The organism is Leifsonia sp. PARNA 1/14 (assembly GCF_055720965.1).
Window position 1 is genome coordinate 1 of record NZ_JBVQSP010000007.1, and the last position, 56,115, is coordinate 56,115.

Sequence of the window (56,115 nt, forward strand, 5' to 3'; positions counted from 1 at the left end):
CACGAGAGCGACTGTCGCCTATGACGCGACTCAGGTGTCACCTATCAACTGTCACCTATGTCGTGAACCCAGACACCCTCAGATCCACCGAATAATCATGAAAGCCCCGGTCCGCCGGGGCTTTTTGCTGTGGTTGGAGCCCGCTACGATCGGCGTGGAGGGGCCATGCGGTTGAGGGGGAGTGCGGGCGTACTGAGTGCGGGCGTACTGGTCATGGCGGTGGCTGTCGCCACCGCGCTGTGCGGCTGCAGCGGATTCGGCGGGATCACGCCGCGGACCTGCTTCCCTGCCCGGCTCCACGTCGCGCCCACTATCGTCGCTCCCGGCGAGACGATCACCGTGTCGAGCGGCCCCGCGGACTGCGATCTCGGCTACCGGGACGGGCACACCTACAGGCTGAGCGTGGTGGTCCCGCGGCACCGGTCGCCGACGACGACGGTCGCTGTCGACATCAGCGGGAGGTTCACCGCCACGCTGACGGTCCCCGCCGAATTCCCAGAAGGGGCCGCCGCCGTCATCGTCGGCGGCAGCCCGTACGACGACTGCGACGACACCAGGGGCTCCTGCGCCGGATACGCCGCGGCGCTTGCCATCCGCTGAGGCACGATCACGTTCGTGGACGCCCCTGCGCGCCTCGCAAACGCCCAATAGTCACCATCGTTTAGGATTCTGCCAGCCACATATTCGACCGCCGGGGGTTCCCTCATGACCGATCTGCCTCGCCGCCATCAGCGGGAGCGCGGTCCGGCGCCGGTCCGGCACGGCAGGTTGCCGCGGCGAAGGGTCGGGATTTCAGCGGTCAAGCTGCTCGCCGGAGCCGTGGCCGTCATCCTGGTGAGCAGCGTCTCCGTCGCCGCCTATGCGGTGTGGGATGTGGCCCGCTCGGTGAAGCCGGGGGTGCATCTGGCGGCATTGCCCGGCCACACAGCCATCCCTCAGGACATCCCGAACGTCGGCGCGATCGCGGGCGGAGTGAACCTGCTGCTGGCAGGCACGGACAGCCGCAGCGGCCTGGGCGGCGTCTACAACTCGTCCGATGAGCAGGACGCCAGCACGGGCGAAGGCAACAACGACGTCACGATGCTGCTGCACATCGCCCAGGACCACAAGAGCATGATGGTGGTCAGCTTTCCTCGCGACCTGATGGTGCGGATCCCGACCTGCCCGGCGGCGGACGGCAACGGAACCGTGAGCGGCTCCTCCTACGCCCAATTCAACACCGCCCTCTCGCGCGGCGGCCTCGCCTGCGTGGTGCTGACCGTGGAGAAGCTCACCGGGGTCACCATCCCCTTCGGAGCCGTCATCAACTTCAACGGCGTGAGCGCGATGTCCACGGCGGTCGGCGGGGTCCAGGTCTGCCTGGCCTCTCCGGTGACGGACGACTACACCAACCCGCCGCTCGACCTTCCCGCCGGCCAGAGCACTCTGGTCGGCGACGAGGCGCTGTCGTTCCTGCGGAGCCGTCACGGTGTCGGCGACGGCAGCGACCTGGGCCGGATCTCCAACCAGCAGGTGTTCCTGTCGGCACTCGCCCGCAAGATCGTCAGCGGAGGTGTGCTGTCCAACCCGGTGGCGCTCTACGCTCTGGCGAAGGCGGCCGTGCAGAACATCACGCCGTCGGACACGTTGACGAACCCGACGACTCTCGTGCAGATCGCTCTCGCACTCAAAGACACAGGGCTCCAGAACATGGTCTTCCTGCAGTACCCCGTCGTCTCGGATCCGGACGACCCGAACCGGGTGATCCCGGACGACGATGCGTCGTCGGCGGTGAACGACGCGCTGGTCAACGATCAACCGGTCTCGCTCACCGGAACCACGGGCCGAGCGGCGGAGGACCCGTCTGCGACGGCCACACCGGCGCCGACCGACTCGTCCACTCCCACGGACGGCACGACGCCCGCGCCGGGCGGTTCCGGTACGGCCACGCCGGCGCCGACGACGACCTCCGGGTCGGTCCAGCTGCCGTCGAGCGTCACCGGTCAGACAGCCGCTCAGCAGACCTGCACCAAGGGCAACGACTGACCCCTTCCGCTCAGGTCGGCGGGGTCACCAGGAAGTGCCAGCCCAGCCACCACCAGAACAGCAGGATGGTGAACCGCGCCGCGCGGTCCGTCATCACCCGGTCGAGGAGGGTGCCGACGGGTGCGATCCGGTCGGGCCTGCGGTGCGACTGCACGACGAGGGCGACGATGAGCAGACCGCACAGCACGAAGCCGCCGATGGTGACCCACCTCACGGCTGACGCCCCCTGCGGAGCAGTGCATAGCCTCCGAGCAGCCAGCACGTGACCAGTGCCACCCGCGCCGGCGGCCACGCGAGCAGCGGGTCGAGCAGATCGGACAGCGCGGGGAGTGCGTTCTCGCTCCCGGTCAGGTCGCGGCCGAGGAAGAAGACTCCGATCTCCCACAGGCAGCCGGCGACGATCACGATCGACCAGGCGATCGCCGTGCGCCGGATGACGGCGGCGAGGGGCTGCGGCGACCCGCCGCTGCGGTCTGCCCAAGCCACCGGGAGCAGCAGGACGCCGAGGCCGACGACGATGGCGGTGTCCGCCGGGCTGTAGAGGCGCGTGAAGCCCAGCGTCAACGATGCCACCGCGATGAGGGTGCCCGCGATGACCCTCCGTGACACGGTGTCGCGATCGGGCGGCATCCGCAGGGGGATCCGCAGCCACCCGAAGGCGTCGAAGATCAGCAGGACGGCGCCGGCGGCGTAGATCGCGGCGTCGACGGGAGCGCCGCGGACGACGTGGAAGACCGCCGTGATGACCAGGACGGCCGTCCAGCCCACGTGCATGATCACCGTCGCCGAGAGTCGGCGGCGGCTCGGCGGCGACACGGAGCGTTGCCCCTGATCCACGGGTCTCAGGGTACGCCGTGCGCGCGGATGCTTGCGCCGGAGCGCGCCGGGTCGTTGAATGAACCCATGGCCGGGGAGAAGATGACGTCGCTGCAGTTGCGGGTCCTCCTCATCGCCATCCTCGCCAGCTTCGTCGCCTTCCTCGACGGTGCGGTCATCAATGTCGCGCTGCCCGCTATCGACAAGGAGCTCGGAGGCGGGCTGCCCCTCCAGCAGTGGGTGGTCGACGCCTACCTGGTGACGCTCGGCTCGCTGATCCTGATCGCCGGCTCGCTGTCGGACGTCTTCGGTCGCAAGCGCATCCTCTACGTCGGCCTGGTGGGCTTCGCCATCACCTCGTTGCTGTGCGCGTTCGCGCCGACCGGGCTCTTCCTGGTGCTGTCGCGCGCCCTGCAGGGCGTCGCGGGAGCGTTGCTCGTTCCGAGCTCGCTCGCGATCATCATCTCCCGTTTCGAGGGGCCTGCGCAGGCCAAGGCGATCGGACGCTGGACCGCGTGGACCGGGATAGCGATGATCGCGGGTCCGGTCGTCGGCGGGTTCTTCGTCGACGCGCTGTCGTGGCGGTGGGTGTTCGTCATCAACGTGGTCCCGATCGCCGTCACGCTCGTTCTCATGCTGACGCTCGGCGACACCGACAAGGGCATGGGCGGCCGCGTCGACATCATCGGCGCGGTGCTGGGCTCGGTCGGCCTGGCAGGGACCGTGTTCGCGCTCATCGAGCAGGGCAGCTACGGATGGGGGAGCCTGCGGGTCTGGATCCCGTTCGTGGTGGGTGTGCTCTCGCTGGTCGGCTTCTTCATCGCGGAGACGCGCGTGAAGCAGCCGATGCTGCCGCTCGGGCTGTTCTCCGTGCACAACTTCTGGGTCGGCAACCTGGCGACCGCCTTCGTGTACGGAGCGCTGTCGTTCGGCCCCCTGATGGTCACGCTCTTCCTGCAGCAGGTCGCCGGCTTCTCGGCGTTCACAGCCGGGTTCGTCTTCATCCCGTCCACGCTGTGCATGCTGCTGCTCTCGAGTTTCTTCGGTGGACTGGCGGGCAAGTACGGTCCGCGGTTCTTCATGGCCTTCGGTCCGATCCTGGCTTCCCTCGGCTTCATCTGGCTGCTGATGCTGGGCTCCGACGTGAACTACTGGACGGAGCTGCTGCCGGCCGTGCTGCTCTTCGGCGTCGGGCTCTCGATGACGGTCGCTCCGCTCACCAGCGCGATCCTCGGTTCCATCCACCCGGGCCAGGCGGGCATCGGGTCCGCGGTCAACAATGCCGTGGCCCGCATCGCCGGCCTCCTCACCGTCGCCATGGCGGGCATCGTGATCGGTCAGAAACTCGATGTCGACGGAATGCACAGGGCGATGATCGCGACAGCGGGCCTCCTGATCGTCGGTGGTGTCGTCTCAGCGATCGGGATCCGCAACCACGAGCCGGCGGCGGAGCCGATTCAGACCACCGCGATCGACTGACCCGCCAGCGCGAGCATCACCACGTCGACGATCGCGCACGTCATGATGAGCTGCATCAGCAGCCTGGTGGGGCTCTTCCGGAGCAGCAGCACAACACCGGCGACCACCGCGGCGAGGCCGAGCACCAGCCCGACGAGCAGCAGCGGACGCACCGGGAGACCGGGGCCGAAGGTGATCAGAGCGGTCGCGACCGCGAGGCACGCGAACGCGAGCAGGCCGCTCGCACGGGCGCCGAGCCGGTGCGGGAGGCCGCGGACGCCGGTTCGAGCGTCGTCGGCCAGATCGGGCAGCACGTTGGTGACATGCGCTGCGACCCCGAGGAGGGCGCCGGCGGCGAGTACCCAGGGCGCCGGCCACGCCGGCGTGGCCTGACCGAGGGTCGCGATCGCGGGGAGGAGGCCGAAGCTTACGGCGAACGGCACGAACGAGAACACGGTCGACTTGAGGCCGAGGTTGTACGCCCAGCCGCCCGCCAGTGCGACCAGGTGGGCGACGAGCGCGCCCGGGCCGAGAAGGGCGGTGACCAGCAGCGCGAGAGCGAGGGCGACGAATGCCGATGCGCGCACCACGGGCGTCGGGATGTCTCCGCGCGCGGCAGGCTTGTCGGTGCGGGCGACCTCCCGGTCGCGTGCCGCGTCGAGCCAGTCGTTCGACCAGCCGATGGAGAGCTGACCGAGGAGGATGGCGAGGGCCAGCAGAGCGAGGCGACCGGGCGGGTAGCCGAGTCCGATCCCCAGGACGGTCGCCACGACCGTGACGACGACGGTGGGTCCCGGATGGCTGGCGAGCAGCAGCGAGATCGGCTTGGACGCCATGCCGCCATCGTAGGCGGTGCGCGGTCCCGCGCGAGCGAAGCCGTGCGCGAGATCCCGCAAGATATTTGCGTCGATCTGCAACGGCTTTCGTAAACTAGCCGCATGTCGAAACGTCTAGCGGAGGTCGCCCGGAAGGTGGGCGTCAGCGAAGCGACCGTCAGCCGGGTTCTCAACGACAAGCCGGGAGTATCGGACACCACCCGGCAGGCCGTGCTGACCGCGCTCGATGTTCTCGGCTACGAGCGCCCCACCAAACTTCGGGGCGAGCGCGCCCGCCTGGTCGGGCTCGTCCTCCCCGAGCTGCAGAACCCGATCTTTCCGGCCTTCGCCGAGATCATCGGCGGCGCGCTCGCACAGAACGGCTATACGCCGGTGCTCTGCATGCAGACCGCGGGCGGAATCTCGGAGGCCGACTACGTCGAGCTGTTGCTGCAGCAACAGGTCTCCGGCGTGATCTTCGTCGGCGGCGCCTACGCGCAGGAGGGCGCGTCGCACGACCACTACGCACGGCTGACCGACCTCCACCTGCCCACGGTGCTGGTGAACGCGCCGGTCGACGGGCTCAGGTTCGCGACAGTGTCGTGCGATGACTCCGTCGCCACTGCGCAGGCGCTCGGTCATCTGCGCTCGCTCGGCCACGAGCGCATCGGGCTGCTGCTGGGCCCGCGCGATCACGTCCCGTCGCAGCGCAAGCTCGCCGCGGCGCGGCGGCTGTTCGCCGAAGAGGGCCGAGAGCTCGACGACGGACTCGTCATGCACTCGTTGTACTCGCTGGAGGCCGGTCAAGCCGCAGCGACCCGCCTCCTGAACGCCGGGGTGACCGCCATCGTGTGTGCGAGCGACCCGATGGCGCTCGGCGCGATCCGCGCCGTGCGCCGGGCGGGGCTGAACGTGCCGCGCGATGTCTCGATCGTCGGCTACGACGATTCGGCTCTCATGAACACCACCGAGCCCCCGCTGACCACCATCCGGCAGCCCATCGAGCCGATGGGGCGCACGGTCATCGAGCTCCTCCTGCGACAGATCTCGAGCGACTCGGCCGTGCGCGACGAACTCTTCTTCGAGCCGGAGCTGGTCGTGCGCGGCTCGACAGGGCCAGCGAAGCAGAGCGTCTCATAGCGTGCTGCCGCGCGCGTCGGCCGCGGTTCCAAGGAGCCGTCGAGGGCCGCCGGGGTACCATCGGTCGATGCGCCGCGCCCGATGGACGACGGCCGCGGCCCTTCTCGTCCTCGCCTCGACGCTCGCAGGGTGCGTGGCAGGTGGTTCTGCGCGCCCCCGCGCCGATGCGAGCGGCGGCGCCTCTGCATCGAGCACGCCGTCGCGCGCGGCGACCGTCGACCCGATCGCGGCCTACGCCGATCAGCGGCTGAGCAACCTGACCCTCCGCCAGAAGGTCGCGAGCCTGTTCATGCTTCACTCCGGTGGAACCCATCCGGCTGGGCTCCGGGAGTTCGTCGAGCGCTACGGTCTCGGCGGCGTCATCCTGATGCCCGACAACATCCCGGCCACTCCGGAGGCGCTGGCCGCGGAGACAGCCGCGACCCGAGCATCCGACCCGGGGCTGCCGCCGCTGGTCGGGATCGACGAGGAGGGCGGCGACGTCACTCGTCTGCCCTGGGACGGGCAGCCTGGCGCCGAGACGCTGCGGGCGGAACCGCCGGCAGCCACGCAAGCAGCGTTCGCGGCGCGGTCGGCTCTGCTGAAGCAGGTCGGCGTGAACCTCAACTTCGGCACGATCGCCGACGTGACACCGGACCCGCACTCGTTCATCGCCGACCGCATTCTGGGCACCGACCCGGCGTCGTCCGCCGCGCGGGTCGCCGCCTCGGTGGCGGGGGAGCGCGGCACCGTGCTCAGCACCCTGAAGCACTTCCCCGGGCACGGTGAGACCGAGGCCGACTCGCACCGCACCGTGCCGACCGCGGCCGTCGACCACGCCCGCTGGTCCGCACAGGACGCGCCGTCGTTCCGCGCGGGCATCGCCGCAGGGGCGGAGGTCGTCATGTTCGGTCACCTGTCGTACAGCGGCGTCGACGCGGCACCTGCCTCACTGTCGCCGGTCTGGCATCGCATCCTGTCCGACGAGCTCGGGTTCCACGGCGTCACGGTCACCGACGACCTGCGCATGCTCCAGGACACCGGGCTGCCGCAGTATGCGGACGCAGGAGCGAATGCGGTCGCAGCGATCGCGGCGGGCAACACGATGGTTCTGATGATCCAGGGCGCGGACACCGATCCGTCGGCGCTGATCGACGCGGTGGTCGCGGCCGTGAACGATGGACGCATTTCAATTTCCCAGATCGACGCCGACGCACGCGCACTGCTGGTACTCCGGCGCTCGATCGCCTCGCGAGGGTGACGCGTCAACTTTTTTTCGGAATTCCGGAATAGCTCCCGCATGTATGCAGTTGCATGGATCTGACAGCGTCAGACAGCGCAAGCTTCCAGCAAGGAGAACCGAATGACCATCGACATCCCCGGATACAAGGCCGGCACCTGGACCATCGACCCCGTGCACAGCGAGGTCGGCTTCAGCATCCGTCACCTCATGATCAGCAAGGTGAAGGGTGTCTTCGAGAACTTCGACGCCACCTTCGTCACGGCCGAGAACCCGCTCGAGTCGACGGTCTCCGCCACGGCGCACGTCTCGTCCATCAACACCAAGAACGGCGACCGCGATGCGCACCTGCGCACCGGCGACTTCTTCCTGGCCGAGGAGTTCCCGACGATCGACTTCGTGTCGACCGGCGTGCGTCACGAGGACGGCGAGTTCCTCGTCGACGGCGACCTCACGATCAAGGGCGTGACCAAGCCCGTCACCTTCGAGTTCGACTTCGGCGGCTTCGGCCAGGACCCGTACGGCAACTACAAGGCCGGCGCGACCGCCAAGACCAAGGTGAACCGCGAGGACTTCGGCCTCACCTACAACGCGGCCCTCGAGACCGGCGGCATGCTGCTCGGCGACGACGTCGTGATCACCCTCGAGCTCCAGGCCGTCCTCGACCAGGCCTGATCCGCTCCCCGAAGGGCACGTAGACGCCCCTAAAACGACGTTTTAGGGGCTTCTGCGTGCCCTTCGGCATGCGTGGCGACCGCGTCGTCAGCGGAAGTCGCGGGAGACGGTGCGGATGGCGGTCTCGAGGGGCTCCAGGCGGTCTGCGAGCACGTTGACGACGCCCTCCTCGCTGCGCTCCAGGATGCCGCGCACGATCATCGCGGGAGCCTGCCTGGCCACCCGGCGGTACCGGTTCCACACTCCGACCGGGCAGATCACGTTCACGAGGCCCGTCTCGTCCTCCAGGTTGAGGAAGGTCACGCCCGCGGCGGTGGCCGGCCGTTGCCGGTGCGTGACCACGCCGCCGACCTCGATACGGCGCCCCGACTCGGCGACCGCGAGCGCGTCCGCCGCCAGCACCCCGCGCGCGGCGAGCCCCGGGCGGAGGAACCGGATCGGGTGATCGTCGGTCGAGATCCCGGTGGCCCACAGGTCGCTCGCGAGCTGCTCGGTGGGGGAGAGCAACGGCAGCAGGGGAGGCTGCACGGTGATCGCCGTGCCCGCGAGGTACTCGGGGCGCTCCTGGGCGGCGTTGCCGGCCTCCCAGATCGCCTGACGGGGGCTCAGGCCGAAGCCCTCGAACGCGCCGGCCGCGGCGAGCGCCTCCAACTGCGCCACGGTGAGACCGACCCGTCGGGCGAGGTCGCCCAGGTCGCGGTAGGAGCCGGAGGCCTCCCGTTCGGCCACGATGCGCCCGGCGAGCGTCTCGCCGATGGAGGTCACGCCCGCCAGCCCCAGGCGCACGGCGTGACCGGCGTCGCGGCGGTGGGCGGCGAAGTCGAGCGGAACGGCCCGGTCGAAGTCGCCGACCGGAGGCTGGTCGGGATCGAGGCACGGGCCCGTGCCGGTCGGGCCGGCCCGCGCCTCGTCGATCGCCTCCAGGAGGGGGAAGACCCCCGAGAGCTGGATGTCAGGCCTGCGCACCACCACGCCGTGCCTCCGCGCGTCGGCGGTGAGGGTGCGCGGCGAGTAGAACCCCATCGGCTGCGCGCGCAGCAGCGCGGCGAGGAACGCCCCGGGGTAGTGCAGCTTCATCCACGAGCTCACGTAGACCAGCAGCGCGAAGCTGATGGCGTGGCTCTCGGCGAAGCCGAAGTTGGCGAACGCCTCGATCTTCTCGTAGATCGCGTCGGCATCGGCGCCCACGATCCCGTTGTGCGCCATCCCCTCGTAGAGCTTCGCCCGCAGCGCGCCGATCTTCTCGACGCCGCGCTTGGAGCCCATCGCCCGGCGCAGCAGGTCGGCGTCCTCCGCGGTGCAGTCGCCCACGGCGACGGCCATCTGCATCAGCTGCTCCTGGAACAGCGGCACGCCCATCGTGCGCTCGAGCACCGGCACCAGCGCGGGGTGCAGGTAGGTCACCTCCTCCTTGCCGAGCTTGCGACGGATGTAGGGGTGCACGGCGCCGCCCTGGATGGGACCGGGCCGGATGAGGGCGATCTCGATGACGAGATCGTAGAAGCTGCGCGGCTGCAGGCGCGGCAGCGTGCCGATCTGCGCGCGGCTCTCCACCTGGAACACCCCGATCGAGTCGGCGCGGCACAGCATGTCGTAGACGCCGGCCTCCTCCTTGGGGATGCTGTCCAGCGTCCACGCCTCGCCGAGCGAAGCCTCGATCGTGCGCATCGCGTAGTCGAGCGCCGAGAGCATCCCGAGCCCGAGCAGGTCGAATTTGACCAGGCCCATCCAGGCGCAGTCGTCCTTGTCCCACTGCAGCACGGTGCGGCCCTCCATGCGCGCGTGCTCGATCGGGCAGACCTCGCCGACGGGCCGGTCGGTGAGCACCATCCCGCCCGAGTGGATGCCGAGGTGCCGCGGGAACTTCAGCACCTGCTGGGCCAGGTCGACGACGGCCTCCGGGATGTCGTGCTCGTCGGTGGTCGTGACCTTGCTCCAGGAGTCGATCTGCTTGCTCCAGGCGTCCTGCTGCCCGGTGGAGTGGCCGAGCGCCTTCGCCATGTCGCGCACGGCGTTCTTGGGGCGGTAGGTGATGACGTTGGCGACCTGGGCCGCGTTGTGCCTGCCGTACTTGGCGTAGACGTACTGGATGACCTCCTCGCGGCGGTCGGAGTCGAAGTCGACGTCGATGTCGGGCTCCTCCTCGCGCATGGAGGACAGGAACCGTTCGAACGGGAGGTCGTACTTGATCGAGTCGACGGCGGTGATCCCGAGCAGGTAGACGACCGCCGAGTTGGCTGCGGAGCCGCGGCCCTGGCAGAGGATGCCGCGCTCGCGGGCGAACTTCACGATGTCGTGGACGATGAGGAAGTAGCCGGGGAAGTCCTTCGCCTCGATCACGTCGAGCTCGCGCTCGATGCGCTCCCTTTTGGCCGGGTCGCGGTCGAGGTCGGGGTAGCGCTCCGCGGCGCCGCGCCAGGTGAGCTCGCGCAGCCAGCTCATCGGGGTGTGGCCGGGAGGCACCTCCTGCTTGGGCAGCCGCGGCCGGGCGCTGCGCAGCCGGAAGGCGAGGTCGTCCGCGATGTCGGCGGTGCGCTCCACAGCGCCGGGGTAGCGGGCGAACCTGGCTGCCATCTCGCGGCCGCTGCGCAGGTGCGCCGCTGCGGAGGCGGGCAGCCAGCCGTCCATCTCGTCGAGGCTCCGGCGCGCCCGCACCGCCGAGATCGCTGTCGCGAGCGGGTACTGGGCCGGCGTGGCGTAGTGGACGTTGTTGGTGGCGACGACCGGGAGGCCCAGCCGGCCGGCGATCCGGGCGAGGACGTCGTTGTCGGTGGTGTCGCGTGGCCCGCCCTGGTCGATCAGCTCCACCAGCACGTTGTCGTGGCCGAACAGCTCGGAGAGCTGGGCGACCTCCCGTTCGGCGGCGCGTTCGCCGTGCTCGGCCAGTGCGAGGCGCACGTCGCCCTTGCGGCAGCCGGTGAGCACCATCCACTCGCCGCCCGATTGCTCGGCGAGGTCGGGGAGGCTGTACAGCGGCCGGCCTTTCTGCTCGCCGGCGAGCTGGCCGGCGGTGATGGCGGAGGCCAGCCGGTGGTACCCGGACTGCTGCCGGGCGAGCAGCACGAGGTGACTGCCCTCCGGGTCGGCCTCGCCGTTCTGCGGCCGGTTGAGCGACAGCGAGAGCTCGGCGCCGAACACGGTCTTCACGCGCTCGTAGGCCTCCGCCGCCTCGGCGAGCCGCACCACGCCGTAGAAGCCGTCGTGGTCGGTGAGCGCGAGGCCGTGAAGCCGCAGGCGGGTCGCCTCCTCCAGCAGCTCCTCGGGCGCGCTGGCGCCGTCGAGGAAGCTGAAGGTGCTGTGCGCGTGCAGCTCGGCATAGGGGACGTGGCCGGCGTCCGGCTCTTCCGGCATCGGCTGCGCCACGTACTTCTGCCGCTTGCGCGACGACGGCCGCTCCGGCTGCTCCTGCTCGCTCGTGCGGCGCCCGCTCAGTCGCCGCTCGAACTCGGCCCAGGGGATGGGCGGGTTGTTCCAGCCCATCAGTCGTACCTCGCCTCGGCGAACCAGGCGGTGCCGGTGAGGGAGAGCAGCCAGGCGGTGCCGTCGGCGTCCACGAGCTGGAAGCGGTGCATCGCGCGCGCGAGCGTCGCGTCCCACCAGCGCTCGCGCACCGGCCAGGGCCCTGCCCAGGAGTCCACCGGCCGGGCATCCCGAGCGGCGCCGGTGGGCGAGAACGACACGATCGGGGCGGTCAGGTCGCCACGGTCGGTGACCTCCACCGGCTCGCCGGCCTCCGTGAGCACCGCCACCGGCCGCGGGACCTCGAACACCGTGGAGGGCGCGGGCGCCGGCAGCGATCCGGGCCACGGCCGGTCGGAGCGGGCGACTCCCACCGGCCGGTCGCCCCACGGCACCAGCACCTGCCGGTCGGACAGCGCGCGGCCGCCGCCGATGGTCGCCGTGACCACGGCGTCGTGGCCGAGCATCCCCTGCACCCGGGTGAGCCCGTGGTGGATGCGCTCGTCCGCGCCGCCGCCCCACAGGCCGTCCTCATGGTGGCCGATGTCGTCGACCGCCTCGGGGGCGACCGTCACCCGGCTGATCGGCGAGGCCAGGCCGGACTCGATCGACCCGGCGCCCTGCAGCTGCCAGCGCACCCGGTCGACGACGTCCGATGCCGAGAACAGCCGGGGGTGCAGCCAGGTGCGGTCGCTGACCCTGCCGCCCTCGTCGGTCACCTCGATGCGCAGCGAGGTGCAGACCAGGCCGGCCTTGGTGAGGCCGGCTACGAACTGCTCCGCCGTCGCACGGAAGGCGAAGGTCACCTGATCGACCCGGTCGAGGGGAGGCTCGAACTCGATCGCCCTGTCGAGCACCTTCGGCGGGACGCGCGGGACGACCGCCGCGCCGTCCATCCCGCTCGCCAGGTCGTGGGCGTGCTCACCGCGCTCCCCGAACCGCTCCCGCACGTCCACCCGGTCGAGGCGGGCCAGGTCGCCGAGCGTGCGCAGGCCCAGCCGGCGCAGCAGCGGTGTCAGCTCGACGAGCCCCAGCTGGGCGACCGGCAGAGGGGCCAGGAAGGCGGGGGAGCCGCCGGGCGGCACGATGCGCACCCGGTCGGCGCCGGTCGACCGCGCCGCCTGCTCGGCCGCGAACGGCCCGTCGGCGATGCCGGCGCGGACGTCGCCGAGGGCGAGCCCCGCGGCATCCGCCAACTCCTCCAGTCGGCGCTGCAGCTCGGCCGCCGCTGCCTCCTCGCCCCCGTAGTACCGCGCGGGGCCGCGCGCCCGCAGCATGCAGGTGCCCGGTCGCACCGCCTGCACGCCGGGGGTGATCTCCTCGATCGCGGTCAGCACCGGCTCGAAGGCCCGGGCGTCGAGCACAGGGTCGTAGGGGACGATCTCCAGCTGCGGGCACCGCGACTGCGCTTCGCGCACGCGCAGGCCGCGTTTGACGCCGTCGGCCCTGGCCTCCGAAGAGCAGGCGAACACCATGCCCTTCTCGACCAGCGCCAGCGGCACCTCCGCGGGCAGCTCGAGACGCTGCCGGGCGGCGATCACCGGCCAGTCGGGGCACCAGAGCACGATCGCGCGGGTGACCTGGCGTATCGCCGCTCTCGACGACGTGGGGGACATCGCTAGCTCACCGCCTCCAGGCGGGTGGGGCCGGAGGCCCGGAACGTCTCGTCGAGCGCGGGCAGCCAGAGCTCGGCGCGCCTGCGGGGGCCTGCGCCGCCGCGCGGGGCGGCCTCCACGGTCACCCGGCGCGACGAAAGGTAGCCGGCGCCCGCGCCGAGACCGTCCCAGCCGCTGCGGACGACGGAAAGGGCCGCCTCGGGCTGCGGCCAGTCGCCGGCGACGAGGAGGGTCGACTCCCGTTGACGCAACCGCGCACTCAGCCGGGCCACGTCGCCGTTCGCCGGGCGCTCGGGCGGCGCGATCGCGACGACGCCGAGCACGTCGGCCATCGCCGCGGTGACCGTCAGCCACTGCGGGCCGGGATGGGGCACCAGCACGAGCCGTTCCAGGTCGATGCCGAACCGCCCTGCCGCCTCCGCCCCGAAGTCGGGCATGCCGACGACGCCGCACCAGGCTCCCGCGGCGCTCGGGCCGGCGAGCAGCGCCATCAAGAGCGTGGTGGAGCCGTGCACCGTGTAGGCGGCGCCGGCTTTGAGCGCTCCGCCGGGCAGCAGCGGGGCGAGGGCGGGATGCGTCTCCAGCCGGCGCGAGTCGAGCTTGGTCGCCTGCATCTGGCGGATGCGCGTCTGCAGCTCATGCACCTGCGCGCGGTCGGCGGCCGGGCCGGGAAGGGCCGGGTCGGCGATGGTGCGCGCAGCTGCCGGGGACATACACTTATTTTCGAACACATGTTCGAATACCGCAAATGTATTTGAGTATCCGGGCGGGTCCGGGGCAAGCCTCGGCAGCGCGGCTCGCAGTGCGTAGAGGCTACGCCGGCTCGGTCACGAAGTCGATCAGTCGCTCCACCCGGCCGAGCAGCTCCGGCTCCAGATCGGCGTACGTGCGCACCCGGCCCAGGATGCGCTTCCAGGCCCGCGCGATGTCGGCCTGCGTCTCGTGGGGGAGTCCCAGCGCCGCGCAGATCCCGTGCTTCCACGGCACCGACCGCGGGATCGACGGCCAGGCCTCCAGCCCGACCCTGCCCGGCTTCACGGCCTGCCAGATGTCGATGTAGGGATGCCCGACGACCAGCACATGAGCGCCGAACGGGCCGCGGGCAACCTGCTCGGCGATGCGGCTCTCTTTCGAGCCCGGCACCAGGTGGTCGACGAGCACGCCGATGCGCCGTCCGCGATCCGGCGCGAACTCGCGCACGATCGCGTCCAGATCGTCCACCCCCTCCAGATACTCCACGACGACGCCCTCGACCCGGAGGTCGTCGCCCCAGACCCGCTCGACCAGCTCGGCGTCGTGCCGGCCCTCGACGAAGATCCGGCTGGCGCGGGCGACGCGCGCCTTCCGGTCCCCGATGGCGAACGATCCGGAGGCCGTGCGCCCGCGACCGGCGGGTGCGCGGCTCGGCGCGACCAGCCGCACCGGCTCCCCGTCGATGAGAAAGGACGCGCTGAGCGGGAACACCCGCTTCGCGCCGAAGTAGTCCTCGAGCTCGACGGTCTGCGTCTCCAGGCGCACGATGGCGCCGCAGAAGCCCGTGGAGGCCTCCTCGATCACCAGGTCGCGCACGGCCTCCACCGTCGGCGCGGCCTTCCGCCCCACGTTCTTCCAGTCGCTCGCCAGCACATCGGATCCGTAGCGGTCGTCGTCCATCACGAGGAGAGAGGCTAGGCGATCGGGCGCCGGTCGTGACGGAGGCTCCCCGCGACGCGGCGGATGCATGGCGCCTCAGTCGAAGATGCGCACCAGATGCCAGCTGCGGTCGTTGGCATCGTGACGGACGTCGAACACGTGCGCCACCCCGCGCTCGCTGGTCGCCTGGAACCGCCAGCCGCCGATCTCCCTCGGCAGGGCGCCGATCCCGTAGCGGTGCTCGCCGAACGGACGCCACCAGGCGCAGATCTCGGCCCACACGGTCGGTGTGTCGCTCACCCGATAGCGCGTCGAACGCCAGACCAAGCGGGTCGGGACGCCCTCCTCCGTCGTCCACACGGCGACCGCCTCGTCGATGTCGGTCATGACTGCGCTCCTTCGAAATCGAACGTATGTTCGAATGCCAGTGTACGCCCGACCACCGACGATCGCACCTGGCATACTGGGCCGCATGACAGACTTCGGGGACCCGTCGGGCTCGTCTCTGCGCCTCAGCAACGATGAGAGGGAGCGCGCCGTCGCGGCCCTCCAAGCGCACGCATCGCAGGGGAGGCTCAGCGACGCCGAGCTGCAGTCGCGCACTGCTGCCGCGCGTGCGGCCGTGACGCGCGGCGATCTCGCACCGCTCTTCGCCGACCTGCCGGGAGCGCTGCACCTCGACGCCGCCGCGCCGACTCCCGGTGCGGCCGCCTGGCAGGCGTCACAACCCGGGCCGAGCCCGTACGGCTACCCTGGCGCTCCCGGCGAGCACGGCCGCACGGCGAACCGATGGGGCCTCCTGGTCGTGTCCATCATGCCCTTCGTCGCGGTCATCCTCTTTTTCGTGACGGGGCTCGCCTGGGGCTACCAGTACAGCTGGCTGTGGTTCCTGCTCATTCCGCTCGCCGGCGCGATCGTGTACGGCGTCGACGGCGGCGACCGCCGACGACGCTGACGTCGCTCAGCGACACGATCAGCCGACGGTCGCGCCGAAGAGCAGGCCGAGCACGTAGGTCGCCGCGGCCGCTCCGTAACCGATCGCGAGCTGGCGCAACGCGCGCTTGAGCGGGGAGGCTCCGGAGAGCAGTCCGACCACGGCGCCGGTGCCGAGCAGCACAAGGCCGACGAGCAGGGCCGAGACGATGATCGCGGCCGTTCCGGTCAGCCCGAAAAGGAACGGCAGGATCGGGATGAGCGCACCTGACGCGAAGAAGCAGAAGCTGGACACGGCGGCGCTCCACCCGTTGCCGATCGCCTCGTGCTCGTCGCCGGTAGCGCTCTGGACGGCGACCGGGGAGGTGTAGGCACTGAGAGTGGTCAGCACCTCCCGCGCGTGCTCCTCCGCGTCCGCCTGCTCCATGCCGCGGGCGCGGTAGACCAGGGTCAGCTCGTTGGCGTTCACGTCGAGGTGCGACAGCGCCGAGCTGGTGGCGGGGTTCGGGCTGGAGGCCTCCAGGAGCTCGCGCTGCGATCGGACCGAGACGTACTCGCCCGCACCCATCGAGAGCGCACCGGCGAGCAGCCCGGAGATGCCCGTGAGCAGCACGACATGCGTCGGAACCCCGCTCGCGCTGACGCCGAGCACGAGCGCGAGGTTGCTGACCAGGCCGTCGTTCGCGCCGAACACGGCGGCGCGGAAGGTGCCGGAGAGGCGCTGCCGGCCGCGCGCCGCGAGCGCGCGCACGACCTCCTCGTGCACCTGCTCGTCCGCGGCCATCTGCGGGGTGGCATCGGTGTCGTCCGCGTACGGCGACCGGGCCTCCGCCCGTTGCGCGAGCGCGAGGACGAACACGGAGCCGAAGCGGCGGGCGAGGAACCCCAGCATGCGCGTACGGATATCGCCGCGCAACGGCCGGCCGACCCGGTCGCCGAGAAGCCCGAGCCAGTGCTGCTCGTGGCGGCCCTCCGCTTCGGCGAGTGCGAGCAGGATCTCGCGCTCCTCGCCGTCGCGTCGCCCGGCGAGATCACGGTAGACCGCGGCCTCGGCGCGCTCGTCGGCCAGATAGCGACGCCAGCGTTTGATGTCGGCGGGGGAGGGGGTTCGTTCGGTGGGAATCATCGGTTGTCGAGTCTAGTTGCGGCGCCGAAGCGTTGCCCCCAGAGCGCGGCGAGCTCGCGCACCTCGCGCGGGCCCTCGACGGTGAAGGGCGCGTCGACGGCGGCCAGGCCGAAGAGCGCCCACTCCGGCGAGTCGGCGGTGATCCGCACTCGGGTGCGCGCCGGCCCGTCGGCCTCGGCCGTCGCCCAGCGTCCGATCGTCTGCTCCACATCGGCGAGCGGCGCCTCGATCACGGCGTCGACGACGAGCTGGTCGGCCGCGCCGGCGAGCGAGTCCCTGACGAATTCGGCCGCATCCGCCGCCGGAAGGGTGCGCGGCCGGAAACGAGCGCCGGTCGGCCGCGGTTCCGCGACGCGGTCGAGCCGGAAGCTGCGCCAATCGTGCCGGTCGAGGTCGTACGCCACGAGATACCACCGGCGGCCCACCGAGACGAGGCGATGCGGCTCGACGGTGCGTCGGGAGGCCTCCCCGTCGCGCCGGACGTACGAGAACGCGATGCGTTCCTCGTCCCTGCATGCCTGCGCGGCGACCGTGAGCGCTTCGGCGTCGACGACCGGCCCGGGGCGCAGTTCCGCCGCCAGTGTGGCCACTCGGAGGGCGTCGACACGCCGCTTGAGCCGTGGCGGCATGACCTGCACCACCTTCGCCAGCGCGCGGACGGAGGCGTCGGCGACGCCGGCGATGCCGCTCTGCGCGGCCGTGCGCAGCCCGACCGCCAGGGCGACGGCCTCCTCGTCGTCGACCACGAGCGGAGGCAGCGATGCGCCCGCGGCGAGCTGGTAGCCGCCGGCGACGCCGCGCGTGGCGTCCACTGGGTAGCCGAGGTCGCGCAGCCGCTCGACGTCGCGGCGGAGGGTGCGCGGCGAGACCTCCAACCGATCGGCGAGCTCCTGCCCCGGCCAATACCGGTGCGTCTGCAGGAGCGAGAGCAGCTGGAGCGTGCGGGATCCGGTGCTGGCCATACGTCCAGTCTGGTCCCTGAAGCGGTCGGAATGTGTCCGCTATACGATCGTGGAGGCGCCGGGGTCGTCGAGCTCCAGTGCCGGTGCGTCGCGTCGCGAGAGCGTCAGCACGGCCTCGGCCACGTGCTCGTCGCCCTCGAGTTGCTTCTCGACGGCGTAGAGGTCCTCGGCCACATCGGACTCCCGGTCGTTCCCGACCAGATCGACGGCCGCCACCAGGAAGACGCGCTCCGGACCGACGTATTCCAGGTGCAGGTACGTGACCCTCTCCACCTCCGGATGCCGCAGAATCGCGGCCAGCGCCGCCCGGGTGACCCTGTCCGGCGTCTGCTCCCCGAGCAGGAACCGTCGGTTGCGGTCGATGAGCACCACCGCGACCACGGCGAGCAGCACCCCGACCAGGATCGAGCCGACGGCGTCGAACACGGCGTTGCCCGTCAGCTCGTGGAGGAGGACCCCCAGGAAGGCGATGACGAGCCCGATCAGGGCGGCGGCATCCTCGGCGAAGACCGCCCGCAGTGTCGGGTTCGAGGTGCGGAAGACGTGCTCGAGCGTCCCCGTGTCGCGCTCGGCGGCCATTGAGCGCGCCTGACGGAACGACTGGAGGAACGAGATGCCCTCGAACACGAAGGCCACCGCCAGCACGATGTAGTTGATGAGATAGTCGGTCCCGGGTTCGTCCGCGCCGAGCTCGGTGACGCCGTGCAGGATCGAGACCACCGCTCCCGCGGTGAACAGCCCGACCGCCGCGAAGAGCGACCAGACGTAGGTCTCACGACCGTATCCGCTGGGATGGGAGGCGTCTCTCGGTCGCGCTGCGCGCCGCTCGGCCTGGATCAGGAACACCTCGTTCCCGGAGTCCGCCCACGAGTGCGCGGCCTCCGCCACCATCGACGCGGACCCCGTGAGCATGGCGGCGACGGTCTTCGCGATCGCGATGATCAGGTTCGCGCCGAACGCGAGGAGCACCGTGAAGAGACTCTCCGAGGACCGCTTCCGGGACGCCATGGCAGTCACACTACGGCTGTGCACGACAACGGCCCAGGCCTGGAACGCACGAAGGCCCCGATCTCTCGATCGGGGCCTTCGTCTCGTGGTGTCCGAGGGGGGACTTGAACCCCCACGCCCTATACGGGCACTAGCACCTCAAGCTAGCGCGTCTGCCATTTCCGCCACCCGGACAGGTGTTTGTCGGCGGCCGTTGTTCCGGCTGCCGAAGAAAGACACTAGCACGAAACGCCGCCCCGGTTTCACATCGGGGCGCAGCCCGGGCGTGGCGTAATGTCCCCCGGTAGCGTTGGGGCATGACCGACGCTCCCGACACCTCCGCCTCCGACACGGCCGGCCTCGATGAGACCGCGATCATCGCGCGCGACCTCATCCGGTTCGACACCACCAACTACGGCGAGGGCCGCTCAAACGGGGAGGCCGACGCGGCCGAGTACGTCGAGGCGCGGCTGCGGAGCATCGGCCTGGCGCCGCAGCTGTTCGAGTCCGACCCGGGCCGCACGAGCGTGGTCGCGCGGGTGGAGGGCCGCAACCGCAGCAAGCCCGCCTTGGTCGTCCATGGTCACCTCGACGTGGTGCCGGCGGACCCGCGCAACTGGTCGGTCGACCCGTTCGGCGGCGTCATCCGCGACGGCCTGCTCTGGGGGCGTGGAGCGGTCGACATGAAGAACATGGACGCGATGATCCTCACGGCGGTGGGCGACATCCTGGGCGCGGGGGAGCAGCCGGAGCGCGACCTCGTCCTGGGCTTCTTCGCCGACGAGGAGGACGGCGGCCGCCGCGGCTCGCACTTCCTCGTGGACACCCAGCCCGAGCTCTTCGCCGGGGCGACCGAGGCGATCAGCGAGGTCGGAGGCTACTCCATCGATCTTGCCGGCCGTCGTGCGTACCTGCTCCAGACCGGTGAGAAGTCCCTCGTCTGGATCAAGCTGATCGCTCGGGGCCGTGCAGCTCACGGGTCACGGCTCATCCGCGACAACGCGCTGACCACGCTCGCAGAGGCCGTCGTCGCGATCGGTCGGCGCGAGTGGCCGGTGCAGCTCACCGACACCACCGCGCGGCTCATCGCCGAGCTCGCGCGCCTGCTCGACGTCGATCCCGAGCGCGTCGGGCCCGACGAGATCGTGTTGCGCACGGGCACCGCCGCGGGCTTCATCCTCGCCACGCTGCGCGCCACGAGCAACCCGACACTGCTGGAGGCCGGCTACAAGCACAACGTGATCCCCGATACCGCGGAGGCCCTGGTCGACATCCGCACGCTTCCGGGCGACGAGGACCGCGTGCTCGCCGAGGTGCGCGAGCTGGTCGGCGACGACATCGAGATCGAGATCATGCACCGCGACATCGGACTGGAGGCGTCGTTCGCCGGCGACCTCGTCGACGCGATCACCGGCACCCTCGACCGGCACGACCCCGGCGCCCCCGTGCTGCCGTATCTGCTCTCCGGCGGCACCGACAACAAGGCGCTCAGCCGGCTCGGGATCACCGGCTACGGTTTCGCGCCGCTGCGACTGCCGAGCGACCTCGACTTCCCGGGGATGTTCCACGGCGTCGACGAGAGGGTCCCGCTGGACGCGCTAGTGTTCGGCAGGACCGTCCTGCGCGACCTCCTGCGCAGCTACTGAAAGAGCACATGGACTTCATCAACGCCGTCATCCTCGGGCTCGTCCAGGGTCTGACCGAGTTCCTGCCGATCTCGTCGAGCGCGCACATCCGCATCGTCGGGGAGCTGCTCGGCACGGGAGCCGACCCGGGAGCCCGCTTCACCGCGATCATCCAGCTGGGCACGGAGGCCGCGGTCCTCCTGTACTTCTGGAAGGACATCACGCGGATCGTCTCGCACTGGTTCCAGTCGCTGTTCGGCCGGGTTCCGCGCAACGATCCCGACGCCCGCATGGGCTGGCTGGTCATCGTCGGCAGCGTCCCGATCGTCGTGCTGGGCCTCCTGTTCCAGGACGCGATCGAGACGACCTTCCGCTCGCTCTGGATCGTCGCCACCACGCTCATCGTCTTCGGCATCCTGCTGGGGGTCGCCGACTTCGTGGGCGCGAAGACCCGGCGGCTGCGGGAGCTGACCTGGGGTCACGGCATCATCTTCGGGTTCGCCCAGGCGCTCGCGCTGATCCCGGGCGTGTCCCGCTCCGGAGGCACGATCACGGCCGGGCTGTTCATGGGCTACCAGCGCCGCGCTGCCGCGCGTTATTCGTTCCTGCTGGCGATCCCCGCCGTGTTCGGCAGCGGCCTCTACCAGCTCTACAAGGCGTTCAAGGAGCCGTGCACGAAGGCGCTCGAGGCGGCGGGGACGTGCACGGTCGAGGTGTTCGGGCCGGTCGAGACCGCCGTGGCGACCGTCGTCGCCTTCGTCGTCGGCCTGCTCGTGATCGCGTTCTTCATGGGCTACATCTCGCGCAGGAGCTTCCTGCCGTTCGTGATCTACCGCATCGCGCTCGGCGTGCTGCTCATGATCCTGCTCGGCACCGGAGTGCTTGCGGCCTGAGTCGGCGACAGTGCCGCCGGGTGAAATCCTGAGCGGAGTCAGCCGCGGCGCGGGTCGTCTCCGGCGTGTCCGTCGCGCCCGTCGCCGCGTCGACGCAGGTACCGCTCGAACTCCTGGGCGATGGCTTCGCCGCTGGCCTCGGGGGAGTCCACGGTGTCGCGCGCCTGCTCCAGCTGCTGGATGTAGGCGGCCATCTCCTCGTCGTCGGAGGCCAGCGCGTCGATGCCCGCCTCCCACGCAGCGGCCTCCTCGACGAGCGAGCCGCGTGGAATGGTGACGTCGACGAGCTCCTCGAGCTTGTCGATCAGGGCGAGGACCGCCTTCGGGCTCGGGGCGTTGTGAACATAGTGCGGTACGGAGGCCCAGATCGACACCGAGGGGATGCCGACGTCCTCCGCGCCCTCGGCGAGCGCGCTCAGGATGCCGACGGGGCCCTCGTACGTCGAGCGTTCGATGCCGAGCTCTGCGCGCACCGCAGCCGACTCGCTCGAGGCGAAGACCGAGATCGGCCGGGTGTGCGGAACGTCGGCGAGCATCGCCCCGAGGAACACGACCACGCCGATGTCCTCCGCGAGCGCGGCATCCATGATCTCGGCGGTGAAGCTGCGCCAGCTGCGCGACGGCTCCGTGCCCAGCAGCAGAAAGATGTTGCCCGCATTGTCGCCCGTGACGTCGAGCTCGGCGTCACCCGCGAGCGCGTCGCCGACGCGCCCGGGACGCGCGGGTCCCAGCATGACGGCGGAGGGCCAGATCAGCCTGCGACGGCCGTCGTCGTCGGCCACGACCGGGCGGTTGAACTGGAAGTCGAAGTACAGCTCCGGGTCGACCTCGGCGATCGGGACGACGTCGAGCTGTTCCTTCAGCGTCTTCACCGCGCCGCTGGCCGCCTCGCCGGCGTCGTTCCATCCTTCGAAGGCCACCACCAGGATGCGCCCGCCGAGGATGTTCTTCGCGTCAGTCACGTGGCTTACTCGTCCTCTCGTCGGCGACCGGGCGGGCGCCATCCATCCAGGATAGGCCCGACCCCGGCGCGATAGACTTGCCGGTCGTGACCGAATTGACCACGCATGCGCTGCCGGCCGCCGTCCTCTGGGACATGGACGGCACCCTCGTCGACACCGAACCGTACTGGATGGCCTCCGAACACGAGCTCGTCGGCTCATTCGGCGGCACCTGGACCCACGACGACGGGCTGCTGCTGGTGGGGCTCGGTCTCTGGAACTCCGCCGCGATCCTGCAGTCGCGCGGCGTCGAGCTCTCGGCCGACGAGATCGTGCACTGGCTGACGGAGCGAGTGCGCGAGAAGCTCGTGAGCGAGGGCGTCCCGTGGCGTCCGGGCGCCCGTGAGCTGCTGCAGTCGCTGCGGGAGCGCGGGGTGCGGACGGCGCTGGTGACCATGTCCGTCCGCAGCATGGCCGAGCAGATCGTCGCCGCCATCCCGTTCGACGCCTTCGACGTCATCGTCAGCGGCGACGAGGTCGCCGAGCCGAAACCTCACCCCGAGCCTTACCTGCGGGCGGCGGAGCTGCTGGGCATCGACCCGAGCCGCGCGGTTGCGATCGAGGACTCGCTCGTCGGGCTCTCGTCGGCGGTGGCCTCCGGGGCCGCCACCATCGGCGTCCCGCACATCGTCCCGCTGCCGCAGTCCGACGAGCACACGCTGTGGGAGTCGCTCGAGGGCCGCTCGGCCGACGACATCGCCGCCGTCGCGGCGGCACGGGAGGAGGCGCGATGAGCGTCGATCGCCGCAGCTCCGGTCCGTTCCGCGTGGGCGACCGCGTGCAGCTGACCGGTCCGAAGGGCCGCATGAACACCATCACGCTCGAGCCGGGCAAGCTGTTCCACAGCCACCGCGGCGTGCTCGCCCACGACTCCATCATCGGGCTGCCCGACGGCTCGGTCGTGACCAACAACGCCGGCGTCGAGCACCTCGCCCTGCGCCCGCTCCTGAACGACTTCGTGATGTCGATGCCGCGCGGCGCCGCGATCATCTATCCGAAGGACGCCGCCCAGATCCTGGCCCTGGCCGACATCTTCCCCGGGGCGACGGTCGTGGAGGCCGGCGTCGGCTCCGGAGCCCTCTCGCTGTGGCTGCTGCGTGCGATCGGCGAGGAGGGCCGGCTGTTCTCGTTCGAGCGCAGGGACGAGTTCGCCGACGTCGCCAAGGCGAACGCGGCGACCTTCCTCGGCTCCGACCCCGAGAACTGGACGGTCACCGTCGGCGACCTGCAGGACGCCCTCCCCTCCGCCGTCGAACCGGCCGGCGTCGACCGCGTCGTGCTCGACATGCTCGCACCGTGGGAGACGCTCGACGTGGTCACCGATGCGCTCAAGCCCGGTGGAGTGGTGCTCTGCTACGTGGCGACGGTGACGCAGCTCTCCCGCGTGGCCGAGGCGATCCGGGCGACCGGGCATTACACGCACCCGCAGTCGAGCGAGACCATGGTGCGCGGCTGGCACGTGGAGGGCCTGGCGGTCCGCCCGGACCACCGCATGATCGCGCACACCGGTTTCCTGATCACGGCGCGGCGCCTCGCTCCCGGCACCGTCCTCCCCGAACTCAAGCGCCGCCCGTCCAAGAGCGACTACGACGACGCCGATGTCGAGGCCTGGACACCCGGTGCGCTCGGCGAGCGCCAGTCCAGCCCGAAGAGCCTGCGCAAGCGCATGCGGGAGGCCGTGGCCAGCGCCGACCTGGCCCGCGCATCCGAGTCGGAGGCCGGATCCGGTGCCGGCGACGCCGCAGGTGACGAGCGCGACCCGCACGTCGACTAGCATGAATGAGGTCGTGAGGCGTGTGCCTCCGCGCCTCCCCACCGATCGCATCGAAAGAGGACCCGTGCGCAGAATCACCGCACTCGGAAGATCGTCCGCTGCCCTCCTCGCCGTCGGCATCGCCGCCGTGGCGCTCACCGGATGCTCCTCCAACCCGAACGCCGACTGCAGCACCGCGCTCAAGAGCGGCCAGGCGTCGTCGCTCGTGACCGCCACGGGACCGATCGGCAAGCAGCCGAAGATCAGCATGCCGACGCCGATCGACGCGACGACGTCGCAGCGGACGATTCTCACCGAGGGCACCGGAGAGCCGGTGATCAACGGCCAGATGGTCGAGATCCAGTACACGCTGCTCGACGGCCAGACCGGTCAGGTCGGCGAGAAGGGCAGCTACGGCGGCGACACCACGCCGATCACGATCGGCAACTCCAACGCCGCGATCAGCAAGGGGCTCCTCTGCGCACCCGTCGGGTCGCGCGTCGCGGTCGCCATCTCACCCAAGGACGCGGGTGGTGCGGGCTCGGGCAACACGACCATCCTGGTCGCCGACATCGTCGGCGCCTACCTTCCGGCCGCGAACGGCGCCGTCCGTCCATCCGTCTCCGGGTTCCCGACCGTCGTGCTCGCACCGACCGGTCAGCCGGGCATCACGATCCCGTCGTCGGGAGGCGCGCCCAAGCAGGTGCGCAGCGAGGTGCTCAAGCAGGGTGACGGCGCAACCGTCAAGAAGGACTCGCAGGTCGTGCTGCACTACACGGCGGTCGGCTGGGAGAACAAGAACGTCGTCATGAGCAGCTGGCAGAGCAAATCGCCCGACATCGTCGTGATGAACACCGGTCAGAGCGCACTCAACCAGGCCCTTCCGCAGGAGGTCCTCAAACCGCTGGAGGGTCAGAAGGTCGGTTCCCAGCTGGTCATCGAGGTGCCCGCGAGCGGCAACGTTCCGGCCTCCGCCTGGGTGGTCGACATCCTCGGCGTCCGCTGAGCCGTGCTGCCTTAGCTCCACCGCGCGGGGGAGTCTAGGATGGACGGGTGCCCCGCTCCTCGTCTTCGCCGCCGCGCGTCCCTGTCGAGGAGCGTCTGTTCAGCCTCGTGCTGGCGCTGCTCGCGACCGAGAACGGCCTGACCAAGAGCGAGATCCTCTCGACGGTGCAGGGCTACCGCCAGCGGTACGAGGTGCACGGCGACAACAGCAGCCTCGAGCGCCAGTTCGAGCGCGACAAAGACGACATCCGTGAGCTCGGCGTGCCCCTGGAGACCGTGGAGTCGCCCGAAGCCGCCGGCAACAACCAGCTGCTGAGGTACCGCATCCCGAAGGGTGCGTACGACCTCCCGCAAGACGTGGTGTTCTCTCCGGAGGAGATCACCCTGCTCGGCCTCGCCGCGACGGTGTGGCGCGAGGGCTCGCTATCGGGGGAGTCACGGCGGGCGTTGATGAAGCTACGCTCGCTCGGCGTGGAGGCCGACGACCCCGTCGTCGGATATGCGCCGCGGCTGCGCGCGCGGGAGAGCGCGTTCGAGCCGCTGAGCCAGGCGCTGGAGCGCCACGCCATCGTCACCTTCCCGTACCTCAAGCCCGGCGAGAGCGCGTCCCGCGTGCGAACGGTCGCACCGCTGGCGCTCGTGCAGCACCAGGGTCGCTGGCACCTCCAGGGCATCGACCAGGACGCACGCGGATCACGCACCTTCCTGCTCACGCGCATGGTCGGCCCGGTGAAGGTCACCTCGCGCACCTTCCAGCCGGAGGGCAGCGACTTCGCCGAACGCGCGCTGGAGGATCTCGAGCGGATCTGGACGGCGAACGTCGCCGAGATCGAGGTCACCGCCGGCACCGACGCCGCCACGCGGCTCCGCAAGCGCTACGGCGACGCGGTCCCCGCCGCCCACGACGGCGAGTCTTTCCGGCTCACCGTGAACTTCTCCGACATCAACGTCCTCGCCGACCAGCTCGCGGCGTTCGGGCCCGAGGTGCTTGTCGTCTCCCCGCCCGACCTGCGTGTGAAGGTCCTGGAGCGTCTCCTCGTCGTGGCGCAGGCGCACGAGGACGCAGAGGGGGAGTCCGATGGCTGAGCGCCGACGCCCGATGCAGGCCCAGGACAAGCTCGCCTTCCTGCTCGCCCTCGTCCCGTATCTCATGGACCGCGACCGGGTCAGCGTCGCGGAGGCGGCGGAGCACTTCGGCGTCGACGAGGAGAGCATGCGCGACGCCGTGCGGCTGATCGCGGTCTCCGGCATCCCCGGCGAGACGAACGCGTATCAGCCGGGCGATCTGTTCGACATCTCCTGGGACGACTTCGAAGAGAACGACCGCATCGTCCTCACGCACCAGGTGGCGATCGACGACTCCCCGAGGTTCTCGGCCAGGGAGGCCGCCGCGCTGATCGCCGGCCTCCAGTATCTGACCGCCCTGCCCGAGAACGCCGACCGCGACGTCATCGGTTCGCTCATGGCCAAGCTGGCGCGCGGAGCGTCGGCCGAGCCCAGCCAGGTGGCGGTGGCGCGCTCGGAGTCCGACGAGGCGCTGGCGACGATCCGCGAGGCCGTGATCGCCGGGACGCAGCTGGAGTTCGACTACCTCAACTCGCGCGGAGAGCGGGAGCGGCGCCGCGTCGATCCGTTGCGCGTCGAGTCCGCCGACCAGGACTGGTATCTGCGTGGCTGGGACCATCTGCGCACCGCGATCAGGACGTTCCGTCTCGACCGCATCGACGGCCTGGTGACGACAGACGACCCCATCACATACCGTCCGGGCGACCTCCGGCTGCCCGAGACGCTGTTCGAAGGCACCCCCGAGGATCAACTCGTCAGCGTCGAGGTGTCGGCCTCGGCCATCCAGCTGATCGAGGACTACATCCCGGAGGGCGCCCCACGCGAGGAGCGCGATGGCCGGGTGCGCACGAGCGTGCGCGTCGCCCACTTCCACGGACTCAAGCGGCTGGTCGCCGGTCTCGCCGGCGTGCTGACGGTGCTCGACCCTCCGGAGGCGCGCACGATCGTCGCCGAGTGGGCGCGTGCGGGCGCAGACCGCTACCGTTAGGCTCCCAGCATGCCGTGGTGGTCGTGGGTCGTCATCTGGGCCGTGCTGGTGCTCGGTCTCCTCGGCATGCTCGCGTATTTCGGGTGGTCGCTGTTCCGCAAGGTGATGGCTGCGGCGCGGGAGGCCGGCGCGCTGATGGAAAAGGCGGCGATCCTCAGCGAACGCTCGGGTGAAATGCGGTACGCTGAGTTTCACAGCGCGGTCTTCCAAGACCCGGACACCCTCCGGGCTGAACGGGAACAGACCATCGCCGATCGACGTGTCGCTCGGCAAGCTCGCAGAGATCAGCGAGTCCGGCGCGGTAAAATACTCGTCACAGCGGATCCGTTCCGCTACTCCTACTTAGGCAAAAGGACGTAAATCATGCTCGGCGGCCTCACCGGATGGCACCTGCTCATCATTCTCGCGGTCATCCTCCTTCTTTTCGGCGCGCCGAAACTGCCCGCCCTCGCCCGGAGCATCGGCCAGTCGATGCGCATCTTCAAGGGTGAGGTCGACGAGATGAAGAAGGACGGCAAGGAGGGCAAGGACGGCAAGAACAGCGGCGACGACGCCGCAGCTTCGTCCGCGTCCACCGACACGACCGATTCCAAGCCGAAGCAGTAACCGCGTGGCCTCCGCCAAGCGAGGCAAGAACCGCGAAGGCCGGATGTCGCTGGCCGAGCACTTCATCGAGCTTCGCAAACGTCTGTTCCGTGCCGCCCTCGGCCTCCTGGTCGGTGCGGTCGTGGGTTGGCTCCTCGCCGACCCCGTGATGAACGCGCTCCGCGGTCCGATCACTGAGATCGCCAAGCAGCAGGGCCGCGAGGCGATGCTCAACTACGGCACCATCACCGGTGCGTTCGACCTCAAGATGCAGGTCGCCATCACCATCGGTGTCGTCATCTCGAGCCCTGTCTGGCTCTGGCAGATCTGGGCGTTCTTCGTCCCGGCTCTCACCCGCAAAGAACTCAAGTACGCGTTCGGCTTCTTCTTCACGGCGGTGCCGCTGTTCATCGCAGGCGGCGTCGTGGGCTGGCTGCTCGTCCCGCACATGGTGGGCCTCCTGACCAGCTTCGCCCCCGAGCAGGACTCGGCGATCATCGACGCCAAGACCTACATCGACTTCGTGACCAAGTTGGTGATCGCTGTCGGCGTCGCCTTCGTGCTCCCGGTGTTCCTGGTGCTGCTCAACTTCGTCGGCGTGCTCAGCGCCAAGTCGATCATCGGCTCCTGGCGCTGGGCGATCATCCTGATCGCGTTGTTCACCGCGATCGCCACCCCGGCGGCCGACGTCCTCTCGATGTTCCTGCTTGCCGTGCCGATGGTAGTGCTCTATTTCGCCGCGTACGCCGTGTCGTGGATGCACGACCGCCGTGCCGCGAAGGCCGCGATGAAGCTGGAGGCCGAGCTCGCGGCATAGGCTGGTCGCGTGACCGACCAGCAGCAGCTCTCTCCGGCCGAGCGCTTCGCCGCCTCTCGGCAGCGCGCCCGGCAGCCGCTCCTCGAAACCTTCCGGACCGGGCTGCGCTTCGACCTCGACCCGTTCCAGCGCGAGGCGTGCGCGAGTCTCGAGAACGGGCGCAGCGTGCTCGTCGCGGCCCCGACGGGTGCGGGCAAGACGATCGTGGCCGAGTTCGCCTTGTTCCTGGCCATGCGCGAGGCGAACGCGAAGGTGTTCTACACGACCCCGATGAAGGCGCTGAGCAACCAGAAGTTCCAAGAGTTCGTTCAGGAGTACGGCGCGGAGTCGGTCGGCCTCCTCACCGGCGACACGAACATCAACTCGCATGCCCGCATCGTCGTGATGACGACCGAGGTGCTGCGCAACATGCTCTATGCCGACTCCGACCTGCTGGCCGATCTGGCGTACGTGGTGATGGACGAGGTGCACTACCTGGCCGACCGCTTCCGCGGCGCCGTCTGGGAGGAGGTCATCATCCATCTGCCCCCTGCGGTGCGCATGGTCTCGCTCAGCGCGACCGTTTCCAACGCGGAGGAGTTCGGCGATTGGCTCCAGGCGGTGCGCGGCGATACCGACGTGGTCGTCTCGGAGGAGCGGCCCGTCCCGCTGGAGCAGCACATCCTCATGCGCTCCAAGCTCATCGACCTGTTCGACTCGTCGGGACTCGCCGCGACCAACCGGGTGAACCCGGAGCTGGTGCAGATGGCGCGCTACGGCGGCCGTGTGCTGAGCAGCCGCCAGATGAAGGACGTGGGCCGCTACCACTCGCGCGGAGGCCGGCCCGACACCTACCGGATGAACCGGGCCGATCTGGTGCGCCTTCTCGGCGAGCACAATCTGCTGCCGGCGATCTTCTTCATCTTCAGTCGCAACGGCTGCGACGCGGCCGTCCGGCAGACCCTCCGGGAGGGCATCCGGCTGACGGAGGCGCGCGAGCGCGAGGAGATCCGGGCGATCGTCGAGGAACGCTGCCGGACCCTCCTCGATGAGGACCTGGCGGTTCTCGGCTACTGGGAGTGGCTCGAGGGCCTCGAGCGCGGCGTGGCGGCGCACCATGCCGGACTGCTCCCCGCATTCAAGGAGGTCGTGGAGGAGCTCTTCCGCCGCAAGCTCGTGAAGGTCGTGTTCGCGACCGAGACGCTCGCGCTCGGCATCAACATGCCCGCTCGCACGGTCGTCCTCGAGAAGCTGGAGAAGTTCAACGGGGAGTCGCGCGTACCGATCACGCCGGGGGAGTACACCCAGCTCACCGGACGCGCGGGCCGTCGCGGCATCGATGTCGAGGGTCACTCCGTCATCCAGTGGGAGGACGGCCTCGACCCGCAGTCGGTCGCCTCTCTGGCCTCCCGCCGCAGCTACCCGCTGAACTCGAGCTTCCGCCCGACCTACAACATGGCGGTCAACCTCATCGACCAGTTCGGGCGGCCGCGCACCCGCGAGATCCTGGAGTCGTCGTTCGCGCAGTTCCAGGCCGACCGCGCCGTCGTCGACCTGGCCCGCAAGGTCAAGCAGCAGGAGGAGTCGCTCGCGGGCTACGAGAAGGCGATGCAGTGCCATCTCGGCGACTTCCGGGAGTATTCGCGGATCCGCCGTGAGCTCAGCGATCTGGAGAAGAAGGGTCAGCGCGTCGAGAACGCCTCCCGCTCGGATCGAGACAAGCGGCAACGTCAGCTGGCCGCGCTTCGCAAGCGGCTGCGCGAGCACCCGTGCCACCGCTGCCCCGATCGCGAGCAGCACGCCCGCTGGTCCGAACGCTGGTGGAAGCTCAAGCGCGAGACGGATCGGCTGAGCGCGCAGATCCAGTCGCGAACGGGCGCGGTGGCGAAGGTCTTCGACCGTGTCTCGGATGTGCTGCTGGAGCTCGGCTATCTCACCGAGGAGGACGGCGACACGAGCCTGACGGTCCACGGGCGCACGCTCAAGCGGATCTACGGCGAGCGCGACCTCCTGGTCGCCGAGTGCTTGCGCCGCGGCGTGTGGAAGGAACTGGACGCGCCGAGCCTGGCCGCGATGGCGTGCGCCCTGGTGTTCGAGCCGCGTCGCGACGAGGGCCTCGCCCACGATCGGAACCTGCCGCGCGGCGCGTTTCGCCCGGCCCTGGATCGCACCACCGATCTCTGGGCTCGGCTCGACGATCTCGAGCGCGCGAACCGGCTGCCCGGGAGCGACCCCATCTCCACGGCACTCGCCCTCGCGATGTACCAGTGGGCTCGCGGGGCGGCGCTGGACGTCGTGCTGCGGGAGGCCGACATGGCCGCCGGGGACTTCGTGCGCTGGTCCAAGCAGACGATCGATCTGCTCGATCAGCTCTCGCTCGTCGCCCAGGGCAACGTCGGGCGGACGGCACGGCAGGCGCTGGAGTCCATCCGCCGGGGAATCGTGGCCTACTCGGCTGTGGCGTGACCGAAGGCGGCGGTCAGGCAGAGCGGTGCGGTCAGCCTGAGCGGAGCGCCGAGCCGGATGCCTTAGGCTCTCCCTTCGTGACCCGATCGCTGCGCGCCTCCCTTCCGCGTGCTCCGCTGCCGTTGTGGCTCGCAGTGCTGGTCGCTCTGGCAGCGGGACCAGTGCTCGACGCCGGGTTCCCCGACCGCGACTGGTGGCCGCTCACGTTCCTCGGCATCGGGATGGTGCTGCTCGCTCAGCGCGGCCGCCGCGCCGGCTCGGCGTTCCTGGTCGGCTGGCTGGCCGGAGAGTCGTTCTACCTCGTCCACGTGTCGTGGACCGCCCTCTATCTCGGACCGGTGCCGTGGGTCGCATTGTCGACGCTCGAAGCGCTGTTCTGGGGCGTCGGGGGCATCCTGATCACCCTGGCCTACCGCTGGGTGCCACGCGCCTGGCCCCGTGTCTCCGGGCGGCTCGGACTCGTCCCGGTGATCGTCGCAGGGCTCTGGGTGCTGCGGGAGTACGTGACAGGCAACTGGCCCTACGGCGGATTCTCCTGGGGCCGGGTCGCCGAGTCGCAGTCGCAGAGTCCGTTCGCTCCGCTGACGGCGTGGTTGGGCATCTCCGGTGTGAGCTTCGTGATGGTCTGGCTGGTCGCGTTGATCGTCGAAGCGGCATTCGCCATCGATGTGCGCCCGCCCCTGCGCGCCGTCGTGGCTGCCGGGGCGATCGCGCTCGTGCTCGCCGTACCCTCCTGGCCGGCGACGACGCACGGGACGACCCGCATCGCGGCCGTGCAGGGCAACGGGCCGGCGGGCTTCTTCGATCCGCACAACGTGCCGTACGCCGTGCTGAACGCGCAGGTCGAGGCGACCCAGGCCATCCCGATGCGTGAGGTGACCGGCGATCGAAAGGTCCGAATGGTGGTGTGGCCGGAGGGCTCGGCATTGCCCGACCCGACGCGCGACCCGGCGAGCGCCGCCGCGCTCGACGCCCTCGCCCGCACGTTCGGCGCTTCGTTCATCGTCGGCACGATCACGTACCGCGACGGCAACTACTACAACACGTCGGTGCAGTGGGAGGCCGGCACGGGTGCCGTCGACTTCTACGACAAGAAGCACCCGGTCCCCTTCGGCGAATACGTGCCCGACCGGTCGTTCTGGCGGCCGTTCGCGCCTTCACTGATCGACCTCATCTCGCGCGACTACACGCCGGGAACGCGCGACAACGTGTTCGACGTCGACGGCGTCCGCACCGGAATCTCGATCTGCTTCGACATCGTCGACGACCAGCTGCTCACCGACATGATGCAGGGTGGCGCCCAGGTCATCCTCGCCCAGACGAACAATGCCGACTTCGGCGAGACGGACGAGAACCAGCAGCAGCTCGCCATCGCGCGCCTGCGCGCCATCGAATCGGGCCGGGCTCTGGTGAACATCTCGACGGTCGGAAGCAGCCAGATCATCGCTCCGGACGGCCGCACGATCAGCGACATCCCGCCGTTCGAGCCCGGGCACATGGTGGCGGACGTCCCGTTGGGTACGACCACCACGCCGGCGACGCTCCTCAGCAGGGGGATCGAGTACCTGGTCGCAGGCCTCGGGATCTTCGGTCTGATCGTCGCCGCGCTCGGCCGCCGCCGGCCGGATCCGCACAGCACGAAGCCCCTCCCACTGCGAGGGTGAGAGGGGCTCAGGCGGTCTGCGACGTCAGGCGCTGTACTTGTGCTCGCTGGTGCCGCGGCGCGCGCGCAGGTACTGCAGACGCTCCTCGAGGAGCTCTTCGAGCTCGGCACGGGTGCGGCGCTCCAGGAGCATGTCCCAGTGGCTGCGCGGCGTCTTGACGTCCGAGTGGTCGATCTCGACCGGCTTGTCGTCGATCAGCAAGCGGGCCTCGTGGCCGCAGTGCTTGCACTCCCAGGCATCGGGAGCCTCTGCCTCGGCGGAGAAGACCATTTCGGTCTCCTTGCCGCAGTCGGGGCACAGATAGGTGTAACGGGAACGCGGAGAGTAGACGACGCCTTCTTCACTTTGTAAGCTCTGAGCGCCAAGTCTCATTCCGCGCAAACTGCGATCTGCCATCGTGTGGTCTCCTCTTCGCGCGAATCCTCACTTTTATAAACCAACAAGCTGGGGATTATCTTTCCACGGAGCCCCTCACTCTCAGTGGCCTCACAGCGTCGGGACAGGCTGGAACCTCAGATCCGCGTGCTGACCAGGTTTTTCAAGAGATCGCAGCGATTGGTGACGATGCCGTCGACGCCGAGATCGAGCAGCCGGGTCATGTCAGCCACGTCGTCGACCGTCCAGACGTGCACTTCGGTTCCCGTGCGGTGCACGGCGCGGATCGTGCGTGCTGTCACGAGGCGGACTGGGCCGCGCCGCTCCGGGATCTGGACCGCCGTGAACGGCCGCAGAGCACGTGCGGTCAGACGCCGGATGCCGAGCTTGGCGCCGACGAGCGCCGGAAGGAACTCCGAGACCGACGGCGAGACGGCGACCCCGGGGAGGCCGACCGCAGCTGCCGTCCGGCGCGCCGCCGAGAAGCTCGTGAGGAGCACCCGGTCGCTCGCCCGCGCAGCGACGATCGCCTCGGCGGCGGGAGCCGCGGCACGCTCGTCCTTGATGTCGATGTTGAATCGGGCCTCCGGGAACGCGTCGAGAGCCTCGGCGAGCGAGGCCAGGCTCTGGCCGTGTTTGAGCGGGATGCGCCGCAGCTCGGCCATCGTGAGCTGCTCCACGCGCACGTCGCGTCCGGCGATCCGGGCGAGGTCGGGGTCGTGGCTGATCACCGCGACACCGTCTGCCGAGCAGTGCACGTCGGTCTCCAGATGCGTCGCGCCGGCGCTCAACGCCTTGAGGAAGGCGAGGAGCGTGTTCTCCGGCGCGTCGATCGCAAGGCCGCGGTGCGCGATGATTCGCGGCCGCGGCCCGTCGAGGAACGTCACGCCGGGGGAGCGGCCTGTGCCGATGCGGGCACGATCCCGGGGCCGTCCGGCGAGGCGGCTGCGGCACCCTTCGGTCCGAACGCCTGGCCGATGCCCTTGAGGGCCTCCGTGAGCTCGCTCGGGATGACCCAGAGCTTGTTCGCCGAGCCTTCGGCGAGCTTCGGCAGGGTCTGCAGATACTGGTAGGCCAGAAGCAGGTTGTCCGGGTTGCCTTCGTGGATGGCCCCGAACACCGTGGTGATCGCCTTCGCCTCGCCCTCGGCGCGGAGCACGGCCGCCTTCGCGTCGCCCTCCGCCTTGAGGATCGCTGCCTGGCGCAGGCCTTCAGCATTGAGGATCTCGGATTGCTTCGTGCCCTCGGCCGTCAGGATCAACGCACGGCGGTCGCGCTCGGCGCGCATCTGCTTCTCCATCGAGTCCTGGATGGACACGGGCGGGTCGATCGCCTTCAACTCGACGCGCGATACTCGGATGCCCCATTTGCCGGTGGCTTCGTCGAGCACCAGGCGCAGCTGGCCGTTGATGTTGTCGCGGCTGGTCAGCGCGGCCTCGAGGTTGAGCCCACCGACCACGTTACGCAGTGTCGTCGTGGTGAGCTGCTCGACGGCGCCGAGATAGTTGGCGATCTCGTACGTCGCAGCACGCGCATCGGTGACCTGGAAGTAGACCACCGTGTCGATGGAGACCACGAGGTTGTCCTCGGTGATCACCGGCTGCGGCGGGAACGAGACGACCTGCTCGCGAAGGTCGATGAGCGGGCGCACCTTGTCGATGAACGGGACGACCACGTTCAGGCCCGGGGTGAGCGTCTTGTGATAGCGGCCGAGCCGTTCGACCACCCCTGCCCGTGCCTGCGGGATGATCCGGATGGCACGGAACAACGTGACCAGCACGAAGATCGCGATCACCAGGATGATGATCGAGACCACGATGGTCACGACGAGCTGGGTGACATCGGTCACGGGATGCTCCTCTCGGTGCGGCCGTCGGCTCCCGCCGACACAGGTGATGGGGCGACGACGGCTGTCGCGCCTTCGATGCTCAGGACGATGACATGCTCGCCCGGCACGAGCTCGACGGGCCCGCCCGACGCCGTCGAGAGGCGCGCGGTCCACGTCTCGCCGACGGCGAGCTTGACCAGCCCGGTAGTGCGGGAGACGGTCGACACGACGACCCCCGACATCCCGATCAGAGCGTCCACATTGCTCTTGGTCGGGTCGCCCCCGCGCTTGAGCCTGTGCAGGAGCGGCGGCCGGATGCCGAAGAGCAGCACGATCGACAGCGCCGCGGCGATGATGAGCTGGAGCCACCACGGCGCCCCGAAGAGACCGGAGATCAGGCCGCCGAGGCTGCCCACCGCGATCATCAGGAAGACGAAGTCGAGCGTCAGCATCTCGATGATCACGAAGATCAGGATGAGGACCAGCCATGCGATCCAGGCGAACGATGTGATGTCCATCAGCGGCCCCCTCCCAGCATTCGCTATGTCCCTAACTTAATACGAAGCTAGCATCACAGCGCTCGGCCGCAGGGAACCCACTTGGTAGTCTCAGAAAGCCGTGTCGTCCAACGCTCTAGGAGTTTGAAGTGTCCAACCCGTCCGCGTCCGCCAGCCCGCTCGAGCCCGGCAGCCTCACCGGCAAGCGCGCCCTCGTCACCGGTTCGTCGCGCGGCATCGGCGCCGACACCGTGCAGTACCTCGCCGACGCCGGCGCGTCCGTCGCGATCAATTACCGCAACAAGGAGGCGCGCGCCGTCAAGCTGGCCGACGCCATCCGCGAGAAGGGCGGCACGGCCATCACCGTCGGCGCCGACCTCACCGACGCCGAGTCGGTCGCGGCACTGTTCCGGTCGGTGGCAGACGCGTGGGGCGGCCTCGACATCCTGGTGCTCAACGCATCGGGGGGCATGGAGTCGGGAATGGCCGAGGACTACGCCATGCAGCTCAACCGCGACGCCCAGGTCAACGTCTTGAACGCCGCCGTGCCGCTGATGGGACCCGGCTCCCGAGTGGTGTTCGTCACCAGCCACCAGGCTCACTTCATCCGGACCACGCCGACCATGCCCGAGTACGAGGCGGTGGCCCTCAGCAAGCGGGCCGGCGAGGACTCCCTGCGTGCTCTCATCCCCGGTCTCGCCGAGAAGGGCATCGAGTTCGTCGTCGTCTCCGGCGACATGATCGAGGGGACGATCACGGCGACTCTGCTCAACCGCCTGAACCCGGGCGCCATCGACGCCCGCAAGGAGGCAGCGGGCCGCCTCTACAACGTCGGCGAATTCGCGGCCGAAGTGGCGGCCGCCACCGTCGAGCCCGTCCCGGCCGACCACACCCGCCTCGTCGGGGACGTGTCGAGCTTCGAGCCGGTCGCTGAATGAAGCCGTCCGATCTCGACCTCCTGAACGGCGTCTCCCGGCCCACCGTGCACCCGGGAGGCGCACGCGCGGTCGTCTCGGTGACGCATCCGTCGCTCGCCGCCGACGCTTCGGTGGGGCAGCTCTGGAACATCCCGCTCTCCGGTCACGCGGCGCCGCGGCGGCTGACGCGCGGCTTCCGCGACACCGCACCGCGGTTCTCGCCGGACGGACGCCTGATCGCCTTCCTGCGCTCGGCGCCGAAAGCGCCGCCTCAGCTCTACGTGGTGGACGCAGCAGGCGGCGAACCCGTCGCGGCCACGGATCGCACGCTCGGCGTGACCGAGTTCGCATGGGCCCCGGACGGCCGCACGCTGGCCTTCGTGAGCCGCGATCCGGAACAGGGACGCTACGGAACGGTGGAGGGCATCGCTCCCGACGCGGAGCGCCCCCGCCGCATCGACACGGTGAAATATCAGCAGAACGGGCTCGGCTACATCACAGACCGCCGCGCACATGTCTATGTCGTGCCGGTCCCCGATGTCTGGGCCGAACCTGCGATCACGCCCATCGCGGAGCCGGACGGCTCGGTCGCGCCCGCGCCGACGCTCGCCGCACCTCGAGCGCTCACCTCGGGCGACTGGGACGACACGACCATCGCGTTCTCGCCGGACGGCGCCACACTCGCTTTCGTCTCGGCACGCCACGACAGCCGCGACCACGACCTGCGCTCGAACCTCTTCCTCGTCGCGCTCGACGGCAGTGGCGACCCCGTCGACGTGACGGGGGAGCACGGCAGCTTCTCGATCGTCGCGGTGTCGTTCGGGCTGAACGGCGCTCTCTACTTCACCGCGCAGGACGTGGGCGAGAGCGGCCGGGACTTCGTCGCCAGGAACACCGCGCTCTACGTGATCGATCGCCCCGGCTCCGCCCCACGGCGGCTGACGGATCCGGAGACGGTGGACCTCACCGAGTCGGAGATCGTCGCGTTCCGGGACGACAGCGCGCTCGTGACCGACCGGCGCCGCGGGGCCCTGGTGCTGACGGAGATCGGCGCGGACGGTTCCGCCCGACGCCTCACCGACGACGCGACCGTCGTCAACGGGGTCGGCACGGCGGGCGACACCGTCGTGGCCAGCATCGCGAACGCCGACACGGCGGGCGATGCGGCGGTGATCGACGACGAAGGTGTGCGCACGCTGACGGACTTCTCGCACGACCTGCGCAGGGCGGGCATCATCGCCCCGCGCGAGCTCACGGTGGAGGGACGCGACGGCTATCCGATCCACGGCTGGGTCGTCGCCCCGCGGGGCGCCGGGCCGCATCCAGTGCTGCTCAACATCCACGGCGGCCCGTTCGCGGCCTACACCGGAGCACTGTTCGACGAGGCTCAGGTGTACGCGGCCGCAGGCTACGCGGTCGTGATGTGCAATCCACGCGGATCGGCGGGGTACGGGCAGGAGCACGGCCGCAGCATCCGGCAGCGGATGGGGACGGTCGACCTCGACGACGTCCTCGACTTCCTCGACGGCGCCTGCGCCGAGGTGTCTGGCCTCGACGCCGAGCGCGTCGGCGTCATGGGGGGCTCCTACGGCGGATACCTCACCGCGTGGACGATCGCGCACGACCACCGCTTCGCCGCTGCGATCGTGGAGCGCGGCTTCCTCGATCCGGCTGCATTCATGGGCACGAGTGACATCGGCAGCTTCTTCAGCGACGAGTACACGGGGACCGACCCTGCCCTGATCGCCTCCCAGAGCCCGCAGGCCGTCGTCGACCGCGTCGCCACGCCCACGCTCGTCCTGCATTCGGCCAACGACCTCCGATGCCCGCTCGGCCAGGCGGAGCGCTACTACGCCGCTCTGAAGCGTAACGGGGTGGAGGCCGAGCTCGTGATCTTCCCGGGTGAGGACCACGAGCTCAGTAGGGGCGGCCGCCCCCGGCACCGCCGCGAACGCTTCGAGATCATCCTCGACTGGTGGCAGCGCCACCTTCCGGTGCGGGGCGGCCGGCGCTAGGCGGCCGCCGGAGCGGCGGTGGTCGCCTTCAGCGCATCGCGGCCGAAGGTGAATGCGCGGACGATCCCGATGATCCCGAGCACGATCAACGCGATCGCCGCGAAGAGGATGAGGAAGGCCGCTGACGACGCCGGCAGGAAGAGCACCACGAGTCCGGCGATGATGCTGAGGATGCCGTAGGCGATCGCCCAGCCGGACGATGCGGCGCGTCCGGACTCCACCAGCGCCATGATGCCTTCGATGATCCAGCCGACGCCGATGAACGCCAGCGCGAAGATGACGAGCACGGTGGCGGCGGTCGACACGTTCTTGAGAGCCACGATGCCGGCGAGAACGAGCAGGACGCCCAGGATGATGTTGAGCGTCCGGATGCCGCCTCCGATTCCGCGGGCGAAGATCCCGACACCGAGGCGCATGATCCCGGAGATCACGAAGTAGATGCCGAGGAAGACGGCGAGCACGGCGATGGTCTTGGCCGGCCAGAAGAGCAGGACGACGCCGAGGATGACCGCGACGGCGCCGCTGATCCCGAACACGGCGCGGATGCCGTTGATCGCCGAGCGCGTCATCTCCGACGCGTCGAGGGAGAAATCGTGGACGGCGGACTGCAGTGGATCGGTGGAGGACATCGCGCACACCCTTTCAGAGTCTGCGGCCACGGCGTTCCGGGGCCGTTATGCACACAATACTGAAAACGCGCTGTGAACATCAGACCTCATTTCGCGATTCGGCCGCGCTCGGGGGAGCACGCGCGGGGTCGGGGGCACCTGGTTAGATCGAGGTGGAGACCCAGCGGACGGAGCACACGAATGACAACGGCTACCCCAGCGACCACTTCGGCGACCGTCGGGTCGGGCGGCGAAGCGGCGGACGCCCACGACGTCATCAGGGTGCGCGGCGCGCGCGAGAACAACCTCAAAGACGTCAGCGTCGACCTCCCGAAGCGTCGACTGACGGTGTTCACGGGCGTGTCCGGCTCGGGCAAGAGCTCCCTCGTCTTCGGTACCATCGCCGCCGAGTCGCAGCGGCTCATCAACGAGACGTACAGTGCGTTCGTACAGGGCTTCATGCCATCGCTCGCGCGTCCCGACGTCGACGTACTCGAGGGTCTCACGACGGCGATCCTCGTGGATCAAGAGCGGATGGGCGCCAACGCGCGGTCGACCGTCGGCACCGTCACCGACGCGAACGCGATGCTGCGCATCCTCTTCAGCAGGCTCGGGCAGCCTCACATCGGCTCGCCGCAGGCCTTCTCGTTCAACATCCCGACGGTGCGGGGGAGCGGGGCCATCACGATCGAGGGCAAAGAGGGCTCCACGGTCCGGCGCACCTTCGAGCAGACCGGCGGAATGTGCCCGCGCTGCGAGGGCATGGGCACGGCCTCCGAGATCGACCTCACTCAGCTGTACGACAAGACCAAGTCGTTGAGCGGAGGGGCGATCACGGTGCCTGGCTACACCGCCGACGGCTGGTCTGTGCGCATGTTCAGCGAGTCGGGCTTCTTCGATCCGGACAAGCCGATCCGCGATTACTCCGAGACCGAGCTCCACGACTTCCTCTACAAAGAGCCGCTGAAAGTGAAGATCAACGGCATCAACCTCACCTACGAGGGCCTCGTCCCGCGGGTGCAGAAGTCGATGCTGTCCAAGGACGTCGACGCGATGCAGCCGCACATCCGGGCGTTCGTCGAGCGCGCGGTGACCTTCGCCCCGTGTCCCGAGTGCCACGGAACCCGGCTCAACGAAGGAGCGCGTTCGTCGCTGATCGGCGGCGTGAGCATCGCCGACGTGTGCGCGATGCAGCTCAGCGACCTCGCCGAATGGGTCCGGCGGCTCGACGAGCCGACGGTCGCCCCGCTGCTCGCGAACCTTCAGAGCACGCTCGACTCCTTCGTCGACATCGGTCTCGGTTACCTCTCGCTCGACCGGCCTTCCGGCACGTTGTCGGGCGGGGAGGCCCAGCGCACCAAGATGATCCGGCATCTGGGGTCGTCGCTGACCGACATCACGTACGTCTTCGACGAGCCGTCGGTCGGACTGCACCCGCACGACATGCAGCGGATGAACGAGCTGCTCGTGCAGCTGCGCGACAAGGGCAACACCGTGCTCGTGGTCGAGCACAAGCCGGAGATGATCGCGATCGCCGACCACGTCGTCGACCTCGGGCCGCGAGCGGGTACGGCCGGGGGAGAGATCGTCTACGAGGGCACGATCGAAGGTTTGCGTGGGAGCGGCACGCTCACCGGGCGGCACCTCGACGACCGTGCGTCGGTCAAGCACGCCGTGCGCGCGCGGACGGGGGTGCTGGAGGTCCGAGGAGCCGGCGAGCACAACCTCCGGGACGTCGACGTGGACATCCCGTTGGGTGTCCTGGTGGTCATCACGGGTGTGGCGGGTTCCGGCAAGAGCTCGCTCATCCACGGCTCGGTCGGCACGCGCGACGGCGTCGTCTCCATCGACCAAGCGGCCATCCGCGGCTCGCGGCGCAGCAACCCGGCGACCTATACGGGACTGCTGGAGCCGATTCGCAAGGCGTTCGCGAAGGCGAACGGCGTGAAGCCGGCACTCTTCAGCGCGAACTCGGAGGGCGCCTGCCCGAACTGCAACGGCGCCGGCGTCATCTACACCGATCTGGGCGTGATGGCCGGCGTCTCCACCGTCTGCGAGGTGTGCGAAGGCAAGCGCTTCGACGCATCAGTGCTGGAGTACCGGTTCGGCGGACTCGACATCAGCGAGGTCCTCGCGCTGCCGGTCGACGAAGCTGAGGCGTTCTTCGCGAGTGGCGAGAGCCGCCTCCCCGCAGCTCATGCCATCCTGCAGCGCCTCGCCGACGTCGGTCTCGGCTATCTGACCATCGGCCAGCCGCTCACGACGCTGTCGGGAGGTGAGCGCCAGCGGCTCAAGCTCGCGACGCACATGGCAGAGAAGGGTGGCGTCTACGTGCTCGACGAGCCGACCACGGGCCTGCATCTGGCCGATGTCGAGCAGCTGCTCGGCCTCCTGGACCGCCTGGTCGACTCCGGCAAGTCGGTCATCGTCATCGAGCACCATCAGGCCGTGATGGCGCACGCCGACTGGATCGTGGACCTCGGCCCCGGAGCCGGGCACGATGGGGGCCGCATCGTGTTCGAGGGCACGCCCGCAGAGCTCGTCGCGGCGCGGTCGACGCTCACCGGTCAGCACCTGGCAGAGTACGTCGGAGCCTGATGTGCGTCAGCCGGAAGCGACAGCGCTCCCGGTCAGTTCGTGGCGGGAATACGTGTAGACGAAGCAGTAGTACATCCGGTCTCCGGAGGCCCACGACGCGGAGGTGTCGGCGTAGCGCAGGTCGATCTGCACGTCCTCATTCCAGACAGCGACCCAGTCCCAGTCGAGATGCTGCTCGCAGAGGTCGCCGACCTGTGCGTCGAGCGCGTCCTTGCCCGGGAACGTCGCGCCGGACGACTGGGGGAGCTCGCCCTTCGAAAGCAGTTGGGCGATATGCGGAGACGCGCAGTCGATCACCGGGTACGCGTCGGCGGTCTTCGAGGCGTAGGTCTGCAGACAATCGCCTGCCGTGAGCGTGCCCACCGGTCGGAACGGCATCGTTGCCGTCGGCGGCGTGGGGGTCGAACGGGCGGGAAGGTCCAGGGGAGCGGGCGCCGGGTTCAGGTGCGGGGCAGCGTTCTGCGAGGACGGCGCCGACGATGCGACCGCGCGTGCGTGGCTCGATGGTGGCGCGAGAGCGAGCGCTGCAGCCCCCGCGAAAGCCACCAGCACGGAGGCCGTGATCGCCACCAGGACGATCCAGCCCCGCCGCGACAGGCCGTCGGACGTGCCGGCAGCCGGTGGCTCGGTGTTACGCGACCGACTGAGTCTCACCGCTTCATCCTACGATCGTGCGCGTCGGAGGCCGCACCGCTGCGTCGGTCATGGTTCGATGATCGTGAGCGACGCGACGATCCGCTCGAGGCCCCAGCGCCAGGCGCGGTCGACGTCTCCACCGAGACCGAACAACCCACCGAGCTCCATGGTGATGAACCCGTTCGCCCACGCCGTGACGAGACGCGCACCGGCCAGGGCATTCTCGGGGCCGGTGAGCGCCGTCACGGCGTCGAGCAGAGGCGCGGCGCTGCGTGCCACCGCCGCAGGCTCCGGCCGCGGTGTGCCATGGGCGGCGAAAACGAGGCCGAAGCCCACCGGATGGTCGTGAGCGAATCTGCGAAGAGCATCGGCCTGTGCCAGGAGTTGTCGGGTGGAGTCGGGTTCGGCCGCCGTCGCCGTGAGGCGATCGGTCAGATCTTCGAGCGTGGCCGCTACGACGAGCGCGAGCAGTTCGCGGCGATCGCGGACCCGCTTGTACAGCGACGGGGCACGGACGCCGACGCTCTGTGCGACGGCCTGCATGGTGAGGCCGTCCAGTCCGCTGTGCTCGATGAGGCGGCGTCCTGCGGCCACGATCGCCGCTCGCGAGGTCTTCTCGGGGGTGGGCATGCTTGCATCTCCTCTCGATGGCTAACTATCATAGCCATCATGGAACTCGCACCCGGTCTTCGCCGCATCGGCAATGACATCATCGCCGTCCATCTCGTCGTGACCGACGACGGGATGACCCTCATCGACACGGGGCTCCCGGGCCACTACAACGACCTCAAGAAGGAGCTGGCCCGCATGGGCCGGCCGCTCTCCGACATCAAGGGAATCGTGCTCACGCACGGCGACAGCGATCACACCGGCTTCGCCGAGCGACTGAGAGCGGAGCTGGGGATCCCGGTCTACGTGGGCGCCGCCGACGCAGCGCGGGCGATGGGGGAGAAGCCGCCGTCGCCGCCGAAGGATCCCCGCAAGCTCTGGCCAGTGGTCGGATTCTTCGCGTACGCGATCCGCAAGGGCGGCGTGCGGATGCCCGCCGTCAAGGAGGTCGTAGCTGTCTCGGACGGTGACGTCCTCGAGTTGCCCGGCGCGCCTGTCATCATCGGGATGCCGGGCCATTCACCCGGGAGCGTCGCCATTCACGTTCCTGTGGTGCGGGCCGTGTTCGTCGGCGACGAGCTCACCACGCGGAGCGTGCTGACCGGCGAGACGGGACCGCAGCCCGCGCCGTTCACGGACGAACAGGCGGAATCGTCGGTCTCGTTGGAGCAGCTGACCGGCCTCGACGTCGACTTCGTGATCCCGGGCCACGGGCCGGTGTGGACGCAGGGTGCCCCTGCGCTCATCACGGCATATCGAGAGGCCGAGAAGCGACACAAGAGGAGCAGATCGAAAACCTGAGGCGTTTGGCTTTTCGCTGATAATGCACATTATGTCAGTTAGAGTCGGCGTCTTGCCATCCGTCGTCAATCGCCTGGTCTCCATTCGGCGGACGGCGCCGGTGCTCGCGCCGATCCAACTCGTCCCGGAGCGCGACGAAGAAGCGGTCGATTTCACCCAGCCGTCGGGTGTACAGCAGCGTCTCGGCACCGCCGACACGTCCGACTGCGTCGAACTCCACTCGCGTGTGCCCAGCATCTACGGGAACGAATCGAAGCTGCGGCGCGAAGAACGCGTAGCCACCAATTATCTGCGCGAACGGATCCCGCAGGCTGGTCCCTCGGAGTGCGTCGCGAACGAAGTTCTCCATCTCCTCGAACGGCACCGGGACGACCTCGCTCGGGATGTGCCGCGGTACGACCGCCTTCTTCCGGAAGTTGCGCAGAATGCGGTTCTTCTGTGGCTCAAGCTCGCTCACGACTGAATCGTACGCCGGGGCAGGATCAGCAGCCTTTTCCAGCCGACACCACGTGGACCAGTGCAAACCTGCGGATCGTGCCGCGTCAGTTGTTCAAAAGCGGATAATCACCTCCCCCAGTAGCGTGCAGCACAGATGAGGCGTCGAACCGTTCCCTTTGCTCGACCGACCGGTCTATCCTGGCCCCGACCGAGCACCACGACCGTCGATTCGGGGGCGAAATGGACGTTTTGGGAACCGATCGGAACTACGCGAGCCTGTCGATCGCGGACCTGATCGAAGCACGCGACCTCTACCACTGGCACCTGCTGAACAAGAAGAACGTCGTCGGGACGGCGCTCGGGCTCTACCTCATCCGCAAGAGCGACCCATGGCCGAGTGACGACAGGACTCCCACGAAACGGCGGCCGCGGGCGACCGGTGCCGCCGAACGCACATTCGAGAACTCCGAGGTGCGCGACTACTCGTGGCCGTGCATCCTCGTGCTCGTGGACGATTGGGTCGCCGCCGACCAGTTCGGCCCGGCCGCCGATCAGCAGTCGCCGGAGGACCTCGTCCCGAAGACGCTCTACCTGCCGGACGGCCGCACGGTCCCCGTCTGCGTGGTCAAGGTGACCAGATCAGCGCCGGACGACTCCCTTCTCCCGCCGCGCACCTGGCCGAGATCCCGCGTCGGCGGCGGTTTCCCGCTCGTGAGCACGACGCAAGGCGTGCAGAACGTGGCGAGCGCGGGCACGCTCGTCACCGACGGGCACACCGTGTTCGCGCTGACCAGCCGGCATGTGGCCGGCCCAGCGGGCAGCCCGGTCTCGAGCATCCTCCAGGGCGCGATGACGGAGGTCGGACATTCCAGCGCCCGGCAGCTCACGCGCAAGCCCTTCGCCGAGGTATACCCGGAATTCTCCGGGCGACGGACCTTCCTGACTCTCGACGCCGCGCTGGTGGAGGTGAACGACGTCACCGAGTGGACGTCGCAGGGCTACGGACTCCCCCGCGCAGGTGGTCTCGCCGACCTCAACGAGCTCAACATCGGCGTGCGGCTCATCGGCGCGCAGGTCCGCGCCTTCGGGGCGGCCTCCGGAGAGCTCCGCGGCCGCATCGCCGCGCTCTTCTACCGGTATCGCAGCATCGGCGGGTACGACGACGTCACAGACTTCCTGATCGCGCCGCTCCCCGGAGAGCAGAACTCCCGGCCGGGCGACTCCGGGACGGTGTGGTACCTCGAACAGGCCGACGAGGCCCCTCTGCGCCCGATCGCCGTGCAGTGGGGCGGCCAGAGCTTCCTCGCCGCGACGGGCGACAATTTCGACTTCGCTCTGGCGACCAACCTCACCAATGTGCTCCGCCTGCTGGATGTCGAGTTGGTCGTCGACTACAACACCGGGCCCCAGCCCTATTGGGGGAAGACCGGCCACTACACGATCGCCTCCTTCGCCTGCGAGGAGGTGACGCCGGCGAAACTCGCGAAGCTGATGACGGCGAACATGGACCGCGTGAGCTTCAGCATCGCAGGTCTCGGCCATACGGCGATCGACAAGGCCACCATCGCGGCCAAGAAGAACGGGGGGCTGGTCCCCCTCGCCGACGTACCCGACCTGATCTGGAAGAACCTGCCGAGCGCCGTGAAGGGCGGCCGCGACACGGCGTTCCGCACCGGGCCGGAGCATCCCACCCACTTCGCCGACATCGACGAACCGCTGAACGGTACGACACTGCGTGAGCGGTGCATCCAGGATCCGGTGAACGTCGCGGTGCCCGTCTGGCAGGACTACTACACGCAGCTCGGGCACACCGAGTCGGACAAGCGCGGCCTCCTGCCGTTCCGGGTCTGGCAGTTCTACGACGCGATGGTGGCCGCTGTGACGGCGAAGGACGTCGGGGCCTACGTCGCCGCGGCAGGACTCGTCGCCCACTACGTCGGCGACGCCTGCCAGCCGTTGCATGGATCCTTCATGGCGGACGGGCTCGCCGACGGCACCGGCCAGGGGGTGCACTCGGCGTACGAGTCCACGATGATCGACCGCCACGATGTCGAGATCGTGGCCGGGATCACCGACGCCGTGAAGACGGGCAAGCCGGCCGCCGATGTCCGCTCCGGCGCGGAGGCCGCGGTCGCTGTGGTGCAGCTCATGGACCGCTCGGCGAAAGCCGTCGATCCGCTCACGCTGGTCAACGCGTACGCGGCCGTCGCCACGAAGCCGGGCGACTCGTCCGTGACCGTGACGGACGCCCTCTGGTCGCAGTTCGGCCCGCAGACGATCGCGCTGCTGGTCGACGGCGCGCTCACCCTCGCGCAGATCTGGCAGAGCGCGTGGAACGCGGGAGGCGGCAAAGCGATCGCCTCCGCACAGCTCGCCGCCATCGCACCCGACGTCCTCCAGCATCTCTACGAGGACCCGACGTTCGTCCCCTCGCTCGATCTCGACAGCATCGGCGCGGTCCTCGTGCAGTGAGTTCGGGGCGTCCTCGCTGCCGTCGGTCAGAGAGGAATCCTCTCGGTGGCCGCGCCGCTCTCCCAGCCGGCCGCCTTGCGAACCGCCCGGGCGAGGTCCGTCGGCGAGGTCGTCGACGCGTCGAGCACGAGGTCATGCGCATCGAAGCCGTCGAGGATCGTCGAGAGCTCGCCAACGCGCGCGAGATGCCAGTCCAGGCTCTCCGGGTCGCCGCGATGGCGGGCTCGGAGCCGTGACTCCGCGACGTCCGGACGTACCGTCAACCGGCAGACGAGCATTCCCGTCGAGTCCAGTGCCTCGGTGTAGCGCGCGATCTCGAGCGGGTCCTCGATGACTCCAGCGAGAATGAACCGCCGCGCCCCGGCCTCCCGATAGTTGGTCGCCAGGCTGCGGAGGTTCCGCAGCTCGAGTTCGTGGTTGAAGCGGTCCCCCGCCGGCGACGGGCTCAGCCGCCGGATCTCGTCGAGGTCGATCACCGCGTGCGCAAGCGGCTCGGCGGCGCTCAACGCGTCGGCGAGCGTCGACTTGCCCGCGCCGACCGTTCCGTTGATGAAGACGCTGTCCATCCCCCTCCGCTCCCTCTTCCTCGGCGCCGACGCTCAGAGCGAACGGGTCACGCCTTCCGCATCCTCAGCACGCCCCACAGGATCAGGCCCACCGTGATGGCCAGGCTCGCCAGTCCGAACCATACCGAACCGATCTGCAGGATGATCGGCACGCTGAGAGCCGTGAGGATTCCTCCACCCAGGATCGGCTCGTAGGTGAGCTGCTTATAGCCGTAGGCACGCGCGGCGGCTGTTGCGCGGGCCGGATCTGCCATGTCGGCGAGGACGAAGCCCGTCGCCACGTTCCCCTGCGACTGCCCGTAATCGGCGATGGCGTGCTCGAACCAGTCGACGCGATGGATGCGCGGACCCAGCCACAGCATCCCGACCACACTCCACGCGAAGGCGATCGCGGTGAGGATGACGAGGCTCGGGATGTTCGCCCCGAGCGCCGCCAGCGACATGGTGCCGATGGCGGCGGCGATCAGGATGTCGAGGGCGAGCGTCGTGATGTCGTTCACCGTGCGTCGTTCGACGAGCTCCTCCTTGCGCGCGGCGGTGAGCAGCAGCTGCACGACGAATCCGCCGATGACCGTGAACGGAAACAGTGGGAAGTCATCGAAGAGGTCCGACCCGAGCGCGTTCGCCCCGAAGCGCAGCAACTCGAGGATGAGCAGCCCCAGAGCGATGGCGAGAGCGATCGCCCCGAAGCTTCTGCTGATCGAGCCGAGGCCGATGTCCGCCGGATCCGTGTCGCCGCTGTTCGGCGCGACGAAATGCTCGGCGTCCGTGGCCGGGTGCACGCGTGACGTCCGGGCGACCGCGATCCGGGGGCTGCGGATGGCGTAGTTGACGAGGATGGAGCCGCCCACGACGCCCGTGATCATGCTGATGGTCGCCAGGCCGAGCCCGATGTCCACCACCTCGGACGCGCCGGCACTGTGCAGGATCTCCCCCATGCCCGCTATCGTGCCGTGACCGCCGGCGAACGACAGCTCCAGGATGGAGCCCGCGGCATCCGGGAGGCCGAAGAACGGCTTCAGGAGGAACGCCACCGCGAGCGCACCCAGCGCGAACTGCCCGAACGAGAACACGCTGCCGAGGATGAAGTGCGGCGCCGACTCCCGCCAGAACGTCCGCACCGACGGAAGCCGCTTGCCGAGCATGACCCCGGCGAAGACGATGTTGATCATCAGGCCGGGCAGGCGCGAGAGCACGTCGGCGATCGGCGGCGGCATGACACCGGAGGTCCCGGTCAGCGCACCGAGCACCTGGGGCCCGAGCAGCAGGATCAGGAAACCCGCGATGACGCTGACCGGGATGTACAGCGTGCGCAGCAGACCCGTGTAGCGGCGGACGAGCGTCCCCACCAGGAGCACGATGCCGAGGAACACGAACGACAGTGCGACCCACTGGGCGCCCGAGAAGTCACCCGTCGTCAATCGTCACCCTCAATCGTCGTCTGAGGCCAGGAACGCCTCGTGGTGATAGCCGTCGTCGTTCAGGATCGCGACCGTGGACTCCTCCACCTCGACGAACGCCCCGGGGAGGTCGTTGAGCGGCTCCGACACCACCACCTTCGCCTTGTCGCCGAACACCTCCAGCCGTGCGGCGTCCGGATACATCTCGCGGAGCTCGGGAATCGCGACCGAGTGGTACAGACTCCGGCTGCGGCGAGCGGTCGAGTAGCGGAACGCCCACAGCGTCTCGCCGTCGGACAGCGCCAGGGTGCCCTGCATCGGGAAGCGGATCCCTTTGGCCTTGCCGACCTCCTCCACCCGGCGCACCGCCTTGCCCATCGCCGCGATCGGGTCCTCCTGGAGGCCGAGGGTGAGCGCCAGGTAGAAGAACACCTCCGAGTCGGTGGTTCCGTGGATCAGCGGGTACAACGACTCGTCGACAGAGAACGCCAGGTCTCGCTTCATCTGGGTGAAGCCGTCGAGGAAGCCGTTGTGCATGAACATCCAGTTCTCGTAGCGGAACGGATGGCAGTTGGTCTGCTGGATCGGCGGCCCGCCTGCTGCCCGCACGTGGCCGAAGAACAGCGGGCTGGCGATCGAGTTGGTCAGCTCGCGCAGGTTCTCGTCGTGCCAGGCCGGCTCGATCGAGTGGAACAGCGCGGGAACACTCCCCGCCGTCGAACCTTCGGGATACCAGCCGAACCCGAAGCCGTCGCCGTTCACGGTCTCCGCCCCCAGCGGCGAGTTCAGGGACTGCGCGACGAGCGAATGCTGAGCGTCCAGGATCAGGACGGCAGGCTTGAGAGCCTCCCCCGAGTATGCGAGCCATCGACACATGACGTCCACCTCTCCGGACCGAGCGGCTCGATCCGCGAGCACCATAACCCGCCGACCACTCCCCTGGGAATGGCCGCCGCGGTCGTTCGTTCAGCATTCGCTCAAAGTAATATGTCAAACTTGAAGTGCGGAATACCCGTTCCGTCTTTCTCGCGCTGACTACTCTGAAACGAGGCTCACCCCGTGCTCCGATTCACGCCATCCGCTCACATGCTCATCGCTACCGGGCTCGTTCTCGGACTTGCAGCCACCTCGACCCTGACGGTCTCCGTGACTCCGGCTTCCGCAGTGCGGCACACCGACGCGACAGCGAACGTGTCGACGGCCGTCGCGCAGCAACTCGCGGTCGACGATGACGGCGACCTGTCGGTGTTCGGCGTCGCGCGCGACCACTGGGGCGTCGTCGTCCCGCCGGCCGTCGTCTGGCCGGTGGCGGGCGCGTCCGTCTCGGACGGGTTCGGGCACCGGGAGGCGCCGACCGCGGGCGCGTCGACGGAGCACCCCGGTGTCGACTTCGCCGCCCGGCAGGGCGCCACGGTACGCACCGCGGCCTCCGGAATCGTCAGTAGCGTGGTGACGCACGACCGCGGCGGCTGCGGCGTGAACATCGCCATCGACCATGTCGCGCGCGGCCAGCAGGTCACGACGCGATACTGCCACCTCGCCGAGGGCTCGGTTCGCGTGACACCCGGCCAGAACGTCGTGGTCGGCGATGCGATCGCTGCGGTCGGCAGCACGGGGGTCTCGACGGGAGCGCACCTGCACTTCGAAGTCCGTCCCGGTGGCGGCGCGCCGATCGACCCAATGGCCTGGCTCGAGGCCCTGTCGGCCTGAGGCCGGTGCGACGGAACCGTCGCGTCACCGCGTCACCACGTCACCGCGGCGGCGCGAGTCGGTCGTCCGTCGTGTCGTGCGTGGGCACGATGACCACCGGGCGCTCCTGATCGTGAGCGAGGTGAGCAGCGACCGACCCGCCGAGCCACTCCTCGAGCGCGCGCTCCACGCCCCTCCCCCGCGTTCCGACCACGAGGAGGCGGGCGTCGAGCTCCACCGCCAGCCTGCCGAGGGCCTTTCCCGGGTCGCCGGCGAGGATGCGCAGGATCCACAGAGACTGCCGCCCGTCGTCGCCAGCCGACCCGAGCGCCGCGCCGATGGCGCCCGCGAGCTCGAGCGCGATGTTCTCCTCTTCGGAAGCCACATCGACGGGATGCAACGATGCGGCCTCGCGCACGTCGGCCCGGTCCCATTCGGTCAGGTAACTGTCCTCGGTGACATACGCGCACACCAGCGGGCGGTCGAGCGCTGCGGAGAGCCGCGCAGCCTCCCGGACCACCGCGGCGGACTGGTCCGGGTGCACGCCGACGATCACGGCACCGCGCGTCGACTCATCGCTCATCGTCGTCGGACCGCGCCCGGTCTCGTCCCGGCCTCAGGCCGGCGGTTCGGAACCGGCGATGTTCACGAGCCACTGCACGCCGAACCGGTCGACCAGCATGCCGAAGCTGTCGCCCCACGGGGCCTTGGAGAGCGGCTCGAGGACCGTACCTCCGTCGACGAGTTTCTCGTAGTAGCCCGACAGTTGCGCCTCGTCGTCGCCGCTCAGCGAGACCGAGATCTGCGTACCCTCCTTCAGCTCCATGTGAGCGGGAACGTCCGCCGCCATCAACGTGAACCCTGCGTCGGTCGTGAGCTGGGAGTGCATGATGAGGTCGGCGTCCGAGGGGTCCTGGCTCATACCGAACTCCGCGAACGTGCTCTGCTGGAGGGTGCCGCCGAAGACCGACTGGTAGAAGTCCATCGCCTCCCTGGCCTGCGAACGGAAGTTGATGTACGGATTGAGGATCGATGCCATCGTGGGATCTCCTTCGTGCGGACGCGGAACGCGCCGCTCCCCCACAGGCTACCGAGCGGGCCGCGCCTGCGGGAGAGTCAGCCCGCGTACCCGGTCTGAGCGACCGGGAGGTCCAGGAGGCCGCGGTCGGGCCCGCGGTGGTGACCAGGGTCGGGGATGACCAGCAGCGGACGGAGCTGATCGTGCGCAAGCCGGGCGGAGACCGAACCGCTCGTGAAGTGGTCGAGCATGCGATCGAAGCCCCGCCTCCTGCCGCCGACGACGATGAGGCGGGCCTCGGTCTCCTGCGCGAGCTGGGCGAGCTCGTCGGCGACATCGCCCGAGAGGACGCGGATCCGCCACTGCGGGCGCGGCTCGATGGCGTCGAGGGCGCCGCGGATCGCGGTGATCAGATCGGCCGCCAGGTCGACCTCGGACGAGCCGTCCTCGAAGTCCGCCGACACCTCGAAGTGCTCCGGCCGATCCCACCCCGTCGACACGATGTCGGCTGCGACATAGGCGCAGACGAGGTCTCGCCCGAGCTCGACGGCGAGCCGCGCGCCGTGCAGGAGGACGTCGACCGGCTGGCCGAGATGGACTCCGACGATCACGGGCCCGGTGTCGGGCAGCGGCGGGTGCGTGCCGTGCGCCGCGTCGCTGGACGAATCGCGGTCACCGTTGGGCTCAGCGGGACGGGGCTGGGACACAGGGCCTCCTGGAGGTCGTGCAGGCGTCGGCGGCGACGCCCGGGTTCGATGCGGAAACAGTAGACCGCGCAGAGCACCGGTCTCTGGCGCGCGGTGGCGTCGCGTGGGTCAGCGGCGGTAAGCGTCCACGATCAGATCACCCCTGATCTCCCCCATCGCGGACAGAATGCGGTCGACGACCGCGTCCGTGACACTCGACGCCTCGATGTCGTAGGGGCCGAGCGACTGCAACGGGCGGCAGCGCACGCGGACGACCTCCCAGCCGACGGCGCGCAGCAGCCGGTCTTTGCGGCGATCGGAGGCCTCCCTCGGGCCGACGTGCTCCAGACCGTGCCGACCGATCGTGTCGTATTCGACCGCGACCCGCAGCTCGGGGACGACGATGTCGGGCCAGACCTCGAGCTGGTCATAGAACGGCCTCGCCACCCGCACCGCATTGCAATCGAGGTCGACGGCGAGCCGCTCGGCGATCCGCCGACGCAGCTCGGGCTCTGCGGCCGAGGCCGGCCGCGGAGCCCGCTCGCTCCGGAACGCCTCGCCGACGGCGACGCGGGCGGCTCCCCCGCGGGCGTTGCGGCACACCGGGCAGCGGCGGCCGCCCAGGATGCGCTCGACGGTGGCCGTATAGGCGGGATGGCCTTCCGGGCACTGCCACGAGTAGCGGGTGGCCGTGCCGTTCTCGCGCGAGAGCGCAGCGCGCGAGGCGGGCGTCGCCAGCGCGACCAGCTCCTCCCGGCTCATCGAGGTGCGGTCGAGGCGCCGGCACAGGTAGCAGCGGTCGTCGTCGGGGTCACTCTCGATGCGCCGCGGATCGCGGGCATGGCCGCACAGGTGGAGCCCCGCGTCGGGCTCAGGCGCACGGATGCGCCGCGGGACGGCGAGCTCGGCGCACCACGGGCACCACGCCGAGCGCCGACGCGTGCCGCCCGGTCGCGAGCGCTGCTCCTGCGGCGTGGCGATGAAGCGATGTCCGGCGTCGCACTCCCATTGCACGTAGACGTCGGCGGCGGGCGGGATCTGGCTGAGGACGATCCCGGCGTTCAGTTCGGGATGGAACTGCCGCACGAGCGCGGGATAGCGTTGCCAGTCGGCCCGGTAAGTGCCGACGGCGTATGGCACGGACTGCGCCTTCGACCACTGGCGCCGCGCCCACCACTGGGCGACGCTCTCCGTCACCTCGGCCCGCCGTTCACCTGCCTACCGTACGAGCGGCCGCCGACAACACGCAGGTCGAGGCGCGTCTCACAGGACGAACGGGATGAGCGCCCGGCGATCGGCCGGGTAGTCGGGGAACGTCTGGTGATACCAACGGTGATTCGCCATCGCCCGCGGCGCCAGGTTCGCGGTCGTGTAGAGGGCGAACGCCAATCCGGCGAGCGACCAGGTCGCGAGCGCCCAGCCGAACCACTCGGTGATCTCGCCGAGGTAGTTGGGACTGGAGACGAAGCGGAATCCGCCGCCGAATGGGATGCGGTACCCGGAACCCGTGCGCCGCAGCGCGCGCAGAATGCGGTCGGAGCCCAGATTGACCGCATAGCCGGCCACGAACACGGCCACGCCGACCCAGAACCGAGGATCGGCGAGCCAGCTCGTCGGATAGTCGCCGTATTCCGAGATCCAGCGCGCATTGACCCACGCGTTGAGCAGATTGAACCCGATCGCGAGCAGCATCACCAGAACCGGCATTCGCGAGCCCGAGCGCATGAGGAGCGGGTAGACGAAGGCGCGCTGCACGTAGTGCGCCTGCCAGAGCAGCAGGAAGAGAAGCGGCACGACGTCGGCGCGGTGCGAGCCGAGCAGATAGAAGGCCAGGAACGCCAGGCTCGCCGGCACCTCCATGACGATCCAGCCGACCCGCGCGGGAACCGTCGGCCCCCAGCCGGATCGGCCGTGCCGACCGCCGTACGGGGCCACGATGAACTGCAGCGCGACGAAGGTCACGGCGGCCAGGACGAACTCGGCGCCCACGAACCACCAGTAACCACCCTCCGGCATGTGCGGGAGTCTAGTGCGACGCGAGGTGTCGGCGAAGTGAGGTGGGCCCTGCCGGGATCGAACCGACGACATCCACGGTGTAAACGTGGCGCTCTACCAGCTGAGCTAAAGGCCCGTGCGACTCCACCCTAGCGGGTGGGCCATGCGACGACCGGTCGGTCAGACGTGCGCGGGAAGCAATTCGAGTGCGGCGCGGTAGGCCTCGATCGAGCGGGCCTCCCCCGGCGCCGTGATGAAGGAGGCGCGGATGATGCCCGACTCGTCGATGAGGAAGGTCGCGCGGTTCGCGAAGCCCTTCTCGGGGAGGAAGACGCCGTACTCCTTGGCGGTCTCACCGTGCGGCCAGAAGTCGGCGAGGAGGCTGAAGTCGTAGCCCTCCTGCTCGGCCCACGCGCGCAGGGTGTACTTGGAGTCGACCGAGATGGCGAGCAGCTCCACCCGGTGGTCCTGGAACATCGCCAGGTTGTCGCGCAGCGCGCACAGCTCGCCCGTGCAGGTGCCCGAGAACGCGAGTGGGAAGAAGACGAGGGCGACGGCCTTCGAGCCGCGGAAGTCGCTGAGCCTCACCGATCGGCCGTGCTGGTCGAGCAGTTCGAAATCGGGTGCCTGGGTGTCGTTCTCCAGAGCCATGAGACGGTGTCCTTTCAACGCGACGGGGACGGTTTCTCCCGTCGGCGCACGAGGACACAGCATAGACCCGGTCGCGGCGCGCTCCAACCACGGCCGGGACTCCCTCCCTGTCACCGGGTGCCTCGACTTGCGGCTAGGCTGAACGATGGTGCCCGCAACATGTCGTGACCCGACCCGCGGATGCGCGCCTTCCACGATCCGTCCGACACAAGAAAGAGGTCGAGGGTGACTGTAAACGACCAGGACCCGTATTCGATGAATAACATCGACTCGGACCCCGAGGAGACCGCCGAATGGCGTGAATCCCTCGATGCACTGGTTGCGGCACACGGCCATGAGCGCGCTCGCGAGATCATGCTGAGCCTGCTGAAGCGCTCGAAGGAGCTGCACCTCGGCGTGCCGATGGTGCCGACCACCGACTACATCAACACCATCTCCCCCGAGAACGAGCCGGAATTCCCCGGCGACGAGGAGATCGAGCGCCGCTACCGGGCGTGGATCCGCTGGAACGCGGCCATCCTCGTACACCGCGCGCAGCGCCCCGGCATCGCGGTCGGCGGCCACATCTCGACCTACGCGTCGAGCGCCGCACTGTACGAGGTCGGCTTCAACCACTTCTTCCGCGGCCAGGACCACCCGGGTGGCGGCGACCAGATCTTCATCCAGGGCCACGCCTCCCCCGGCACCTACGCCCGCGCGTTCCTCGAGGGCCGGCTCAGCGCCGACCAGCTCGACGGCTTCCGGCAGGAGAAGTCGCACGCGGGCGGTGGCCTCTCGTCGTACCCGCACCCGCGGCTCATGCCCGACTTCTGGCAGTTCCCGACGGTGTCGATGGGTCTCGGCCCGATCAACGCCATCTACCAGGCGCAGCTCAACAAGTACCTCACCAACCGCGGCATCAAGGACGCCTCCGACCAGCACGTCTGGGCGTTCCTCGGCGACGGCGAGATGGACGAGGTCGAGTCGCGCGGTCAGCTGCAGGTCGCGGCCAACGAGAAGCTCGACAACCTCACCTTCGTCATCAACGCGAACCTCCAGCGCCTCGACGGCCCGGTGCGCGGCAACGGCAAGATCATCCAGGAGCTGGAGAGCTACTTCCGCGGCGCCGGCTGGAACGTCATCAAGGTCATCTGGGGCCGCGAGTGGGACGACCTGCTCGCCCGCGACGATGACGGCGCGCTGGTCAACCTGATGAACCAGACGCCCGACGGCGACTACCAGACCTACAAGACCGAGAACGGCGCCTATGTGCGCGAGAACTTCTTCGGCCGCGACCCGCGCACGCTCGAGCTGGTCAAGGACTACAGCGACGACGAGGTCTGGAACCTCAAGCGCGGCGGCCACGACTACCGCAAGGTCTACGCGGCCTTCAAGGCGGCCGTGGAGCACAAGGGCCAGCCGACCGTCATCATCGCGAAGACCATCAAGGGCTACGGCCTCGGTCCGTCGTTCGAGGGCCGCAACGCGACCCACCAGATGAAGAAGATGACGCTGGACAACCTCAAGACGTTCCGCGACGCGATGCGCATCCCGATCAGCGACGCCCAGCTCGAGGAGAACCCCTACCTGCCCCCGTACTACAACCCCGGGCCGCAAGACGAGGCGATCGAGT

Annotated in this window: 55 protein-coding genes and 2 tRNA genes (1 of these 57 only partly in view); 26 read left to right on the top strand and 31 right to left on the bottom strand. The window is 69.5% G+C overall.

Annotated features, from left to right (window positions below; translation table 11 throughout):
* The first annotated feature begins 165 nt into the window (after positions 1-165).
* Complete coding sequence (locus AC0HS0_RS17250) at positions 166-600, top strand: hypothetical protein (RefSeq protein WP_472965377.1); 435 nt, start codon at positions 166-168, stop codon at positions 598-600.
* A gap of 105 nt (positions 601-705) precedes the next feature.
* Positions 706-2,025, top strand: a complete 1,320-nt coding sequence (locus AC0HS0_RS17255; RefSeq protein WP_472965378.1) for an LCP family protein — start codon at positions 706-708, stop codon at positions 2,023-2,025.
* Between the two features lie 10 nt (positions 2,026-2,035).
* Here the strand turns inward: AC0HS0_RS17255 and AC0HS0_RS17260 are convergent, their stop codons facing one another.
* Positions 2,036-2,239 (bottom strand): DUF6186 family protein, encoded by a 204-nt coding sequence (locus AC0HS0_RS17260; protein WP_472965379.1) that lies wholly within the window; start codon positions 2,237-2,239, stop codon positions 2,036-2,038.
* Positions 2,236-2,862 carry a hypothetical protein gene (locus AC0HS0_RS17265; protein ID WP_472965380.1) on the bottom strand — a complete coding sequence of 209 codons (627 nt, stop codon included), beginning with the start codon at positions 2,860-2,862 and terminating at the stop codon, positions 2,236-2,238. The genes AC0HS0_RS17260 and AC0HS0_RS17265 overlap by 4 nt, the downstream gene beginning before the upstream one ends.
* Before the next feature lie 66 nt (positions 2,863-2,928).
* On the opposite strand from AC0HS0_RS17265, the gene AC0HS0_RS17270 reads away from it, so the two are divergent.
* On the top strand, positions 2,929-4,320 hold the full coding sequence (locus tag AC0HS0_RS17270) for an MFS transporter (RefSeq protein WP_472965381.1): 1,392 nt from the start codon (positions 2,929-2,931) through the stop codon (positions 4,318-4,320).
* Here AC0HS0_RS17270 and AC0HS0_RS17275 read toward each other — a convergent pair.
* Complete coding sequence (locus AC0HS0_RS17275) at positions 4,299-5,135, bottom strand: UbiA family prenyltransferase (RefSeq protein ID WP_472965382.1); 837 nt, start codon at positions 5,133-5,135, stop codon at positions 4,299-4,301. The genes AC0HS0_RS17270 and AC0HS0_RS17275 overlap by 22 nt on opposite strands.
* Positions 5,136-5,237: 102 nt before the next feature.
* Here AC0HS0_RS17275 and AC0HS0_RS17280 point away from each other — a divergent pair, with 102 nt between their 5' ends.
* The 3 genes from AC0HS0_RS17280 (at position 5,238) to AC0HS0_RS17290 (ending at position 8,148) form a co-directional block, all read left to right on the top strand.
* On the top strand, positions 5,238-6,254 hold the full coding sequence (locus AC0HS0_RS17280) for a LacI family DNA-binding transcriptional regulator (RefSeq protein ID WP_472965383.1): 1,017 nt from the start codon (positions 5,238-5,240) through the stop codon (positions 6,252-6,254).
* A gap of 67 nt (positions 6,255-6,321) precedes the next feature.
* A complete protein-coding gene (locus AC0HS0_RS17285) occupies positions 6,322-7,494 on the top strand; it encodes a glycoside hydrolase family 3 N-terminal domain-containing protein (RefSeq protein ID WP_472965384.1) in 1,173 nt (390 codons plus the stop codon).
* A gap of 102 nt (positions 7,495-7,596) precedes the next feature.
* Positions 7,597-8,148 carry a YceI family protein gene (locus tag AC0HS0_RS17290; protein ID WP_472965385.1) on the top strand — a complete coding sequence of 184 codons (552 nt, stop codon included), beginning with the start codon at positions 7,597-7,599 and terminating at the stop codon, positions 8,146-8,148.
* An 87-nt stretch (positions 8,149-8,235) separates the two neighbouring features.
* Here the strand turns inward: AC0HS0_RS17290 and AC0HS0_RS17295 are convergent, their stop codons facing one another.
* The 5 genes from AC0HS0_RS17295 to AC0HS0_RS17315 all read right to left on the bottom strand — a co-directional run bounded on the left by AC0HS0_RS17295 (position 8,236) and on the right by AC0HS0_RS17315 (position 15,242).
* Complete coding sequence (locus AC0HS0_RS17295) at positions 8,236-11,628, bottom strand: error-prone DNA polymerase (protein ID WP_472965386.1); 3,393 nt, start codon at positions 11,626-11,628, stop codon at positions 8,236-8,238.
* Complete coding sequence (locus AC0HS0_RS17300) at positions 11,628-13,223, bottom strand: DNA polymerase Y family protein (protein WP_472965387.1); 1,596 nt, start codon at positions 13,221-13,223, stop codon at positions 11,628-11,630. Before AC0HS0_RS17300 ends, AC0HS0_RS17295 begins: the two co-directional genes overlap by 1 nt.
* A 2-nt stretch (positions 13,224-13,225) precedes the next feature.
* Entirely contained in the window at positions 13,226-13,936 is a 711-nt protein-coding gene (locus tag AC0HS0_RS17305) for a hypothetical protein (RefSeq protein ID WP_472965388.1), read from the bottom strand.
* A gap of 100 nt (positions 13,937-14,036) precedes the next feature.
* A complete protein-coding gene (locus tag AC0HS0_RS17310; RefSeq protein WP_472965552.1) occupies positions 14,037-14,876 on the bottom strand; it encodes a DUF3097 domain-containing protein in 840 nt (279 codons plus the stop codon).
* A gap of 75 nt (positions 14,877-14,951) precedes the next feature.
* Positions 14,952-15,242, bottom strand: coding sequence for a DUF6504 family protein (locus tag AC0HS0_RS17315; protein ID WP_472965389.1), 291 nt, complete (start codon positions 15,240-15,242; stop codon positions 14,952-14,954).
* Positions 15,243-15,327: 85 nt separating this feature from the next.
* Between AC0HS0_RS17315 and AC0HS0_RS17320 the strand changes: the two genes are divergently transcribed.
* Positions 15,328-15,810, top strand: a complete 483-nt coding sequence (locus AC0HS0_RS17320; RefSeq protein WP_472965390.1) for a DUF1707 SHOCT-like domain-containing protein — start codon at positions 15,328-15,330, stop codon at positions 15,808-15,810.
* An 18-nt stretch (positions 15,811-15,828) separates the two neighbouring features.
* On the opposite strand, the gene AC0HS0_RS17325 is transcribed toward AC0HS0_RS17320, so the two are convergent.
* From AC0HS0_RS17325 to AC0HS0_RS17340, 4 genes are all read right to left on the bottom strand, one after another.
* Entirely contained in the window at positions 15,829-16,914 is a 1,086-nt protein-coding gene (locus AC0HS0_RS17325; RefSeq protein ID WP_472965391.1) for a VIT1/CCC1 transporter family protein, read from the bottom strand.
* Positions 16,911-17,876, bottom strand: coding sequence for a helix-turn-helix transcriptional regulator (locus AC0HS0_RS17330; protein WP_472965392.1), 966 nt, complete (start codon positions 17,874-17,876; stop codon positions 16,911-16,913). Before AC0HS0_RS17330 ends, AC0HS0_RS17325 begins: the two co-directional genes overlap by 4 nt.
* Positions 17,877-17,915: 39 nt before the next feature.
* Positions 17,916-18,884: a cation diffusion facilitator family transporter gene (locus AC0HS0_RS17335; protein WP_472965393.1), complete on the bottom strand. Its 969-nt coding sequence runs from the start codon at positions 18,882-18,884 to the stop codon at positions 17,916-17,918.
* A gap of 86 nt (positions 18,885-18,970) precedes the next feature.
* Positions 18,971-19,058, bottom strand: a tRNA-Leu gene (locus AC0HS0_RS17340).
* Between the two features lie 122 nt (positions 19,059-19,180).
* Here AC0HS0_RS17340 and AC0HS0_RS17345 point away from each other — a divergent pair.
* Positions 19,181-20,509, top strand: coding sequence for a M20/M25/M40 family metallo-hydrolase (locus AC0HS0_RS17345; protein WP_472965394.1), 1,329 nt, complete (start codon positions 19,181-19,183; stop codon positions 20,507-20,509).
* 8 nt (positions 20,510-20,517) lie between these two features.
* On the top strand, positions 20,518-21,381 hold the full coding sequence (locus AC0HS0_RS17350) for an undecaprenyl-diphosphate phosphatase (RefSeq protein ID WP_472965395.1): 864 nt from the start codon (positions 20,518-20,520) through the stop codon (positions 21,379-21,381).
* 38 nt (positions 21,382-21,419) lie between these two features.
* Here the strand turns inward: AC0HS0_RS17350 and AC0HS0_RS17355 are convergent, their stop codons facing one another.
* Positions 21,420-22,343: a proteasome assembly chaperone family protein gene (locus tag AC0HS0_RS17355; protein WP_472965396.1), complete on the bottom strand. Its 924-nt coding sequence runs from the start codon at positions 22,341-22,343 to the stop codon at positions 21,420-21,422.
* An 86-nt stretch (positions 22,344-22,429) separates the two neighbouring features.
* On the opposite strand from AC0HS0_RS17355, the gene AC0HS0_RS17360 reads away from it, so the two are divergent.
* The 10 genes from AC0HS0_RS17360 to lnt all read left to right on the top strand — a co-directional run bounded on the left by AC0HS0_RS17360 (position 22,430) and on the right by lnt (position 32,704).
* On the top strand, positions 22,430-23,116 hold the full coding sequence (locus tag AC0HS0_RS17360; protein WP_472965397.1) for an HAD family hydrolase: 687 nt from the start codon (positions 22,430-22,432) through the stop codon (positions 23,114-23,116).
* On the top strand, positions 23,113-24,156 hold the full coding sequence (locus AC0HS0_RS17365) for a tRNA (adenine-N1)-methyltransferase (RefSeq protein ID WP_472965398.1): 1,044 nt from the start codon (positions 23,113-23,115) through the stop codon (positions 24,154-24,156). The genes AC0HS0_RS17360 and AC0HS0_RS17365 overlap by 4 nt, the downstream gene beginning before the upstream one ends.
* Before the next feature lie 64 nt (positions 24,157-24,220).
* Positions 24,221-25,141 (top strand): FKBP-type peptidyl-prolyl cis-trans isomerase, encoded by a 921-nt coding sequence (locus AC0HS0_RS17370; protein ID WP_472965399.1) that lies wholly within the window; start codon positions 24,221-24,223, stop codon positions 25,139-25,141.
* A gap of 47 nt (positions 25,142-25,188) precedes the next feature.
* Positions 25,189-26,226 carry a helix-turn-helix transcriptional regulator gene (locus tag AC0HS0_RS17375; RefSeq protein ID WP_472965400.1) on the top strand — a complete coding sequence of 346 codons (1,038 nt, stop codon included), beginning with the start codon at positions 25,189-25,191 and terminating at the stop codon, positions 26,224-26,226.
* Entirely contained in the window at positions 26,219-27,193 is a 975-nt protein-coding gene (locus AC0HS0_RS17380) for a helix-turn-helix transcriptional regulator (protein ID WP_472965401.1), read from the top strand. The genes AC0HS0_RS17375 and AC0HS0_RS17380 overlap by 8 nt, the downstream gene beginning before the upstream one ends.
* A gap of 9 nt (positions 27,194-27,202) precedes the next feature.
* Positions 27,203-27,553, top strand: coding sequence for a hypothetical protein (locus AC0HS0_RS17385; protein WP_472965402.1), 351 nt, complete (start codon positions 27,203-27,205; stop codon positions 27,551-27,553).
* Between the two features lie 3 nt (positions 27,554-27,556).
* Positions 27,557-27,799 carry a Sec-independent protein translocase subunit TatA gene (tatA, locus tag AC0HS0_RS17390; protein ID WP_472965403.1) on the top strand — a complete coding sequence of 81 codons (243 nt, stop codon included), beginning with the start codon at positions 27,557-27,559 and terminating at the stop codon, positions 27,797-27,799.
* A 43-nt stretch (positions 27,800-27,842) separates the two neighbouring features.
* The gene (tatC, locus tag AC0HS0_RS17395) at positions 27,843-28,595 is read left to right on the top strand and encodes a twin-arginine translocase subunit TatC (RefSeq protein WP_472965553.1); all 753 of its coding nucleotides are present in this window, start codon (positions 27,843-27,845) and stop codon (positions 28,593-28,595) included.
* A 9-nt stretch (positions 28,596-28,604) separates the two neighbouring features.
* A complete protein-coding gene (locus AC0HS0_RS17400) occupies positions 28,605-31,040 on the top strand; it encodes a DEAD/DEAH box helicase (protein ID WP_472965404.1) in 2,436 nt (811 codons plus the stop codon).
* A gap of 77 nt (positions 31,041-31,117) precedes the next feature.
* On the top strand, positions 31,118-32,704 hold the full coding sequence (gene lnt, locus AC0HS0_RS17405) for an apolipoprotein N-acyltransferase (protein WP_472965405.1): 1,587 nt from the start codon (positions 31,118-31,120) through the stop codon (positions 32,702-32,704).
* 24 nt (positions 32,705-32,728) lie between these two features.
* On the opposite strand, the gene AC0HS0_RS17410 is transcribed toward lnt, so the two are convergent.
* From AC0HS0_RS17410 to AC0HS0_RS17425, 4 genes are all read right to left on the bottom strand, one after another.
* The gene (locus AC0HS0_RS17410) at positions 32,729-33,100 is read right to left on the bottom strand and encodes an RNA polymerase-binding protein RbpA (RefSeq protein WP_055916293.1); all 372 of its coding nucleotides are present in this window, start codon (positions 33,098-33,100) and stop codon (positions 32,729-32,731) included.
* A gap of 116 nt (positions 33,101-33,216) precedes the next feature.
* Positions 33,217-33,966 (bottom strand): glycerophosphodiester phosphodiesterase family protein, encoded by a 750-nt coding sequence (locus AC0HS0_RS17415; RefSeq protein ID WP_472965406.1) that lies wholly within the window; start codon positions 33,964-33,966, stop codon positions 33,217-33,219.
* Positions 33,963-34,928, bottom strand: coding sequence for an SPFH domain-containing protein (locus AC0HS0_RS17420; RefSeq protein ID WP_472965407.1), 966 nt, complete (start codon positions 34,926-34,928; stop codon positions 33,963-33,965). Before AC0HS0_RS17420 ends, AC0HS0_RS17415 begins: the two co-directional genes overlap by 4 nt.
* Complete coding sequence (locus tag AC0HS0_RS17425; protein ID WP_472965408.1) at positions 34,925-35,425, bottom strand: NfeD family protein; 501 nt, start codon at positions 35,423-35,425, stop codon at positions 34,925-34,927. Before AC0HS0_RS17425 ends, AC0HS0_RS17420 begins: the two co-directional genes overlap by 4 nt.
* A gap of 128 nt (positions 35,426-35,553) precedes the next feature.
* On the opposite strand from AC0HS0_RS17425, the gene AC0HS0_RS17430 reads away from it, so the two are divergent.
* Together AC0HS0_RS17430 and AC0HS0_RS17435 are read left to right on the top strand one after the other, a co-directional pair.
* Entirely contained in the window at positions 35,554-36,342 is a 789-nt protein-coding gene (locus AC0HS0_RS17430) for an SDR family oxidoreductase (RefSeq protein WP_472965409.1), read from the top strand.
* The gene (locus AC0HS0_RS17435; protein WP_472965410.1) at positions 36,339-38,336 is read left to right on the top strand and encodes a S9 family peptidase; all 1,998 of its coding nucleotides are present in this window, start codon (positions 36,339-36,341) and stop codon (positions 38,334-38,336) included. Before AC0HS0_RS17430 ends, AC0HS0_RS17435 begins: the two co-directional genes overlap by 4 nt.
* Here the strand turns inward: AC0HS0_RS17435 and AC0HS0_RS17440 are convergent.
* Positions 38,333-38,965: an HdeD family acid-resistance protein gene (locus AC0HS0_RS17440; protein WP_472965411.1), complete on the bottom strand. Its 633-nt coding sequence runs from the start codon at positions 38,963-38,965 to the stop codon at positions 38,333-38,335. The two genes, AC0HS0_RS17435 and AC0HS0_RS17440, sit on opposite strands and share 4 nt — an antisense overlap.
* A gap of 180 nt (positions 38,966-39,145) precedes the next feature.
* Between AC0HS0_RS17440 and AC0HS0_RS17445 the strand changes: the two genes are divergently transcribed.
* Positions 39,146-41,542 carry an ATP-binding cassette domain-containing protein gene (locus AC0HS0_RS17445; RefSeq protein ID WP_472965412.1) on the top strand — a complete coding sequence of 799 codons (2,397 nt, stop codon included), beginning with the start codon at positions 39,146-39,148 and terminating at the stop codon, positions 41,540-41,542.
* A gap of 6 nt (positions 41,543-41,548) precedes the next feature.
* Here the strand turns inward: AC0HS0_RS17445 and AC0HS0_RS17450 are convergent, their stop codons facing one another.
* Positions 41,549-42,196 (bottom strand): septum formation family protein, encoded by a 648-nt coding sequence (locus tag AC0HS0_RS17450; protein ID WP_472965413.1) that lies wholly within the window; start codon positions 42,194-42,196, stop codon positions 41,549-41,551.
* A 48-nt stretch (positions 42,197-42,244) separates the two neighbouring features.
* Entirely contained in the window at positions 42,245-42,808 is a 564-nt protein-coding gene (locus tag AC0HS0_RS17455; RefSeq protein ID WP_472965414.1) for a TetR/AcrR family transcriptional regulator, read from the bottom strand.
* A gap of 39 nt (positions 42,809-42,847) precedes the next feature.
* On the opposite strand from AC0HS0_RS17455, the gene AC0HS0_RS17460 reads away from it, so the two are divergent.
* Entirely contained in the window at positions 42,848-43,588 is a 741-nt protein-coding gene (locus AC0HS0_RS17460) for an MBL fold metallo-hydrolase (RefSeq protein ID WP_472965415.1), read from the top strand.
* Positions 43,589-43,622: 34 nt separating this feature from the next.
* Here AC0HS0_RS17460 and AC0HS0_RS17465 read toward each other — a convergent pair whose 3' ends face one another.
* Positions 43,623-44,045: a hypothetical protein gene (locus tag AC0HS0_RS17465; RefSeq protein ID WP_472965416.1), complete on the bottom strand. Its 423-nt coding sequence runs from the start codon at positions 44,043-44,045 to the stop codon at positions 43,623-43,625.
* A 221-nt stretch (positions 44,046-44,266) separates the two neighbouring features.
* On the opposite strand from AC0HS0_RS17465, the gene AC0HS0_RS17470 reads away from it, so the two are divergent.
* Positions 44,267-46,498: a Nal1-like putative serine protease gene (locus tag AC0HS0_RS17470; protein ID WP_472965417.1), complete on the top strand. Its 2,232-nt coding sequence runs from the start codon at positions 44,267-44,269 to the stop codon at positions 46,496-46,498.
* A gap of 26 nt (positions 46,499-46,524) precedes the next feature.
* On the opposite strand, the gene AC0HS0_RS17475 is transcribed toward AC0HS0_RS17470, so the two are convergent.
* From AC0HS0_RS17475 to AC0HS0_RS17485, 3 genes are read right to left on the bottom strand one after another with little or no spacing between them, the layout of a single operon-like run.
* The gene (locus AC0HS0_RS17475; RefSeq protein WP_472965418.1) at positions 46,525-47,064 is read right to left on the bottom strand and encodes an AAA family ATPase; all 540 of its coding nucleotides are present in this window, start codon (positions 47,062-47,064) and stop codon (positions 46,525-46,527) included.
* A 47-nt stretch (positions 47,065-47,111) separates the two neighbouring features.
* The gene (locus AC0HS0_RS17480) at positions 47,112-48,485 is read right to left on the bottom strand and encodes a sodium/glutamate symporter (protein ID WP_472965419.1); all 1,374 of its coding nucleotides are present in this window, start codon (positions 48,483-48,485) and stop codon (positions 47,112-47,114) included.
* Between the two features lie 9 nt (positions 48,486-48,494).
* A complete protein-coding gene (locus AC0HS0_RS17485; protein WP_472965420.1) occupies positions 48,495-49,340 on the bottom strand; it encodes a class II glutamine amidotransferase in 846 nt (281 codons plus the stop codon).
* A 270-nt stretch (positions 49,341-49,610) separates the two neighbouring features.
* Here AC0HS0_RS17485 and AC0HS0_RS17490 point away from each other — a divergent pair, with 270 nt between their 5' ends.
* Positions 49,611-50,174, top strand: a complete 564-nt coding sequence (locus AC0HS0_RS17490; protein WP_472965421.1) for a M23 family metallopeptidase — start codon at positions 49,611-49,613, stop codon at positions 50,172-50,174.
* A gap of 40 nt (positions 50,175-50,214) precedes the next feature.
* Here AC0HS0_RS17490 and AC0HS0_RS17495 read toward each other — a convergent pair whose 3' ends face one another.
* The 7 genes from AC0HS0_RS17495 to AC0HS0_RS17525 form a co-directional block, all read right to left on the bottom strand.
* The gene (locus AC0HS0_RS17495; protein WP_472965422.1) at positions 50,215-50,736 is read right to left on the bottom strand and encodes a universal stress protein; all 522 of its coding nucleotides are present in this window, start codon (positions 50,734-50,736) and stop codon (positions 50,215-50,217) included.
* A 33-nt stretch (positions 50,737-50,769) separates the two neighbouring features.
* Positions 50,770-51,192: a VOC family protein gene (locus AC0HS0_RS17500; RefSeq protein ID WP_472965423.1), complete on the bottom strand. Its 423-nt coding sequence runs from the start codon at positions 51,190-51,192 to the stop codon at positions 50,770-50,772.
* Between the two features lie 77 nt (positions 51,193-51,269).
* Positions 51,270-51,878 carry a universal stress protein gene (locus AC0HS0_RS17505; protein WP_472965424.1) on the bottom strand — a complete coding sequence of 203 codons (609 nt, stop codon included), beginning with the start codon at positions 51,876-51,878 and terminating at the stop codon, positions 51,270-51,272.
* Positions 51,879-51,986: 108 nt separating this feature from the next.
* Complete coding sequence (locus AC0HS0_RS17510; protein ID WP_472965425.1) at positions 51,987-53,054, bottom strand: hypothetical protein; 1,068 nt, start codon at positions 53,052-53,054, stop codon at positions 51,987-51,989.
* 66 nt (positions 53,055-53,120) lie between these two features.
* Positions 53,121-53,873, bottom strand: coding sequence for a phosphatidylethanolamine N-methyltransferase family domain-containing protein (locus AC0HS0_RS17515; protein ID WP_472965426.1), 753 nt, complete (start codon positions 53,871-53,873; stop codon positions 53,121-53,123).
* Between the two features lie 42 nt (positions 53,874-53,915).
* Positions 53,916-53,988: transfer RNA gene (locus AC0HS0_RS17520), tRNA-Val, on the bottom strand.
* A gap of 44 nt (positions 53,989-54,032) precedes the next feature.
* Positions 54,033-54,503, bottom strand: coding sequence for a peroxiredoxin (locus AC0HS0_RS17525; RefSeq protein ID WP_472965427.1), 471 nt, complete (start codon positions 54,501-54,503; stop codon positions 54,033-54,035).
* Positions 54,504-54,728: 225 nt separating this feature from the next.
* On the opposite strand from AC0HS0_RS17525, the gene aceE reads away from it, so the two are divergent.
* Positions 54,729-56,115: the 5' portion of a pyruvate dehydrogenase (acetyl-transferring), homodimeric type gene (aceE, locus tag AC0HS0_RS17530; RefSeq protein WP_472965428.1), read on the top strand. It continues 1,340 nt past the right edge of the window; the window shows 1,387 of its 2,727 coding nt (coding positions 1-1,387); its start codon is at positions 54,729-54,731; its stop codon lies beyond the right edge, outside the window.

Coding starts and splice junctions, on each gene's coding strand:
- AC0HS0_RS17250 (WP_472965377.1), top strand. CDS start 166: ATGCGGTTGAGGGGGAGTGCGGGCGTACTGAGTGCGGGCGTACTGGTC.
- AC0HS0_RS17255 (WP_472965378.1), top strand. CDS start 706: ATGACCGATCTGCCTCGCCGCCATCAGCGGGAGCGCGGTCCGGCGCCG.
- AC0HS0_RS17270 (WP_472965381.1), top strand. CDS start 2,929: ATGGCCGGGGAGAAGATGACGTCGCTGCAGTTGCGGGTCCTCCTCATC.
- AC0HS0_RS17275 (WP_472965382.1), bottom strand. CDS start 5,135: ATGGCGTCCAAGCCGATCTCGCTGCTGCTCGCCAGCCATCCGGGACCC.
- AC0HS0_RS17280 (WP_472965383.1), top strand. CDS start 5,238: ATGTCGAAACGTCTAGCGGAGGTCGCCCGGAAGGTGGGCGTCAGCGAA.
- AC0HS0_RS17285 (WP_472965384.1), top strand. CDS start 6,322: ATGCGCCGCGCCCGATGGACGACGGCCGCGGCCCTTCTCGTCCTCGCC.
- AC0HS0_RS17290 (WP_472965385.1), top strand. CDS start 7,597: ATGACCATCGACATCCCCGGATACAAGGCCGGCACCTGGACCATCGAC.
- AC0HS0_RS17295 (WP_472965386.1), bottom strand. CDS start 11,628: ATGGGCTGGAACAACCCGCCCATCCCCTGGGCCGAGTTCGAGCGGCGA.
- AC0HS0_RS17300 (WP_472965387.1), bottom strand. CDS start 13,223: ATGTCCCCCACGTCGTCGAGAGCGGCGATACGCCAGGTCACCCGCGCG.
- AC0HS0_RS17305 (WP_472965388.1), bottom strand. CDS start 13,936: ATGTCCCCGGCAGCTGCGCGCACCATCGCCGACCCGGCCCTTCCCGGC.
- AC0HS0_RS17310 (WP_472965552.1), bottom strand. CDS start 14,876: ATGGACGACGACCGCTACGGATCCGATGTGCTGGCGAGCGACTGGAAG.
- AC0HS0_RS17315 (WP_472965389.1), bottom strand. CDS start 15,242: ATGACCGACATCGACGAGGCGGTCGCCGTGTGGACGACGGAGGAGGGC.
- AC0HS0_RS17320 (WP_472965390.1), top strand. CDS start 15,328: ATGACAGACTTCGGGGACCCGTCGGGCTCGTCTCTGCGCCTCAGCAAC.
- AC0HS0_RS17325 (WP_472965391.1), bottom strand. CDS start 16,914: ATGATTCCCACCGAACGAACCCCCTCCCCCGCCGACATCAAACGCTGG.
- AC0HS0_RS17330 (WP_472965392.1), bottom strand. CDS start 17,876: ATGGCCAGCACCGGATCCCGCACGCTCCAGCTGCTCTCGCTCCTGCAG.
- AC0HS0_RS17335 (WP_472965393.1), bottom strand. CDS start 18,884: ATGGCGTCCCGGAAGCGGTCCTCGGAGAGTCTCTTCACGGTGCTCCTC.
- AC0HS0_RS17345 (WP_472965394.1), top strand. CDS start 19,181: ATGACCGACGCTCCCGACACCTCCGCCTCCGACACGGCCGGCCTCGAT.
- AC0HS0_RS17350 (WP_472965395.1), top strand. CDS start 20,518: ATGGACTTCATCAACGCCGTCATCCTCGGGCTCGTCCAGGGTCTGACC.
- AC0HS0_RS17365 (WP_472965398.1), top strand. CDS start 23,113: ATGAGCGTCGATCGCCGCAGCTCCGGTCCGTTCCGCGTGGGCGACCGC.
- AC0HS0_RS17380 (WP_472965401.1), top strand. CDS start 26,219: ATGGCTGAGCGCCGACGCCCGATGCAGGCCCAGGACAAGCTCGCCTTC.
- AC0HS0_RS17385 (WP_472965402.1), top strand. CDS start 27,203: ATGCCGTGGTGGTCGTGGGTCGTCATCTGGGCCGTGCTGGTGCTCGGT.
- tatA (WP_472965403.1), top strand. CDS start 27,557: ATGCTCGGCGGCCTCACCGGATGGCACCTGCTCATCATTCTCGCGGTC.
- tatC (WP_472965553.1), top strand. CDS start 27,843: ATGTCGCTGGCCGAGCACTTCATCGAGCTTCGCAAACGTCTGTTCCGT.
- AC0HS0_RS17410 (WP_055916293.1), bottom strand. CDS start 33,100: ATGGCAGATCGCAGTTTGCGCGGAATGAGACTTGGCGCTCAGAGCTTA.
- AC0HS0_RS17425 (WP_472965408.1), bottom strand. CDS start 35,425: ATGGACATCACATCGTTCGCCTGGATCGCATGGCTGGTCCTCATCCTG.
- AC0HS0_RS17435 (WP_472965410.1), top strand. CDS start 36,339: ATGAAGCCGTCCGATCTCGACCTCCTGAACGGCGTCTCCCGGCCCACC.
- AC0HS0_RS17440 (WP_472965411.1), bottom strand. CDS start 38,965: ATGTCCTCCACCGATCCACTGCAGTCCGCCGTCCACGATTTCTCCCTC.
- AC0HS0_RS17445 (WP_472965412.1), top strand. CDS start 39,146: ATGACAACGGCTACCCCAGCGACCACTTCGGCGACCGTCGGGTCGGGC.
- AC0HS0_RS17455 (WP_472965414.1), bottom strand. CDS start 42,808: ATGCCCACCCCCGAGAAGACCTCGCGAGCGGCGATCGTGGCCGCAGGA.
- AC0HS0_RS17460 (WP_472965415.1), top strand. CDS start 42,848: ATGGAACTCGCACCCGGTCTTCGCCGCATCGGCAATGACATCATCGCC.
- AC0HS0_RS17470 (WP_472965417.1), top strand. CDS start 44,267: ATGGACGTTTTGGGAACCGATCGGAACTACGCGAGCCTGTCGATCGCG.
- AC0HS0_RS17475 (WP_472965418.1), bottom strand. CDS start 47,064: ATGGACAGCGTCTTCATCAACGGAACGGTCGGCGCGGGCAAGTCGACG.
- AC0HS0_RS17485 (WP_472965420.1), bottom strand. CDS start 49,340: ATGTGTCGATGGCTCGCATACTCGGGGGAGGCTCTCAAGCCTGCCGTC.
- AC0HS0_RS17495 (WP_472965422.1), bottom strand. CDS start 50,736: ATGAGCGATGAGTCGACGCGCGGTGCCGTGATCGTCGGCGTGCACCCG.
- AC0HS0_RS17500 (WP_472965423.1), bottom strand. CDS start 51,192: ATGGCATCGATCCTCAATCCGTACATCAACTTCCGTTCGCAGGCCAGG.
- AC0HS0_RS17515 (WP_472965426.1), bottom strand. CDS start 53,873: ATGCCGGAGGGTGGTTACTGGTGGTTCGTGGGCGCCGAGTTCGTCCTG.
- AC0HS0_RS17525 (WP_472965427.1), bottom strand. CDS start 54,503: ATGGCTCTGGAGAACGACACCCAGGCACCCGATTTCGAACTGCTCGAC.